Source organism: Mesorhizobium sp. M1227, from assembly GCF_040318315.1.
GTDB lineage: Bacteria > Pseudomonadota > Alphaproteobacteria > Rhizobiales > Rhizobiaceae > Mesorhizobium.
Genome location: NZ_JAMYLZ010000040.1, coordinates 1 through 52,999, shown reverse-complemented (window position 1 = coordinate 52,999; position 52,999 = coordinate 1). Strand labels below are relative to the sequence as shown.

Here is a 52,999-nt window from a genome sequence, read left to right as displayed (position 1 = left end):
CCAAACCATCGACCTCAACCTCGTCGAGAGATAGCATGGAGCACTGTTCGCGATGTCCTCGCACACCTGTTCGCGATGTCTCCGGTCCAAACAGGGGGGAGATCGGCAGCTTCGGCCTCGGCGTCTCTTCTCCAACGCTTGAGATTGGCGAAAGCAGGCGCGATATCCAATCTCCCCCCCTGAGGGGGAGATGGCCGGCAGGCCAGAGGGGGGTGCTCACGCGCCACCCTTCGCTCGGTCGGCCGCCTGCGCCGCCAGTATCTTCTTCACCTCGGCGACCAGATCGCCTTCCGCCACGGTCACCTGCGCCGGTCGTGCGGCGCGCCATTCGGCGTTGTCGGCGATCTCGGCCGACATCTTCGCGCCTTCGATCAGGTCCTTGATCTGCACCTCGCCCTTGGCGCGCTCGTCGCCGCCCTGGATGACGGCGACCGGGCTGCCGCGGCGGTCGGCATATTTCAGCTGCGCCTTCATGCCGGCGCCGCCGAGATACATTTCCGAGCGGATGCCGGCGGCGCGCAGCTCGGCCACCATCTTCTGGTAGCGGCCGAGGCTTTCCGTATCCTTGTCCATGGTCAGCACGACGACCGGCGCGATGACATCGGAAGTATCGAGCTTGCCGAGGTTCTTCAGCGCCGTCATCAGGCGCGAGACGCCGATGGAAAAACCGGTCGCCGGCACCGGCTCGCCACGAAAGCGCGAGACGAGGCCGTCATAACGTCCGCCGCCGCCAACCGAGCCGAAGCGCACGATCTGGCCGTCCTCGTTGGGGATTTCGGCCAGCAGCTCGGCCTCATAGACCGGGCCGGTGTAATATTCGAGGCCACGCACAACGGAGGGATCGATGCGAATGCGATCCTCACCGTAGCCGCTTTGCGCGACCATGGTTCTTATCTGCTCCAACTCTGCAAGACCCTCGACAAACGAGGCGTTCGTGATGCCGAGATGTTCGAGTTTTCTTTCCTCGACAAGATTGCTGAGCCCTGGGGTGATAGATCCCAGTGTCTGGACAATTTGTTCGGGATCATGCTGCGCCATGACCGTGAAATAACTGATCACAACATCGATTTGCGCGTTACCCAGCCCGGCGCCCTTGGTAAAATCACCGCTCTCGTCCTTGCGCCCGGCGCCCAAAAGCAGGCGCACGCCCTCGACGCCCAGCTTGTCCAGCTTGTCGATCGCCCGCAGCACCTGCAGCCGGCGGCCAGCATTCTCGTCGCCGCCGAGGCCGATCGCCTCGAGCACGCCGTCGAGCACCTTGCGATTGTTGACGCGGACGACGTAGTCGCCGCGTTTGATGCCGAGCGCCTCCATCACGTCGGCCATCATCATCGCCATCTCGGCATCGGCCGCGACACCCGGCGTGCCGACCGTGTCGGCGTCGAACTGCATGAACTGGCGGAAGCGGCCGGGACCCGGCTTCTCGTTGCGGAACACCCAGCCGGAGCGATAGCTGCGATAGGGTTTCGGCAGGCGCTCGAAATTCTCGGCGACAAAGCGCGCCATCGGCGCGGTCAGGTCGTAGCGCAGCGACAGCCACTGGTCGTCATCGTCCTGGAACGAGAACACGCCCTCGTTCGGCCGGTCCTGGTCGGGCAAGAATTTGCCGAGCGCATCGGTGTATTCGATCAGCGGCTGGTCGACCGGCTCGAAACCGTAGAGTTCAAAGACCGAGCGGATCGTCGCCATCATCTTCTCGACGGTGCGCAGATCGTCGGCGCCGCGGTCGACAAAGCCGCGCGGAAGCCGCGCTTTCATCTTTTCGGATTTGTCGGCCATGGGATGGGTACTTTGCTAAGTAATCGGTGACTTATTTCGGGTCGGCGTGTCCTACCGATGCAGCCCGGAGAAGGCAAGGGTTTGCGGCTCTCCTTCTCCCCTTGTGGGAGAAGGTGGCCGAGCGAAGCTCGGTCGGATGAGGGGTGTTCCAGGGAACGCCGACGCCTCATTTCTTCCAACACCCCTCAACCGGCTCGGCGCTGCGCGCCGATCCACCTTCTCCCACAAGGGGAGAAGGAAAGGCGAAAAAGAAGCTGAAACAATTGCGCCATGCGCGCGGCATCGTGCCGACACAATCCGGGCCGATAAGCGCGCCGAAACAAGGGGTTCGGGGCCATGGCCACGCTACAGAAGTTCGACATCATCGATAGCGGCGCACGCGACGCCTCGGTCCGGCTGCGGCCGGCCGATGGTTATGCGCCGAATACCAAGCAAATCGCCGGACCGTTCGAGATCGCGGCGCAACAGCGCAGCGGACCGACCATGCGCGACGTGCTGATGACCGGACTGCTGGTGATCTATCCGGTGTTCGCCGCGCTGGCGGCCATCCTTGCCGGGTTTTTCCTCGCCGGCGCCGGCGGCGCCTGAGCCGCTATTTCGGCCGCTTGAACGCTTTCCGTTCCGCCTCGACCGGTTCGCGGCAGACGCAGCCCTCGAGATGGTCGTTGACCAGCCCCATCGCCTGCATGAAGGCGTAGAGGGTGGTCGGGCCGACAAAGCTCCAGCCGCGCTTCTTCAGCTCTTTCGAAATGCGGACCGAGACGGCCGTCGTCGGATTGGCGCGCAAATGCGCGAGGTCGACGATCTCGGGCCGCTCGTGCGGGCCGGGCTCGAACTTCCAGAACCAGGCGGCCAGCGAGCCGGCCTCGTCGATGAGTTCGCGGGCGCGCTTGGCGTTGTTGATGGTCGAGACGATCTTGCCGCGATGGCGGATGATGCCGGCATTGCCGAGCAGGCGATCGACATCGGCGTCGGTGAAGGCGGCGATCTTGTCGACATCGAAGCCGGCAAACGCCTCGCGGAAATTGTCGCGCTTGCGCAATATGGTCAGCCAGGACAGGCCCGACTGAAAACCTTCGAGGCAGATCTTCTCAAACAGGCGGCGGTCGTCGGCGACCGGCCGGCCCCATTCGTGGTCGTGGTAGTGCAGATAATCCGGCAGGTTGCCGTGCCAGAAGCAGCGGGCGATGCCGTCGGGACCGGCAAGCAGACCTGTCTTTTCATCCATGGCGGAATTCCGTTCGTGTCTTGGCGTTAACGCGTTTTGACGCGGCCTTTACCGCGGCTTTACCAGATTCCTGAACCGGGCGGTAACCACACCAAAAGCTTTACTGACAGATCGGCATTTTACACATTCCGATTCATGTTTCGGTTGCCGCTTCGCGCCCAATGTCGGCGAAATCGGGGAGGCTTTGCACCCCGGCATGTTCGACGATCAAGGTGCGTTGCGATGAAGACATTCTTGTTCCCACTGTTCGGCGCCGCGGCCGTACTTGCTGCCGGCGCCGCCAACGCCAACGACCGCTATGCGGAGAGGCCGCCGGTGGTGGTCAGCCCGGATCTTTCGGCACCCTGGGTGCTGCAGCTCGGCCATGCCCCGGGCATCGTGCGGCAGAGCCGGCAAGAGGCGCAGCCGCAACGGCGCTACCGGCGGCTGGCCGAACCCGATCAGCTGCGCACCGCAGCGGTGCAGGCGCCGGCCAAGCGCATGGTGATGCGGCCGCAGATCGACCCGATCTATCTGCCGCAGGAAGTCGCCTATGACGGCCCGCAGAAGCCGGGCACGATCGTCATCGATACGCGAGAGAATTTCCTCTATCTGGTCGGGAAGAACGGTAAGGCGCGGCGTTATGGCGTCGGCACCGGCAAGCCGGGCTTCGAATGGTCCGGCACCCACAAGATCACCAACAAGCGCGTCTGGCCGGATTGGCGGCCGCCGGCGGTGATGATCGCCCGCGAAGCCGCCAAGGGCCGTTATCTGCCGACCTATCTCGCTGGCGGCATGGAAAACCCGCTCGGCGCACGCGCGCTCTATCTCGGCTCGACCGAGTACCGTATCCACGGCACCAATCAGCCCTGGACGATCGGCGGCGCGGTGTCGTCGGGCTGCATCCGCATGCGCAACGAGGACGTGGTCGACCTTTACGAGCGGGTCAATGTTGGCACGACGGTTGTAGTCATGTAATCTGCGGTTGACCTCACCGATGATTCTGCTCAGAAGCCTCGGGAACATTGAATAACGGGGGACGGGCCGTGTGGGGATGCGGCCAGTCACGAAAGGGCAGCGCGGCAAGCCGTGCTGCCCTTTTTGTTTCCGCCAGCAGGAATTGGCGGGAAGATTTTGCCGGCACGTCGCGCGACCGGCATGGCGGTTCGCTTTTCGCGCTGCCCTTTCGCGGTTGCTTTGCTATGTGGCGGCTAAAATCCAGATAAAGGCCCCATCCCGATGTCCCTTTCCGATGACAGCCGCTATCTCAGAGGCGGCCCGGTTGCCCAACGCATCATCGCCGGCGTGCGCGAGGAGGCGGCGATCGCCACCGCCGAAGGCTTTCCGCCGAAGCTGGTGTCGGTCACCGTCGGCGATACCGCCGCGGTCGACGTCTATGTCCGCAACCAGCGCGCCAAGGCCGGGTTGGCCGGCATCGGCTTCGAGGAAAGGCGCTTTCGCGCCGACATCACCGCCGGCGAGCTGGAAGCGGCAATCCACGGGCTTAACGCCGACCCGCGCGTCACCGGCATCATCATCCAGCGGCCGGTGGCGGTGCACATTCCGATCAAGACGCTGCAGGCGGCGGTGCATCCGCTCAAGGATGTCGAGGGCATGCATCCGGCCTCGATCGGCAACATCGTCTACAACCAGCTCGACCTGGCGCCCTGCACCGCCGCCGCTTCGGTCGAACTGCTCAGGGAAACCGGCCTCGACCTCAAGGGGCTCGAGGTGGTGGTCGTCGGCCATTCCGAGATCGTCGGCAAGCCGATCGCGTTCCTCTTGATGAGCGAAGGCGCGACGGTGACCGTCTGTCACCACTTGACGCGTTCGGTGGCGGCACACGCACGCCGCGCCGACGCACTGTTCGTCGCGGTCGGCAAACCGCGGCTGATCAAGGCCGACATGGTCAAGCCGGGCGCCGCCGTCATCGATATCGGCATCAATTCGGAAATCGGGCCGGACGGCGAGAGCCGCATCGTCGGCGACGTCGATGCCGAGAGCGTCAGGCATGTCGCGTCGTGGATCACGCCGGTGCCGGGCGGCGTCGGCCCGATCACGGTGGCGATCCTGCTGCGCAACACGATGGTGGCCCTCAGCCGGCAGCGTGCCCGCTATCAGGCAACCTACGGCACGGCAGACCGGCTGGCGGCGGAGTAGGCGCCTTCGTCACGTGTATTGCGGCACATGGCAGGTGATCCGGGACTCGTCATCCCAGAAGACGTAGAGCACGCCGCCGCTGCCCCAGAAGAAACCGGCGAGTGAATCGAACTGAAGAAGAAATTTCATTTCCCGGTCCGTTCCGGGAACGACTGGAAACTGCGGTCCCTGAATCCATGACGGCAGCCCACCAAGCCGAAACAGGTTTTGCCTTGAATTGCTTATCCCGTACGACTGCCTGAGCCACCGTTCAGGGGTCGGTGCCAACCGAACAGTTCTTTTCTCGGCGGCTTTTGCAGGCCTCTCAATGTAGGGCGAATGCAGAGGCGCGATCGGCGTCGGCACACCGGCAGCGTCGTGGGAATAATAGGTCGGTTCGAGAGAATTCGCACAGGTCTCGATACGGAGTCTGGGAAGAGGCATCGTCAGCTCACTCCCAAGATCGTCCAGCGTAATCAGATGTATCAGTCGCTCTCGACAGGTCGGGCACACTGCCGATCCTTCGCCGCCGACCGTAAGTGGCCGGCCAGTCGCCGGCAGATGCCAGGTAGGATGATTGCGATGCGTCGGAAAAGACATGTCGCTCGGAGCGCCTTCCTCAAAGCTGAAATGATGACATGCCGGCGGCGAACGAGGATCATCATGCGTCAGCCAGTCTGCGAAATCGGGAACGTCGCCCAAGGTACTGTCTGGAAACAATTCCGGCGCCTGCAAGGCGACGTGAGCCAGCAGATCCTCCACGTCTATTCCGCGTTTCACTTCCTCTTGCAGGAAAAATGCCAGACGAGCCAAATGCGCGTCGTCGAGAAACGAAACGGCGTCGATAATCAGATTGTCTTGCTGGACGTCGGCTTCTACCGCTGCCTTTATGAGCGTAAACAGGAATTCGGACCCGTCCTTGAGATGACGAGCGATGATTGTCTGGCATTCGCCATAGCTGGCCTGGAGCGTCGCCGGCGATTTGTCCGACAGCAGCCGAACGACGGTTCCAATCTCTTCGGACTTTGGGTTGGGCATCTCGGCAGTCTCATCGGCGGGTGCGCAGCGATCGAACCAATTTTGGCGGCTCGCCGCCATAGGCCCAGTCGAGCAGTTTTATCGTATGCACCACCGGCAGCTTGGCGGCGGAAGCGATCTGGGTGATGCAGCCGATATTGCCGGTGGCGACGATTTCAGCACCGGTCGCCTCGATATTCCTGACTTTGCGGTCGCGCAGCGTTGCCGAAATCCCGGGCTGCAGGATGTTGTAGGTGCCGGCCGAACCGCAGCACAAATGCCCTTCGCGCGGCTCGCGCACGACGAAACCGGCACGGACCAGAAGCTCCTTCGGCTGGCGGGTGATCTTCTGGCCGTGCTGCATTGAGCAGGCTGAGTGATAGGCGACGATGGTGCCCGGCTTGCGGACCGGCTCGGGCAGGTCGAGGCTTGCCAGATATTCGGTGATGTCCCTGGCCAACGCCGAGACCCGCGCAGCCTTGTCGGCATAGGCCGGATCGAGGCGCAGCATGAAGCCGTAATCCTTGATGGTGGTGCCGCACCCGGATGCGGTGATGACGATGGCGTCGAGTCCACCCTGCTCGATGGCGCGCGTCCAGGCGTCGACGTTCCGTCGGGCCGACGCCAAGGCAGCGTCCTCGCGCCCCATATGATGCACCAGCGCGCCGCAGCAGCCCTCGCCCTCGGGCACCACGACCTCGACGCCAAGCCGGGTCAGCAGCGAAATCGTCGTGTCGTTGATGCCGGGATCGAGCACGGATTGCGCGCAGCCGGTGAGGATGGCGACGCGGCCATTTTTCTTCGCGCCCTGCCCGGCATGGACGCCCGGCGAGGCCATCGGCGAGACTTCCGGGACCGACGCCGGGGCCAGCTTCAACATCGCGCCCAAAGGCTTCAATACCTGGATTTTCTCAAACAGGCCGGCGAATGGGTGGCCGAGCTTCGCCAGCTTGAGCGCCGCGCGGAAACGCGAGGGATAGGGCAGCACGAAGGCCAGCATGGCGCGTGTCAGGCGATCGGCCAGCGGACGCTTGTAGGTCTCCTCGATATGGACGCGGGCGTGGTCGACCAGATGCATGTAGTTGACGCCCGACGGGCAGGTGGTCATGCAGGCGAGGCAGGACAGGCAGCGGTCGATATGGGTGACGATCTGCTTGTCGGCCGGCCGGCCGTTTTCCAGCATGTCCTTGATCAGATAAATCCGGCCGCGCGGCGAATCCAGTTCGTTGCCGAGCGTCACATAGGTCGGGCAGGTGGCGGTGCAGAAGCCGCAATGCACGCATTTGCGCAGGATCTTCTCCGATTCCGCGACATGCGGATCGGCGAGCTGGGCAGCTGAGAAATTGGTCTGCACGTAAACGAATCCTTACCGTTTGAGCATGATCTTTTCCCAAAACCGGTACCCACTTTTGGGGATCATGCTCATAATCCCAGAAACCAGCTTTCCGGGTTCTTGACCGCCTCGCCGCGCTGCAGCGCCTGCAGGCCAAGAACGCAGCGGGCGATGAACCAGACGGCGACCGCGACCATCAGCACGACACCGATGACCACGATCATCAACAGCGCCGAGATCAGTGCATAGAGCAGGCCGATCCAGAAGGTGCGGATCAGGAATGTGTAGTGGCTTTCGACGAAGCCGCCGGCCTTGCCGCGATTGATATAGGCCAGGACGATGCCGACAATACCGCTGACGCCGATGGCTAGGCCGGCGAGATAGAGGATGTAGATGACCAGCGCGTTGGTCGGGCCGGGCTCCAGCCAGCGGTCGGTCTGGCGTGACGTACCGTTTTGGCCTGGATCGCTCATTGTGCTCCTCCCTCGGTTGCCGGCGCGAGAGTAGCAGAGCTTGCGCCCGGCGCCATACGGCCGGGATTGAGGATATTCTTCGGGTCGAATTCGGTCTTCAGCCGCGCCGACAGTGCTGCCAGTTGCGGCGCTTGCGGTTCGAACACCGGCACGGCGGCGCGGTGCGAAGGGGTTGCGCGCACCAGCGTCGCATGGCCGCCGCCATGTCTTCTGATCAGGCCGCGCAACAGGCCAGCCTCGGGATCGTCCTGCTGCATGCGCAGCCAGATCAGCCCGCCCTGCCAATCGTAGAAGGCATCGACCGGGGCCTGCATGCGCAGCGCCAGCACCATCTGGTGGCCCCGCGACGGCGCCATCGAGACGCGCCACACCGGCCTTTCGCTGCCATCGGCGAACGGCGCGCAGTCGCGGACACCGCGCCAGACCGAGTACGAGACCGAACCGGAAATCTCCTGCAGCGGCCCGGCGTTTTTCAGCAGGTCTTTCAGAGCGGCAATGCGGTAAGCGACCGACGGGCCGAAGCCCTCGATGCGCAGCAGCGTCGCGGCATCGCTGCCGAGACTGCCGCCGGCGACCCTGGCTGCGACCCGTTCGGGAAGATGGGCAGCACTCGACACTTCGGCGCTGGAACCCAGCGCCAGCGCCATGGCGGCGGCGGCGTGATCGTCGAGCAGGCCGCGGATGGCGAGCGTGACTTCGGTCTCGGCAGCAGGCAGCACCTTGAAGGTGACGTCGGTGAGCACCGCCAGCGTGCCCCAGCTGTTGGCCATCAGCTTGGACAGATCATAGCCGGTGACGTTCTTGACGACGCGGCCGCCCGACTTGAAGGCCTCGCCGCGCCCGGAAACGGCCGCTATGCCGAGGATATGGTCGCGCGCAGCACCCACCTTCAGCCGGCGCGGGCCGGAAAGGTTCGCGGCGAGTGCGCCGCCGATCGTGCCTCGCGCTGGCTCACCGCCGAGCAGCGGGCCGTAATCCATCGGTTCGAAGGCAAGTTGCTGGCCGTTTTCGGCAAGCAGGCTTTCGATTTCGGCCAGCGGCGTGCCGGCTTTTGCCGACAGCACCAGTTCGGCCGGCTCGTACAGCATGACGCCGGAGAGTCTGGAAAGGTCGAGCGTATGCTCACTCTGCTGCGGCCGGCCGATACCGCGCTTGGAGCCGTGGCCGAGGATTTCGAGCGGGAATTCCTCTGCGGCTGCCCAAGCGATTGTGGATAGGGTTTCCGCGGCTGTGGACGGGGTGAAGGTGGTCATGCGGCAGAGCCCTGGTTCCTCTCCCCCGCTTTGCGGGGGCGAGGAACCCCCATTCTGAGAAGCTATCGCCTCAAACTCTCGGGATGCGTGGGAGCGAAGCTGCAGGACCTGGGTTCCTCGCCCCCGCGAAGCGGGGGAGAGGTGCCTCGCGCAGCGAGGCGGAGAGGGGGCCATCATAGAGCGCCACCTCTAGAGTTCCTGCTTGCGAAAACGAACCTTAGGTCGGCAGAGATTACGTCCTCCGCAAGCCGTCCCTCCAGTGCTGCAAGAATGGTTTCGCAGATACTCGTCGGGTTGGTTAGCATGTCGACGCTCCAGAATCGGATCACCGAGAACCCTTTGCCGCGCATGAATTCGTCGCGTCGCCTGTCGTAAGTACTCTCGGCGTGTTGACCTCCGTCCAGCTCGACGATCAGCCTTTCGCTTCGGCAGGCGAAGTCTGCAAAATACGGCCCAATCGGCATCTGACGCACGAATTTATATCCGCCCAGCCTCTTGGCCTTCAACTCGTTCCAGAGGGTCGCTTCCGCCTGATTGTCGCCTCGACGAAGCTCGCGGGCGCGCGCGACCTTTTCGGGTGAACGCCGGCTTGGTGCACCGGTCGTCCCCCTCTCCGTCTCGGGCTTCGCCCGAGCCACCTCTCCCCCGCTTTGCGGGGGCGAGGAACCCCCATTCTGAGCTGTCATCCCCTCAAAACCTCGGAATGTCCGGAAACGCCACTTGCCCGCGATGCACGTGCATCCGCCCGAGCTCGGCGCATCGCCTCAATTGCGGGAAGACCTTGCCGGGATTCAAAAGATGGTTGGGGTCGAAGGCGCATTTGACGCGCATCTGCTGGTCGAGGTCGATCTGGTTGAACATTTCCGGCATCAGGTCGCGCTTCTCGACGCCGACCCCGTGCTCGCCGGTCAGCACGCCACCGACCTTGACGCAGAGCCGCAATATGTCAGCGCCGAAACTCTCCGCCTTGTCGAGTTCGCCGGGCACGTTGGCGTCGTAGAGGATGAGCGGGTGCAGATTGCCGTCGCCGGCGTGGAAGACATTGGCGACGCCGAGCCCGTATTTCTCCGACAGTTCGCGCATGCCGGCGAGCACGCGCGGCAGTTCCTTGCGCGGGATGGTGCCGTCCATGCAGTAGTAGTCGGGCGAGATGCGGCCGACCGCCGGGAACGCCGCCTTGCGGCCGGCCCAGAAGCTCAGCCGCTCCTGTTCCGACTGCGACGTGCGGCATGTGGTCGAGCCGTTCCTAAAAGCAATGGCTTCGACCAGGCCGATCAGGTGATCGACCTCGACACCCGGCCCGTCCAGCTCGACGATCAGCAGCGCCTCGACATCGAGCGGATAGCCGGCCTGGACGAAATCCTCGGCGGCGTGGATGGCCGGACGGTCCATCATCTCCATGCCGCCCGGAATGATGCCGGCGCCGATGATGTCGGCAACGCATTGGCCGGCCTGCTCGCTGGTCGGGAAACCGATCAGCAGGGCGCGCGCCGTCTCCGGCCTCTTCAGGATGCGTACGGTGACCTCGGTTACGACGCCGAGCAGTCCTTCGGAGCCGGTCATGACGCCGAGCAGGTCGTAGCCTTCCGCGTCGAGATGGCTGCCGCCGAGGCGCACCACCTCGCCATTCATCAGCACCATCTCGATGCCGAGCACATTGTTGGCGGTGAGACCGTATTTCAGGCAGTGCACGCCGCCGGAATTTTCCGCGACATTACCGCCGATCGAGCAGGCGATCTGGGAGGATGGATCGGGGGCGTAATAGAAGCCCTCCTGCTCGACGGCGGTGGTGATGCCGAGATTGGTGACGCCGGGCTGGGCGACGACGACGCGGTTCTGAAAATCGATCTCGAGGATGCGGTTGAAGCGGCTCATGACCAGCAGCACCGCGTCTTCGAGCGGCAGCGCACCGCCGGAGAGCGAGGTGCCGGAGCCGCGCGGCACGACGCGGATGTTGCGGTCGCTGCAATATTTCAGCACCCGCGACACCTGCGCCACGGTCTGCGGCAGCACCACGACCAGCGGCAATTGCCGGTAGGCGGTGAGCCCGTCGCTCTCGAAGGCGCGCATGGCATTGGCGGCGTCGACGACGCCCTCGCCCGGCACGATGATGCGCATATCGGCGACGATCTCGTCGCGCCGGCGCATCGTGGCGTCGTCTGGTTTCGGCATGGCAAGGCCGGACATCGACAGCCTCCTTCGATCGACTGGTAAAAATCTTTTACCAGCGACAGTGGTCGCTTGCAAATGCCGCGTTGGCCGGGATGAGAGGCCTATGGCCGAGACAGCCTTCTGCAGCGGCAATCTGCCGCTGCGCCCCACATTACTCGCCCGGCTGCTTGCCTGGTTCGGAGTGCATGCGGCGGACGCGGCGCACGCCCCACCAGACGAGCACGACCGCGAGCGGCACCGAGGCGGCGGTGACCATTTCCGGCGCGAAGGCATGGCCGAAGATCGAGGCGCCCTTGGCGACGTAGCCGATGAGGCCGACGACATAGTAGGAAACCGCGGCGACCGAGAGCCCCTCCACCGTCTGCTGCAGCCGCAATTGCAGGCGGGCGCGATTGTTCATCGATGCCAAAAGATCGCGGTTCTGCTTCTCGACCTCGACGTCGACCCAGGTGCGCAGCAGTGTGGTGGCACGGGTGAGCTTCGTCGACAGGTTGGCCTGACGCTCCTCGACCGAACGGCAGGTACGCATCGCCGGCGCCACGCGGCGCTGCAGAAAACCGCCCCAGGTGTCGTAGCCGGGCACCGCCTCTTCGTCGAGCGCCTCCAGCCGTTCGCGCACGATGCCGTCATAGGCGCGGCTGGCGCCGAAGCGGTAGAGGCTGGAGGCGGCATCGGCCTCCAGCTCGGCGGCCAGTTCGGTCAAGTCGGCAAGCAGCGTCTGGCTGTCGCGGGTCTCGGCGACCTTCATTTCCAACGTGGTCTGGGCCAGCCTGTCTTCGATGCGGCGGGCGCGACCGGACAGCGTCAGGGCCAGCGGCAGCCCAAGCATGGCCAGCGTGCGGTAGGTCTCGATGTCGACCAGCCGCTGCGACAGTGCCCCGATGCGCGCCGGGGTCAGGCCACGGTCGAGCACCAGCATGCGGGTCAAGCCGTCGCCATCCTGACGGAAATCGGTGACGATGGCCGCGTTGCCGCGCTCGACCAGCGAATAGCACAGGCTGGTCGGGTCGAAGCCGGCGATCAGTTTTTCGTTCGCCGGCGTCCATTTGCGGATCTCCAGCCTGATGCCGGAAATCACCGTGCCCGGCGGCGAAAACCCGTTGCCGAAGGGTGTGTCTTCTTGCCCCCTGCCGTTTTCGGCGAGCGGGCCTTCCCAGAGATAGGTCGAGAATTCCGTGTGACGTTCCCAACGCAGCGAGCCCTTGCCCCATTTCATCGCGTGGTGGCGGGCGTGAGGGTCGGGCGCGGCGATGCCGAGGCGTCGCGACAATTCGGAAAGCACGGCCTGATCGATCCCGGATCCAGCTTCGGTCATGAAGGAAAGCTGCACCAGCACGCGCGGCTTTTCGACCAGCGGCTGCGGCCGGGCGTGGACCTCGCCGAGCGCGCCCGGCCGACCGTCATGCGCCGGAAAGCCCATGACAGTGCCGCCCACGGCTTTGGCGCGCAGCTGGAATTCGAGGTTGGAAGGGTCGGCGTCTGGCACGGCTGGTCCCCCGGGCTTCTGTGAGCCCTTTGGCAATGATGTCCCTCTAGAGGCAATCGCCAGGGGACGCAAACGCCCAATTTAGCTGAAGATGATATGGCGCCGCGGCTGTGAAACGGACCCGCCCCCCGGCGAATTGGATAAATAATTTGACCAGTTGGCGACGCCGGCTTTATCTTGCGCGACATCGGTTCAACCCCCAGGCATCCCGTTTGAGCGACATTTTCTCCCGGATCGAGCATTCGCGCACCGCCGACGAGGTGGTGCAGCAGATCGAGAGCCTGATCCTCGAAGGCGTCCTGCGCACCGGCGACCGGCTGCCGGGCGAGCGCGAACTGGCGCGCCAGTTCGAGGTGTCGCGGCCGATCCTGCGCGATGCCTTGAAAGCCTTGGAAGGGCGCGGGCTGTTGACGACACGGCCAGGCGGCGGCACCCATGTCGCCGATGTCATCGGCCAGCTGTTCACCAAGCCGGTGACCGACCTGATCTCGATGCATCGCAAGGCGGTGACCGACTATCTGGAGTACCGCCGCGAGATCGAGGCGGTGGCGGCGGAATATGCGGCGCGGCGTGCCACATCGGACGATCTGGCGCTGCTCGACCGCATCATGGCACGTATGGACGAGGCGCACCGGACCGGCAATTTCGACTACGAGGCGGAAATCGACATCGAGTTCCATCACGCGATCTGCGAATGCGCGCACAACATCATCCTGCTGCACACACTGCGCTCCTGTTATCGGCTGCTGTCGGAAGGCGTGTTCCAGAACCGGCGGCTGGTGTTCAACGTGCCGGGCGCGCGCGAGGCGCTGCTTTCGCAGCACCGGGCAATCTATGCGGCGGTCAAGACCGGCGATCCGGCCGCGGCGCGGCAGGCGGCGATGGACCACATCTCCTATGTCGAACGATCGATGGCCGAGGCCGAGCGCAGCGGCGACTGGCAGCGCGTGTCGCGGCTGAGGCTCAGGCAGCGCTCCGAGCCCGGTGGCGGTGAGGCGGCAAGAAAACAGCCGTAGGCCCCGCCCAGAAAATTCAACGACGAAGCAGCGAAGAACCAGCGGAAAAAAGATCCATGAGCAGCATTCTCACCATCGCCGACCTCAAGGACCTGGCGCGCCGCCGCGTGCCGAAGATGTTCTTCGACTATGCCGATTCCGGCGCCTGGACCGAAAGCACCTACCGGGCCAACGAGGAAGATTTCCAGAAGATCAAGTTCCGCCAGCGCGTGCTGGTCGACATGGACAACCGCTCGCTGGAGTCGACCATGATCGGCGAGAAGGTGACGATGCCGGTGGCGCTGGCGCCGACCGGCATGACCGGCATGCAGCATCCGGACGGCGAGATGCTGGCGGCCCAGGCGGCGGAAGAATTCGGTGTGCCGTTCACGCTGTCGACAATGAGCATCTGCTCGATCGAGGATGTCGCGTCGGTGACCAGGAAGCCGTTCTGGTTCCAGCTCTATGTGCTGCGCGACAAGGATTTCGTCTTCGATTTGATCGACCGCGCAAAGGCGGCGAAATGTTCGGCGCTGGTGCTGACGCTCGACCTGCAGATCCTCGGTCAGCGCCACAAGGATATCCGCAACGGGCTTTCGGCGCCGCCGCGGATGACGCCGAAGCACCTGTGGCAGATGGCGACCAGGCCGCGCTGGTGCGTCGGCATGGCCGGGACCAAGCGCCGGAGCTTCCGCAACATCGTCGGCCATGCCAAGGGCGTCGGCGACCTCGCCTCGCTGTCGTCGTGGACGAAGGAGCAGTTCGATCCGCATCTGTCGTGGAAGGACGTCGCCTGGATCAAGGAGCGCTGGGGCGGCAAGCTGATCCTGAAAGGCATACTCGACAAGGAGGATGCGCTGATGGCGGCCAGGACAGGCGCCGACGCGATCATCGTTTCCAACCATGGCGGCCGCCAGCTCGACGGCGCCTCGTCGTCGATCATGGCGCTCGAAGAGATCGCCGACGCCGTCGGCGACGCGATCGAGGTGCATATGGACGGCGGCATCCGTTCCGGCCAGGACGTGCTCAAGGCACTGTGCCTCGGCGCCAAGGGCACCTATATCGGCCGGCCTTTCCTGTACGGCCTCGGCGCACTCGGCAAGGAAGGGGTTACCAAGGCGCTGGAAATCATCCGCAAGGAGATGGACATAACGCTGGCTCTGTGCGGAAAGCGCCTGGTCACCGACATGGGCAAGGATCAGCTTCGGCGCTAAAGTCCCGTGACGGCATGACCACGGAGGCGACGCAGGCATTGACGGAGCCCGGCATCAGTTTCTACGAGGCGCGCGGACCGCAAGGCATGCGCCTTTACGCGATCGGCGATGTGCACGGCCGGCTCGATTTGCTGACCGCCATGCACCGGCGGATCGAGGCGGAGCTCGGTCAAAGGCCGTCGGCCGATTGGCGCGTGATCCATCTCGGCGACTATGTCGATCGCGGCCCGGACTCCAGGGGCGTCATCGATTTCCTGATCGACGCGCAAAGACGCGATCCGCGTCACCTGATGCTCGCCGGAAATCATGATCTCGGCTTTCTCGATTTTCTCGATGTCCCCGATCCGGACGGGCTGTTCATGCGCTATGGCGGCATCCAGACGGCGCTATCCTATGGCGTGTCGCTCGGTGGGAGCAGCGCCTGGTTTGGCCGCGCCGATGCGGCACTGCGGCAAGGGCACGCCGCACTGGTCGAGGCGGTGCCGCAGAACCATGTCGAGTTCCTGCGCTCGCTGCCCTTCTCAGTGACGTTCGGCGACTTCTTCTTCTGCCATGCCGGCATCCGGCCCGGCGTTGCGCTGGAAAGCCAGAGCCGGCAGGACCTGATCTGGATCCGCGAGGTCTTCCACGGCCACACCGGCCTTCATCCGAAGATCGTGGTGCACGGTCATACGCCGGTGCCCAAGGCCGAAATCACCGGCAACCGCGTCAATGTCGACACCCTCGCCTGGCAGTCGGGAAACCTCACCGCGCTCGTGGTGGACGGCGCGGACAAGCATATCCTGACAGTGACGGGTGAGCGAGCGTAGGAAACGCGTGGGATTATGAGCAGAGAGGCTAGCGAAGCGCGGCGGTGACGCCGTAGCCGTCAACGGCATTGTGGTCGTTGGCCGCGTCGGCGGAATAAATGCCGAGGCCGCACAAGACGATAGCCGACAACATGACAAAGGACAAAAAGGCTGCTTTCACGGACGTCATCTCTTGTTGAGCTTCCTGCATCTATGCACGAGCGGGTTACCAATGCGTTGAAACGCAAAATACGTCGCAAATGTCGGACGGTTTCGCGCTTCTAGGCATGTTCTGTATCGGTGGTGTGTCGCGCGGGTCACAGGAAAAGTTCATCGCGGTTGCACGCAAGATGCAGAGCGCGCGCCTTTTAGGCTGGCGGACAGACACAGGCCAAGGATGAAACGCGTTATCCCCGGCGGATTTGCCGCCGCGTGCCAAATATGCAACGTCGCCAAATACGTTGACTATATGGGCCGTCAGATCGTCGCCACCCAGGCGCGGGCGATGGCCAGGCCGGCGGCATCGGCTTGCGGTCCGTTGCGGGCCATTTCGTCGTCGAGCCGGACGGCCCAATCCGGATGGCGTTCGGCGATCAGCGGTGCGAAGGACGTGCTCCAGTCGCGAACCATCGGCCGGTCGGCCTCGAAATGGAACTGAAAGCCATAGACGGCGCGGCCGATGCGGAACGCCTGGTTCTCGGCGACGGCGTTGCCGGCCAGCCGCACGGCAGTCTCGGGCAAGACAAAGGTGTCGTCGTGCCATTCGAAGATCGGGAATTTTTCAGGCAAGGCGGCGAGCACCGGATCGGCCTGCGCCGCCGCGGTGAGCGCGACCTCGTGCCAGCCGAACTCCGACGCGCCGCCGATCTGGTTCTCGCCGCCAAAGGCGCGCGCGACCAACTGGCTGCCGAGGCAGATACCAAGCACCGCGCGATCCCTCTCGGCAAAGTCGCGCGTCAGGTCGAGCAGGCCCGGAAAATAAGGACAGAGCTCGTCGTCCAGCGCATTCTGGGCGCCGCCGAGCACCACCATGGCGTCATGCCCGCCGCTATCTTGCGGCAGCGCGTCGCCGCGGTAGGGACGGCGCAGGTCGATAGCGGCACCCGCCTCGACAAGGGCCGCGCCGATCTGGCCAAGGCCCTCATTGTCGAAGTTCTGGACAACCAAGACCCGCATCGAAACCTGCTGACATGAAATTGATGCAACGAGCGATATCATGGCGCCAGCATTGCAGCCAACAGGGAACGCCTATGCCACTGCAAAACCGGGTCGACCCGTTCGGCGCCATCCATGCCGTGCCGGAGCGCGGCCTGTTCATGGGCAATCGCGGCATCATTCACGACCCCGAGACGAGAACGCTGTTGAAGAAGCGCTGGGCGCTGCAAGCCTGGATCATCTGCGTCTGCGAATTCGGCAACGTGCGGCGCGAGCCGATGGGGCGCAACCGGGCTGGCGGCAAGGCCGGCTGGACCGAGCTGTTTTTCCTCGACGAGGTGACGGCACTTGCCGCCGGCCACCGTCCCTGCTTCTTCTGCCGGCGCGAGCGGGCCAGGGATTTTGTCCGGCGTTTCGGCGACGCCTGCGGCATGGCCGAGCCACGTGCGCCGCAGCTCGACAAGCGCCTGCACAAGGAGCGCCTGGCATCGGGCGGGCGGGCGACGAGACTGGAACCGGAAGCGCTTGCGGACTTGCCGGACGGCACGATGATCTCGTCAGGAAACAGGGCGTACGCCCTGTTTGACGGCGCCGCGCTGCCCTGGAGTTTCGGCGGTTATGGCGAACCGGTGGGATTCGGCGATTTTACCGACGGTCCAATCGGCCTGCTCACGCCGGCGACAACTGTTTCCGTGCTGAAGCGTGGCTACAGACCTGTCTGGCACGCCAGCGCGGAGGCTTGACGCCGGCGATGGCCTCGCCCATTCCTCGGCGATGCGCGCCAATTACAAGATGCAGCGGCTGTTCGTGCCGGACGGGCTTGGACCGGACATCGAGTTCGACGTCGGCCCGCAGCAGAGCCATTATCTCTCGCACGTGCTGCGGCTCGGCGAAGGCGCCGAAATTCTGGTCTTCAACGGCCGCGACGGCGAATGGTCGGCTGCGATCGCGGCAAAATCGAAGAAGGCGTTGCGCCTGAAGTTGCTGGCATTGCAGCGGCCGCAGCCGCCGTTGCCCGATCTCGTCTACTGTTTCGCGCCGCTGAAGCAAGGGCGGCTCGACTACCTCGTGCAAAAGGCGGTGGAGATGGGCGCCGGCATCCTGCAGCCGGTCATCACCCAGCATACGCAAGTGGCAAAACCCGGCATCGAGCGCCTGCGCGCCAATGTCGTCGAGGCGGCCGAGCAATGCGGCATATTGGCGGTGCCAGAGCTGCGCGAAGCGGAAAAATTCGAGCGCCTGCTGGCGGGCTGGGACCCCGAGCGGCGGCTGATCTTCTGCGACGAGGATGCATCGACCAACAGTCCCCTGCCGGCACTGCAGGTGGTGCGGGAGAACAAGCTCGGTCTGCTGGTCGGACCGGAGGGCGGCTTTTCCGACGAGGAACGCAAGATGCTGAGAGCGCTGCCTTTCGTTACCGCGATTCCGCTCGGGCCGCGCATCCTGCGAGCGGATACGGCGGCGGTGGCGGCACTGGCGCTGATCCAGGCGACAATCGGCGATTGGTGATCAATTCCAATTACCCGCTGGCTCAGGATTTTTCGCTTGATCGGCTACTGACATTTCGTCCATCTAGCGCCGGCAGCGGCCGCGTGTCCTTTCGGGCGCGTAAAGGACGCTGTAGCATTTGATTGGGCACCTGATCCCTTCTGAAAATCGAAGCCGATTTTCAGGGTCATGTGCGGAGGGCTCCTATGGCGCGCGATACAACCGACTTCCGGCCGATAGAAAGCGTCGACGAACTCGTCGAGCATCTGGCCGAAGGCAACAAGCCGCGCGACAAATGGCGGATCGGCACCGAGCACGAGAAATTCCCGTTCTATGTCGACGGCAATGCGCCGGTGCCGTATGGCGGCGAGCGCGGCATCCGCGCCATCCTCGAAGGCATGCAGGACAAACTCGGCTGGGACCCGATCATGGATGCCGGCCGCATCATCGGCCTGGTCGAGCCGACCGGCCAGGGCGCGATCTCGCTGGAGCCCGGCGGCCAGTTCGAGCTGTCCGGCGCGCCGCTGGAGACGATCCACCAGACCTGCCGCGAAGGCAATGCGCATCTGGCGCAGGTGCGCGAGATCGCCGAACCGATGGGCATTCGTTTTCTCGGCCTTGGCGGCAGCCCGAAATGGTCACTGGCCGAGACGCCGAAGATGCCGAAATCGCGCTACGAGATCATGACCCGCTACATGCCCAAGGTCGGCACCAAGGGCCTCGACATGATGTACCGGACCTGCACTATCCAGGTGAATCTCGACTTCGAAAGCGAAGCCGACATGCGCCGCAAGATGCAGGTGTCGCTGAAGCTGCAGCCGCTGTCGACGGCGCTGTTTGCCAACTCGCCCTTCACCGAAAGCCGGCCGAACGGCTTACAGAGCTGGCGCGGCGAGATCTGGCGCGACACCGACAATCAGCGCTCCGGCCTGCTCGAATTCTGCTTCTCGCCCGATTTCGGCTTTGCCGATTATGTCGAATGGGCGCTCGACGTACCGATGTATTTCGTCATCCGCGACGGCCAGTATCACGACATGACGCACATCACCTTCCGCCAGTTCATGGCGGGTGCTGCCCGTAACGACCTGCCGGACGGGCTGCCGACGATGGGCGACTGGGCGAACCATCTGTCAACGCTGTTCCCCGACGTGCGGCTGAAGCGCTTTCTCGAAATGCGCGGCGCCGATGGCGGGCCGTGGCGGCGCATCTGCGCGCTGCCGGCCTTCTGGGTCGGGCTGCTCTACGATGCGGCTGCGCTCGACGCGGCCGAGGCGCTGACCTCGAGCTGGAGCTACGACGAAGTGCTGGCAATGCGCAACGCGGTGCCGGAACAGGGCATTTCGGCGCCGTTCCGCAACACGACATTGCGCGAGATCGCCCGCGACGTGCTCGTCATCTCGCGCATGGGACTGAAGAACCGCGGCCGCAAGAACCGCGACGGCTATGACGAGACCTCGTTCCTCAACACGCTGGACGAGGTCGTCGCGCGCGGCACCACCAGCGCCGAAGAAATGCTCTCGGCCTACCACACGCGCTGGGGCGGCTCGATCGAGCCGGTGTTCATGGAATACGCGTATTAACGCTTCGCTATCCGCTTGGCCGATGGTCCGGCAAATTCGCTTCAATCAGTGATGGAAACGAATTAGGCTTCTCCAACGAGGATTTTCCCGGAGGAGAAAACAATGCCTTCCTTGTTCGATATTCTGGCACAGGCCCAGAACGGCAACGGCATGCAGGCGCTGGCCCAGCAGTTCGGGCTTTCGCAGCAGCAGACGCAGGCCGCGGTCGCGGCGCTGCTGCCGGCCTTTTCGCAGGGGCTGAAGCGCAACACGGCGGACCCTTATGGGCTCGGCTCCTTCATGACGGCGATGGCAAGCGGCCAGCACGCCAAATATTTCGAGGATGCAAGCCGGGCCTTCTCGCCGCAGGGCCTCGATGAAGGCAACGGCATTCTCGGCCATTTGTTTGGCTCGAAGGACCTGTCGCGGGCCGTCGCCAGCCAGGCCGCGCAGGCGAGCGGCGTCAGCCAGCAGGTGTTGCAGCAGATGCTGCCGGCAATCGCCTCGATGATGATGGGCGGGCTATTCAAGCAGACCACCAACCAGCTAGGCGGGCAGATGCATGCGGCAGGCGGTGGCGGCAATCCGCTTGGCGAGCTCATCGAGCAGATGATGCGGCAGGCTGGCGGCGGCAGCCAGGCACCGACCCCTCAGCCTGCAGGCCCCACGGATAACCCGCTCGGCAAGGTGCTGCAGGATATGTTCGGCGGGCAGCAGCCGCAACAGACGCAGAGCCCTTACGGCGACAATCCGCTGGGCAAGGTGTTGCAGGACATGTTCGGCGGCGGGCAGCAGCCACAAAGCCAGCCGCAGCAGACACAGAACCCTTATGGTGACAATCCGCTCGGCAAGGTGCTGCAGGATATGTTCGGCGGCGGTGCACCACAGCCACAGCAGCCGCAGAACCAACCCCAGCAGACACAGAACCCTTATGGTGACAATCCGCTCGGCAAGGTGCTGCAGGACATGTTCGGCGGTGGCGCACAACAGTCTCAGCCGCGTCAGGCGCCGCAGCAACCCCAGGCGCCGCAGCCGCAGGCCAATCCGAGCGGCAGGCCGAGAAATCCGTTTGACGACCTGTTCGGCAAGATGTTCGAGACAGGCGCCCAGCAGCGCGACGACTACCAGAAAGGCATGGAGTCGATCTTCGACCAGTTCAAGCAGGGCATGGGCCGGCGCTAGACCAGACACCGGCAACCAATCATCAGTGCCGCCCAAAAAAGAAAGCCCGGTCCTGGGAGGACCGGGCAGCGCGCAGGCTGGCCGGGGGGATCCGGCAGGGAGTGGGGAGCCTGCGTAACTTAGTGGCGTCGTGCCTCAAAAAGGTTCAACGCGCCCGAACGGCGAAACCACGCGATCACGCCACCTTGCGGGCAATATCCTCGATCGTTTCGGCGCGCTCGATCGCGATGACGCGAAGCCTTTCGGTCGGATCGCGGCCAAATGGTACACCGACAGCGACGTGCAGGTCGGCGCGGGTCAGGCCGATGTCGGCGAGCTCGGCATCCGACATCTCGCCGAGGCGATAAAAGGCGCGGCGGTTTTTCCAGGCGCGGTAAATATTGGCAGCCGCATTGGCCACGCGCGTCGCAACGGCCGGACGCGAGGTGATGCGCGAGGTCTCGGTGGCGAAATCAAACGTAGCCATGTCGGTCTCCTTCACATTCGAACGGGCGAAAACCGGTCGATCGGGCGCTGGCGACAGCGGCCGTTCCGGCTTCGATTCATCTAAGATGATGCATGTCGTTGGCCCGAAACCGGTGCCCACTTTTGGGCGACATGCATTCGCTTCATGTGGACAATGCGAATTTGCCATGGCCCGATTGATTAATCCAACGAATGTTTCTAATCTTTAGCATCAGCATCAATGATGGATTAGGCCAATGAAAGCGCCGCTCGATCTCGATCAGTTGCAGACCTTCATCTCGATTGTCGACACCGGCAGCTTTACCCGCGCGGCGGAAGCGGTTCATCGGACCCAGTCTGCGGTGTCGATGCAGATGCGGCGGCTGGAGGAACGGATCGGCAAGCCGCTGTTCGAAAAAGACGGCCGCACCAACAGGCTGACCGAGGAAGGCGACAGACTGCTCTCCTACGCAAGGCGGCTGCTCTATCTCAACAAGGAAACACTGGCCGCCTTCGACGACCGCCGGCTCGAAGGCACCATCCGCATCGGCACGCCGGACGATTATGCCGATCGCTTCCTGCCAGAGATCATGGCGCGGTTTGCCCGTTCCAACCCGCATGTCGAACTGACCGTTATCTGCGAACCGACGCCGGGACTGGTCGAACACATCAAGCGCGGCAATCTCGACCTGGCGCTGGTGACGCACAACGACGCGCGCGGCCAGTCGGAAGTGGTGCGGCGCGAACCGCTGCTGTGGGTTACCTCGGCCAACCATGCGACGCATGAGCAGCCGATCCTGCCGATGGCCTTCGGCCGGCCGAACTGCATCTGGCGGCGGGCCGCCGCCGACGTGCTCGATCAGCAGAGCCGCGACTATCGCATCCTGTTCACCAGCTTCTCTGCCACCGTCATCGCCGCCGCGGTGCTTTCCGGCCTGGCGATCTCGGTGCTGCCGGAATGCGCCCTGCGGCCCGGCATGCGGGTGCTGGGCGAGGCCGATGGTTTCGGCGCCCTGCCCGATTGCCGCATCGGCATCATGCGCGGTCAGACCTCGCGGCCGGAGATCGTCGACGCGCTTGCGCGCCACATTTCGGAGAGCCTCGACAATATTTCCGTGCCACTCGGCGAGGAGACCGGCACGTTCGACTTCGCCGCCCTCGCCTTCGCCAAGATGAAGCGGACCAAGCCGAACCAGATCCTGCCGGGCTGGTGATCGCGCGATTGGGGCGGACATCGAACACGGCCGCCTTGACGGCGGCCAACAACCGTCCCCCAATCGGCCGATGAGCGACGCAGCATCCGAATCACGCACCAACGCCACCGAATATACGGTGAGCGAGATTTCCGGCGCGCTGAAGCGTACGGTCGAGGACGTCTTCGGCAATGTACGGGTGCGCGGCGAGATTTCCGGCTATCGCGGACCGCATTCCTCCGGCCATGCCTATTTCTGCCTGAAGGACGATCGCGCGCGGCTCGACGCCGTGGTGTGGAAGACCACGATGAGCCGGCTGAAATTCCGTCCGGAGGAAGGCATGGAGGTGATCGCCACCGGCCGGCTCACCACCTATCCCGGAAAGTCGAACTACCAGATCGTCATCGACAATCTCGAGCCCGCCGGTGCCGGTGCGCTGATGGCGCTGCTGGACGAGCGCAAGCGCCGGCTGCAGGCCGAAGGCCTGTTCGACGCGTCGCGCAAGCGGCGTCTGCCGTTCATGCCCTGCGTCATCGGCGTCGTCACCTCGCCGACAGGCGCCGTCATCCGCGACATCATCCACCGCATCAAGGATCGGTTTCCACTGCACGTGCTCGTCTGGCCGGTGCGGGTGCAGGGCGAGACGGCGGGTGCGGAAGTGACGGCTGCCGTCAACGGCTTCAACGCACTGCCATGGGACGGCGCCATCGCGCGGCCCGATCTGTTGATCGTGGCACGCGGCGGCGGCAGCCTGGAGGATCTGTGGGGCTTCAACGACGAAGTGCTCGCCCGGGCCGTCGCCGCTTCGGGTATTCCGGTGATTTCCGCGGTCGGCCACGAGACCGACTGGACATTGATCGATCTGGCTGCGGATGTGCGGGCGCCGACGCCGACAGGCGCCGCCGAGATCGCCGTGCCGGTCAAGGTCGACCTCGAAGCGACGCTTGCCGGCCTTGGCGCGCGGTTGAAGACCGCACTGTCGCGCAATTTCGAACGCAAGCGGCAGGCGGCACGCGCGGCCGCCCGGGCGCTGCCCTCGCCCGACCAGTTGCTGGCGCTGCCGCGGCGGCGCTTCGACGAGGCGACGAGCCGGCTCGGCCGGGCGCTGTCGGTCAGCGTCGAGCGCAAGCGAGCCAGGCTTCTGGGGCAGCGGCTGACGCCGGCGACTTTGTCGCGGCGCATGAACGAAGCCCGCACGCTGACCCGTCGCGACCTCGCCCGTGCGCAAGCGGCGTTCTTCGCTATCGTGCGCGAGCGTCGAGCGCGGTTTTCACGCACGGCGACCAGACTGTCACCGGCGCCGATCGCAAGACGGCAGAAACTGCAAGGCGATGCCCTGCTGGCACTGACGCGGCGGCAGGACCAGGCGATTTCGCGGCGGCTGGACCGCCTGCGTGGAAAACTGACGCAGGCCGACCGGCTGCTGGCGACGCTCTCGCACAAGGCCGTGCTGGCGCGAGGCTTCGCGCTGGTCAAGGATGTGGACGGCGCCGTGGTCAAGCACGCGGCAGAAGTTGTGTCGGGGATGGCGCTTTCGCTGGAGTTCGCCGACGGCACCGCCGATGCAGTCGCCATCAGTGGCACGGCGCGGCCGAAGACGGTTGCCAAGCCCGCGGCCAAGCTCAAGGCGCCGGGCGGCCAAGGTTCGCTTTTCTGAGGGTGACCAAGACTTCTTTGAGGGTGAAATGACCGACCCGCACCTTGCGACGCCCTCGGGCAAACTGCGCGCCCGCGCCTTCGCGATCCCATTCGATGGAACGCCGGGCCGCTTCAACGCCATCACCGATGTGCCTGGCGTGACGGTGGGCTATACGACACTGATCTCAGGGGATGGGCCGCTCCTCGTCGGCAAGGGTCCGGTACGCACCGGCGTGACCGCGATCCTGCCACGGCCCAGAGGCGAGTTGGCCGTCCCGGCGTTCGCCGGGATGTTCAGCGCCAATGGCAATGGCGAACTGACCGGCTCGCATCTGATAGAGGAACTTGGAGCGTTCAATCTTCCCATCACCATCACCAACACGCATTCCTGCGGCGTCAGCCGCGACGCAACGTTGCGCTGGATGCAGGCGGTGCTGCCGCAATCGCTCGACAGCGCCTGGGCGCTGCCGGTGGCGGGCGAGACTTACGACGGCTTCCTGAACGATATCAACGGCCACCATGTGAGCTTCGAGCACGTGTTTTCCGCGCTCGAAACGGCTGAAAGCGGGCCGATCGAAGAGGGCAGCGTCGGCGGCGGCGCAGGCATGATCACCTTCGGCTTCAAGGCAGGGTCCGGCACATCCTCGCGCAGCGTCGACTGGAATGGAGAGCGTTTCACGATCGGCTGCTTCGTCCAGTCGAATTTCGGTGCACGGCGGAACCTCGTGATCCGTGGCATCAGAGCCGGAGCGGAACTCGCCGAACCGGCGACCCGGGACAACACGCCGCGAGCGGAAAAGAGCTCGATCATCGCGATCGTCGCCACCGACGCGCCATTCATGCCGCACCAGTTGAAACGGCTGGCGAAACGCCTGCCGCTCGGCGTCGCGCTGACCGGCGGCTATGGATACAATTCATCCGGCGATATTTTTCTGGCCTTCAGCACGGCCAATGCCGATGCGGCGCGCGGCGCGGCCGGCAAGCTGGTCAGCGCCGGCTATATACCGGATGCCGACATCAACCCGCTCTTCGACGCCGTCGTTCAGAGCGTGGAAGAGGCAATCCTCAATGCTCTGGTCGCCAATGAAGACATGACCGGGCGCGACGACAATTTCGTGCCAGCGTTGCCGGAAGCATGGCTCGAGGAGAGATTTGGCAAAGCTGCGCGGCGATAAGACCGCGCAACTGCATCAGACAGGCAATGTTCGCCCGGCAGGTTTTGCCGGGGGCGGTCCGTCAGCCGGCAGGCTTGTTGGAATTCCGCTCGTCCTGGTCGGCCTCGGCCGCCTCTTCGAGCCTCGAAGCAATGAGCTCCTGAATGTCGCCGACCTCTTCCTGGATATCCTCCAGGGGTATGCCGGCTTCGGCGGCCTTGGCCGCACATTCCCTGGCGAGGGTCTCGGCCTGCTTCTCGATCCTGGCTGGCGAGGGCTGGCAGTGGACTTTTTCGCCAATCCACCCGCGCAAGAACTCGATTGCGTGTTCACTCATACTGCTGTTTCCCTAGCGGCTATGCCGGTTGGTAATCATAAACGTCGGCATCTTCGAAAAGATGCGTGCTGCCATTCGAGCCGAGTCGGCTTCGCCCGGCAAGCCGAACTTGTCCGAGGTCCACAGAGCCGAAGGGAATGGAGGGTTCAAGGAGCACGTTCTAGTTCTTGAGGACTGATTCTCTCGAGGAAACTCGTTCGACCCGCGCTATTGTTTCTATTTGCTTTTTGTCGGTTTTCAAGCCGTTTTAGATCACAATAGATGTCGCAATGACTAGCACATTTACCGCACTCTCGCCGGCACCATGTAAGAGGCGAGCCGTCAAAGCCGCCGCTATATAGTGATAACCATTTGCAATGTCGACTCTGCTTGCGGTCCTGCTTCTTTCCGCCGCGCTTGCTGGGAGATATGTGGTGTGACGGGCCTTGCCGTGCAAGCTGCCGAGCGCCTCATGCAAGGCATGCAATAGCGTCTTGTGGAAACCCTGAAGTGCTTGTCTCAGGGTGGCTCTCTACCGCTGGCGGTAAAGGATCATGCCGGCATGATAGAGGACGCCTTCGACGAACTCACCATCCGCGGTGAAGCCCGTATCGTCCCAGTATTCTATGTGGTTGCCGTGCACTTCATAGCGTCCCCGGTAGGCGCTTTCGCGGTCACCGCGCGCTTCGTCATAACGGCCGTTCGGCAGGAGTTCGTGCCTGATATGGCGATCCTCGGTGACCCACATTCCGACATAGGGATGATCTTGGTGCGTCATTGGTTCCTCCGCAAGGATTGGAGTTGCAGGAAGGGTCAGGCCGGTTGGAGCTACAGCAACGGCAATACCCGTAAGCACTACGGCCAAAGTGGATCGCATCAATGCGCCGCCTTCGTCGGACGCACGACTATCTCGTTGACGTCGACATCGTCGGGCTGTTCGATTGCATAGCGCACTGCCCTGGCGATGGCATCGGGTTGCAGGGCAATAGCACGCCAGGTTTTCATGGCGGCGGCAGCGGCTTCGTCGGAGATCGTGTTCGCCAGCTCGCTTTCCACCACGCCAGGATGAATGCAGGTTACGCGGATATCGTCACTCTCCTGGCGGAGCGCATCGGAAATCGCGCGGACAGCGTATTTCGTTGCGCAATAGACGGCAGCCGTGGGCGAGACGGCCAGTGCGCCAATGGAACCGATATTGATGATGTGACCGGAGCCGCGTGCCGTCATCTCGGGCAGAACCGCCGCGACGCCGTACAGAACACCCTTGATGTTGACGTCCACCATCAGCTCCCACTCGTCGACCTTCATGGCTGCCATGGCCGACAGCGGCATGACGCCCGCATTGTTGACGATGACATCGACCTGGCCCCATTCGGCCCGGGCTGCGTCGGCGAATGCTGCGACATCCGCCCTCCTGGTGACGTCGAGCGCTCGCACGCGAACCGTTCCACCAGATGCCTCGATTTCGGCCGCAAGCGCTTCAAGGCGGTCGGTGCGGCGTGCGCCGAGCATCAGCTTCGCACCTGCCGCGCCAAGCTCGCGGGCAATGCCAGCGCCGATGCCGCTGGAGGCACCGGTGATCAGAACAACTCTGTTCATGGTCATCGAGATGGTCCTTTTGGTCTGTGATTATTTTCACGATGTGAAGGGATTGGGTGCGGGTGAGCTCCCGCGGCGCGCCGGCCCTATTGGGGGGCTCACTGGGCGGTGTAGCCGCCATCGACCAGAAGCAAGGCCCCGGTGATGAAACTGGATGCCGGCGAGGCAAGAAAGGCGATGGCCTCGGCAACTTCTTGCGGCTGGCCGATCCGGCCGATTGGATGCGCGCCGCCGAAGCTGCGCAGCATCTCCCGGCCATTCTCCACCACGCCTTCCATGATGTCGGTTTCGATCACGCCAGGGGCAACGGCGTTGCAGCGAATGCCCATGCGCCCGTATTCGATCGCGATCACCTTGGTCAGCTGTGCGACAGCCGCCTTGGACGAGGCATAGGCCGCCTGCGTCTCGAAGGCCGCAACCGCCGAGATCGACGAGACATTGACGATCGCGCCGCCACCGCCGGCGGCCATCAGTTCCACAGCGGCACGGGCAGTGACGAAGCTGCCGCGCGCGTTGATCTGCAGAATGCGGTCATAGTCGTCGACCGAGGTCTCAGTCAGTCGTTTGTTGAGCGTGCGACCGGCATTGTTCACGACGATATCCAGTCGTCCGAAGCGCTTCGCGGCGAGTTCGACCGAGCGTCTGGCCAGGTCCTCGTCGGCGACATCGCCGACCAGCGTTGCCACATCCTCGGCTTCCAACTCGCGTACGCTGTCGCTGAGATCGCTTGCCACGATCCGGGCGCCCCGCGCCCGCAGCAGTTCCGCCGTGCAGCGGCCGATGCCGCGTGCCGCGCCGGTCACGAGGGCGACTTTTCCATCCAGGTCCCAGGAGGAAGGGAGTGATGTCATGGGATATCTCCTTGTCGGTCGGCTTCGGCTTGGATCGGGAGGATCAAGCCTTCTTGCCGTTGCGACAGAGATAGAGCCGTGGCATTGTCGCGATAACCCGCCCGCCGTTAACCTCGATGGTAAGTTTGACTAACCAATGGATATCGATCTCAATGCAATTGCCGTCTTCGTCGCGGTGGCCGAGGAACGCAATTTTCGTGCTGCGGCAGGCCGGCTGGGCGTGACGCGCTCGGCGGTCAGCCAGAGCATCCTCAGGCTTGAACAGCGCCTTGGCATCGCATTGCTGCAGCGCACGACACGCAGCGTCAACCTGACCGAAGCGGGCGAGCGCCTGCTGGCGAGCGTCGCACCGGCGATCGCCGACGTGAACGCGGCAATCGAAGCCACCACGGAGTTGCTGGACCGCCCGCGCGGCCGCCTGCGGATCGCAGTTTCGTCTATCGCAGAGGCCTTTCTGTCAGGACCGTTGCTGGCGTCCTTCGCAGAAAGGTTTCCCGAGGTGCATCTGGATATTGTGGTCACCGACGAGGAATTCGACATCGTTGCCGAAGGCTATGATGCGGGAGTGAGGCTCGGCGAAGTGATCGAGCAGGACATGATTGCCGTGCCGGTATCGGGCGATCAGCGACAGATGGCCGTCTGCGCCCCGCGCTATCTCGAAAAGTTCGGAGCACCCGTCCATCCGCGTGAGCTTGTGGCTCATCGCTGTATCGGCTGGCGGCCGGCGCCGGGAGTTTCGCCCTATCGCTGGGAGTTCGGCGAGGACGGGCGCGAGTTCGACGTGGCAGTCGCGCCCGAGATCACGACCAACGACATGTGGCTGATGATCCGGCTGGCCGTTGCGGGCGCCGGGATCACGTTCGGCATGGCCGATACATTCCGCCCCTGGCTCGACCGCGGCGAGCTCGTGCCAATCCTCGACGGCTATTTTCCGCCGTTTGCGGGTTTCTATCTCTATTTCCCAAGCCGACGGAATATCGCGCCGAAGCTGAGAGCCCTCGTGGATCACCTGCGCGGCGCGCGCCAGGCGCGGGATCGCAGGTAACCGCAACCGGATCGTAGAGATCGCTTGCGCTATTGGTCAGAAGCCTGGCTGAAAGCTGAATGGTACCGTTGGCTGGGATCGAACCAGCGACCTCCGGATCCACAATCCGGCGCTCTAACCATCTGAGCTACAACGGCACGTTTGCCTGAGCGGGATCGAGATGAAACGTTCGGGACCCGCTCTGTCGTTCGGCGATGCGTCCATACGGGCTATCGGAGTTTAATTCAAGGCTTTTGGCAAGGCAAAAGCTCGCTCCGGCATCGAGTCATTTTCCGCCAGACAAAAGAAAAGGCCGGCGGGAGGAGGTGCCGGCCTTTTCCTGTTACGAGCCAGCGGGAGGAGGTGCTGGCTGGTCACCCCGGTGAGCAGAGGGAGGAGGTTCCACCCGCCGGGTATTCACTTAAACCACTATATCGCACATCTATTTGTCTGACGAAATGCGACCTTTTGATGCATCGTCAAACTGTGCGCAAATATTAGGCGATCTTGATTTCTTTCACGGCCTTCTCGAAGGCGGTCTTGATCGGCTTGGATACGTCCTCGGCCGCCTTGGCAGCAACCGCCTGGAAGTCCTTAGCCTGCTCGACGGTCATTTCGACGCGCTTGCGCAGGAAAGCGGTCTGCAACTCGACGACTTCCGACAGCGACTTGGCGCCGATCAGCGCTTCGAAATGCGAGAAGCCGGCTTCGGCATTGGCGCGCAGGGCGGCGATGGTCTTGAGCGACAGGTCGCTGGAAACGGACTTGGCGGTCTCATAGGTCGACTCCAGAGCCTTCTGGGTCTCCTCGGCGCCGGTCTTCAGCTTGGCGTAGGCCTCTTTCGACTGCTCAACGCCCTTTTCGGCGAAGGCACGTATCTGGTCGGTGGCCTTCGAAGCGTCGAAGCTCGGGAATTCAACGTTTTCGATCGTTTCAGCGGTCTTGGTCCTGGACATTTTCCATCCTTTTCAGCGGCAGCGGCTTTGACAAAATGCCGTCTCGTTCATCTATCATGGCAATATAAAGGCAAATTTTGTGCATTGCAACATGTTTGTTGCATCGCACCATAAAATATTTGGTTCGCGGCGTTAACCACGCGCCTAGAGATTCCGCTGGTTGCACGCTATGACTTGTGGACCTTCGCGCCGTCGGCTTTTATTAACAAAGCGTTAACCGCAAATTGCCCGCTCTGTGAGGGTCGCCAAGCGCATGCCGGCTGAAAACTACTCCTTCCTTGACGTCGCCGTGCTCGACGCCGTCCGCCTGCGCTTCGCCGCAGGCGACGCGATCGCCATTCTGTCGGCAGATCTCGAGCAGGTGATCTGGGCCAACGGGCCTGGCGCGGCGGTATTCGGCTATCCGGACATCGGCGCTATCATCGGCGCCTCGGCAGGGTTGCCGCTGATCGCCCGGCGCCAGATCATGGCAACCAGCGGTTTTCCGCAGATCGGCCGCGACCGTGCCATCATGGTCCGGCTGGCGACCGGCCTGACCAGCCGCGCGGTCGGCTTCCTGGCCAGCGCAGTGACCATGCCCGATGGCGAGGAAGCCATCATGCTGGCCTTGCCGGCGGCGCAGACCGGCTCGCGCAGCGCGGCCGAGATCGCCGACCGCGCCATCGGTGGCTTTACGGAAGACGGCCACTACATCGCCTTTGTCGATGCCAAGGGCAATATCGACGCCGCATCGGACGGCTTTTCGGCGCTCGGCATCCGGCCTGAGACGCTGGCCGCGCTTGTCGCCGACGTGGCGAACGAGAGCGACCGCATCGTCAAGCGCCTGGTTCCGGGTGGGTCCAGCTCCTATCCCGCGGGCCTTGCCCGGCTGACGGAAGAGCGGCACCTGCTGGTGGTGATCGACGAGGACCGGCTTGACGGCGAGGCTCCCGATGGCGAACGCGCCGGCGGGGAAACCGAGGCGGCAGCGGCACCGAGCGGTGGCGATATTCCCCAGCCAACGGACCAGGACAACGAGCAGCCGATCGCCAGCAGCGGCGCGGCGGAGATCGACCTTGCAGCGATGGAAGGCACCTCAGCATCGGCGGAGCACGAACCTGCCGACGCGGCCGACGATCACCGCACGGTTGGCGAAACGCCGACGCAGCATGACCATTGGTACTTCAATGCCGGCGACGACACGCAGGTCCCGCCCGGGGCAGCTGCGTCCGGCGAAGTCGAGACCCCAGCCAGCGCGGATACTTCGCCGGAAAGCGCCGCAAAAGCCACCAAAGCCGCCTCCCCGGCCGAACACCGCGCTTCGGCGATCGATCGCACCGCCGCGCCCATGCGTTTCGTCTGGCGTACCGACGCGGAGGGCCATTTCAGCGCCCTGTCGCCGGAATTTGCCGAGCTCGTCGGCAAGCCTGCCGCCGACGTGATCGGCCGCCGCTTCGAGGATGTTTCGGCCGCCTATGGCCTCGATGCTTCTGGCGAGATTGCCGGCCTGCTCGAACGGCGCGACACCTGGTCCGGCCGCTCCGTGCTGTGGCCGGTCGCCGGCACCGATCTGAAGATACCCGTCGATCTGGCGGCGCTCCCGGTTTACAGCCGCAGCCGCGTTTTCGAAGGTTTTCGCGGTTTCGGCGTGGCCAGGAGCGGCGATGCGGTGGTCGATCCGGATGCCGTCGGCATGGCCCTTGTCGCCGAGGAGAAACCTGCCGCGACCATCGGGCCGAAAGCCGTCGAACCTCTCCCCGAGACACCTAAACCCGCCGATCCGTTCAGGGGCGAAGTGCCGGCATTGACCATCGTGCCAAAACCCGAGCGGCGCTTTGCCGACAAGGTGATCCGGCTGGCCGAGCACCGGCAGCCGGCCAACGACAAGGGCCTGTCGACGCTGGAACGCAGCGCGTTTCGCGAGATTGGCGAGCGTCTCAAGAAGGACAGCACCCCGGCCGAAGAGCAGCCCAGCGCCGGAAAGCAGAAGCCGGTTGAGAAAGTCGAGGCAGCCGGCAAGGCCGACGAGCCAAAGCTGAAAGAAGCCGGCCCGACGGACAAGGGTGAGATGCCGGAACCAGGTCCGGAAAGCGAGGCGGCTGCCGCCGAACCGCCCGAGGCCGATGCCGAGGACCAGAAGGACCTCGCCCGACTTGACGGCGAGCAGCCGGATGAGGTGGAAGCAGAGGCGCAAGCCGGCGAACCCGTCACACGCCCTGTTTCCGGATCGCTGCTCGACTATGCCGACCGCGAACCCAGAGATGAGGCGCAGGAAGGCGTTGAGCCCAGCACGAACCGTCGAACGATCGTCGCCGAAGCGCCGCGGGATGGCGACGACGACAGCATGACGGCCGAAGACTTCCGTGACGCCGAGGACAGCGAGGATTGGTCCGAGGACAGCGCAGCCGCAGCCGACGCTGCCGGCCATGTGCCGCCCGTCGAGCGGCCGCAGGCACCACCGCTCAAACTCGACGGCTTCGTGCCGTCGGCGTTTGCCGGAGAGGACAACACGGGGCCGGATACCTCGATCCTCGGCAAGCTGCCAGTGCCGGTGCTTATCCATTCCGGCGACCAGCTGCATTACGCGAACGACGAATTCCTCGGATTGACCGGCTATGCGACGCTCAATGCCCTGGACGAGGCTGGCGGGCTCGGCGCGCTGTTTGCCGACCCTTATGCCGACGACGGCAGTTCGGATGGCGGCGACCGCGCTCTGCGGCTGAAAACGCGCGAAGGTCAGGAGTTTCCGATCGATGCGATTTTACGCTCCGTGCCCTGGGGAAACGGCAAGGCGCTGATGCTGGTCGTACGTCGTTCCGGCGACGACGAGGCAGCAGCCATTCCACATGGCGCCGCCGAAGACCAAACGCAGCCGGATGTTTCCGAGCTCAAGGCACGTATTGCCGAAATGCGCACTATCATCGACACCGCCACCGACGGCGTCGTGCTGATCGGCCGCAACGGAACGATCCGTTCAATTAGCCGTCCGGCGGAAGCGCTGTTCGGCTTCGACAGCGACGAGGTGACCGGCAAACCGTTCGTCTCGCTGTTTGCGATCGAAAGCCAGCGCGCGGCGCGTGACTATCTCGAGGGGTTGTCGGAGCCCGGCGTTGCAAGCGTGATGAACGATGGCCGCGAGGTGATCGGGCGCGAGGCGCAGGGGCGTTTCATTCCGCTGTTCATGACTATCGGCAGGCTGCCCAACGACAGCGGCTTCTGTGCGGTGGTGCGCGATATCACCCAGTGGAAGCGGGCCGAAGAGGACTTGACCCAGGCGCGCGCAGTCGCCGAACGCGCTTCGTCGCAGAAGACCGATTTTCTGGCCCGCATTAGCCACGAGATCCGCACGCCGCTCAACGCCATAATCGGCTTTTCCGAGCTGATGGTCGACGAGAAATTCGGGCCGGTGGCCAATGACCGTTATCGCGACTATCTGCGCGACATCAACCGTTCGGGCAACCACGTTCTCGACCTGGTCAACGACCTGCTCGACATTTCGAAAATCGAGGCCGGCCAGCAGGAGATGGCCTATGAGGCGGTGTCGCTTAACGACACACTGGCCGAAACCGTGGCGATGATGCAGCCGCAAGCGAACCGGGAACGCGTCATCATCCGCTCCAGCTTCGCCTCGCGGCTGCCGGAAGTGGTGGCCGATCTGCGCAGCGTGCGGCAGATCGCGCTCAACATCCTGTCGAACGCCGTCCGCTACACGCAGGCTGGCGGCCAGGTGATCGTGTCGACGGCTTACGAGATCTCCGGCGATGTCGTCATGCGCGTGCGCGATACCGGCATCGGCATGAGCCAGTCCGAGATCGAGCAGGCGCTGAAGCCGTTCAAGCAGATCAATGCGCTGAAGCGCGGCCGTGGCGACGGCACGGGTCTTGGGCTGCCGCTGACCAAGGCGATGGTCGAAGCGAACCGGGCTCGGTTCACCATCAACTCGACGCCCGGCGAGGGAACCTTGGTCGAAGTCGCCTTTCCCTCGACCCGCGTGCTCGCCGGTTAGCTATGGTTGCGCAAAGAAAAAAGGCGTCCAACAGGACGCCTTGAATGATAGGATTGCTGTCACAACGGGGCTTGAGCGAATCAGATCCTCTCGGGGCTAAGAGGAACGGGATTTCTCCCTCAAGTTACGCACGACTATTGATGCCGGGCCTTAACAAATCCTTACCGGCACGCCGGAAAATTTACCAATGTGTACCACTCATGAAATCTAGGTAAATTCCGAAGAGATAATTTGTTAACGATACCGGAGACCTCAAAACAGCTCCTACCTTGGATCCCGGGGTCAGTCGGCAAGCTGCGGCAGGTTGCGGAACAGCTCGAGCGCTTCGGGATTGGCGAGCGCTTCCTTGTTCTTGATGGCGCGGCCGTGCACCATGTCGCGTACCGCGAGCTCGGTGATCTTGCCCGATTTGGTTCGCGGAATATCGCTGACGGCGACGATCTTGGCCGGCACGTGGCGCGGGCTCGCCCCGGTGCGGATTTTCGCGCGGATGCGTTTTTCCAGCTCGGCATCGAGCTCAACGCCGGCCGCCAGCCGCACGAACAGCACGACACGCACGTCATTGTCGAAATCCTGGCCGATGCACAGCGCTTCGAGGATTTCCGGCATCTGCTCGACCTGATTGTAGATCTCCGCCGTGCCGATCCTGACACCGCCCGGATTGAGCGTGGCGTCGGAACGGCCATGGATGATCAGGCCGCCATGGACGGTCCATTCGGCGAAATCGCCGTGGCACCAGAAATCGTCGAAACGTTCGAAATAGGCGGCTTTGTATTTCCTGCCGTCAGGGTCGTTCCAGAAGCCGATCGGCATTGCCGGAAAGGCCTTGGTGCAGACGAGCTCGCCCTTCTCCTGGCGGAGCGGGCGGCCGTCATCGGCCCAGACATCGACGGCAAGGCCGAGCCCGGGCCCTTGGATCTCGCCGGTCCATACCGGTTCGATCGGCACGCCGAGCACGAAGCAGGAGACGATATCGGTGCCGCCGGAAATCGAAGCCAGATGCACGTCCTTCTTGATGCCTTCATAGACGAAGCGGAAATCTTCCGGCGATAGCGGCGAGCCGGTCGATGAGATGGTGCGCACGCTGGAAAGATCATGCGTGCGGATCGGCTTCAGGCCGGCCTTGCGCACGGAATCGATGAATTTGGCCGAGGTGCCGAAATAGGTCATCTTTTCGGCATCGGCGAAGTCGAACAGCGCATTGCCGTCCGGGTAGAACGGCGAGCCGTCGTAGAGCAGCAAGGTGGCGCCCGATGCCAGGCCCGACACCAGCCAGTTCCACATCATCCAGCCGCAGGTGGTGAAGTAGAAGAAGCGGTCGCCGTCGAGCAGGCCGGCATGCAGCCGTTCTTCCTTGACGTGCTGGATCAGCGTTCCGCCGGCCGAATGGACAATGCATTTGGGAATGCCGGTCGTGCCCGATGAAAACAGGATGTACAGCGGATGCGAAAACGGCAGCCTTTCGTAGGCGACAGGCCTTGCGGCAAAGGGTGACAGCGCCTCTTCCAGCGCAGCCGCCTTACCGATGGTCGCGGCGACGTCGAGCGAGGTGCCGAGATAGTCGACAATGAGGACTTTGCGGACGGTGGCGAGCTTGCCCGCCACGGCCGCGATCTTGTCGGCGACTTCGATTGCCTTGCCATTGTACCAGTAGCCGTCCGGCGCGATGAACACGACAGGCTCGATCTGGCCGAACCGGTCGAGAACCCCCTGCTCGCCGAAATCTGGGGAGCAGGACGACCAGACCGCGCCGATCGAGGCGGCCGCCAGCATCGCAGCAACGGTCTCCGGCATGTTGGGCATCATCGCGGCGATGCGGTCGCCCTTCTTCACCTTGAGTGACAGGAAAAGCTGCTGCAGGCGCGAGGTCAGCGCATGCAGCTCGTTCCAGGACAGCCGCCGCTCGACCTTGTCCTCGCCGCGAAAGACGATTGCGTCGCCAAGCCCGGTTTTCTTGAGGAGATTCTCGGCGAAGTTCAGCTTTGCCTCAGGAAAGAAGGTCGCGCCGGGCATCTTGTTGCCATCGACCAGCACGCGTTCGCCCTTGTCGCCGACGATGCCACAAAAGTCCCAGACCAGGCTCCAGAAGGTCTCGCGATCATCGATCGACCAGCGATGCAGGTCGGCATAGGAGGAGAAAAACTTGCCGGCCATGTTCGCCGCGGCGTTCATGAAGGCGGTCATCGGCGCCGCGTCGATCTGCTCTTGCGTCGGGATCCAGAGCGGTGCGTCGTCAGCCATCTTTGTTCCTCCTCAAAGCACGTCACGTTTGAAGAGATTCACGCGACGCGCTTTAAACTTTTGTCTTTATACATGTCGTTTATCCCAAAACCGCTGGGCACTTTTGGGCGACATGCATTGGCATCGCTTATGCATATCGCGATGCAGCAGAGCAAGATTTTGTTGGACCGCGCCGGTCAGGGTGTGCGCAAATGCCATCGCCGGGCCATAAAGACTTGAAATGCGTCAGCCGTCGGTTACACCCGTCGGGCGATTTTGTCGGAATGGAAGCATACGGGGCGATATGCCATCACCTTTGATCCGACGCGGAATATGGGCGATCGGCGCAGCCGTCATCGTCATCGCGCTGGTTGTCGCAGCCTTGCCGTTGATCGCCTCGACCCGCATCGTACGCGACCGTATCGCGTGGGAAATGAGCGCGTGGAGCGGTTTCCGGGTCACCATCGACGGCGCGCCGCGTATCGAGGTCTGGCCGAATTTCCGGGCGATCCTGAGCGACGTGACGCTGTCGCAATGGACAGAGACGGATGCGCCGCCCGTGGTCGAGGCCGAACGGGTCGAGGTCGACCTCTCAGCGATGGCGGCGCTGCGTGGCGATGTGGTGTTTTCGACGGCGCGGCTGGTACGACCGACGATCCGGGTTCAGCGTACCGCGAGCGGGTTTTTCCTGCCTGCGATTCCCAGCGGCGGGCGCATTACGCGTTCGATCGATGCTGCCCGCGCGGTGATCAACACAAATCCCGCCAAGCCGGATCTCGGCAAGCTGCCGACAGATCCGTTCGGCACAGTCGAGTTCAGGGACGGCCGCGTAGTGGCTGCCATCGGCGGCAAGGACCAGGAGATATTGAGCAGCCTGAGCGGCCAGGCGAACTGGGCCGCGATGAACAGCAATGCGACGCTGTCGGCGACCGGGATATGGCGCGGCGAAAGTGTTGCCATCGACGCCGCATCGCCGAACCCGCTCGTGCTGTTTGGTGGCGGCACAGCACCGGCCACATTTTCCTTCAAGGCGGCACCGGCCAGTTTTTCGTTCGACGGCCGCGCCAGCATGTCGGAGAACGGCTATTTCGACGGCCAGGCAAAATTCGCCGCACCTTCGCTCCGACGCGTGCTCGAATGGTCGCAGGCCGGCATCGCGCCCGGTGCCGCAATCGGCTCGATCTCGGTTTCAAGCAAGATCACGGCGACGGCCGGGCGCGTCAAATTTGAAAACACGGCCCTGACCCTCGACAACAACCCGGGAATGGGTGCGCTGGACTTCACCTATGGTGAGGCACTGCCGGTGATCTCCGGCACACTTGCCTTCGATACGCTCGACCTCAGATCATTTCTCTCCGCCTTTACGCCGGTACCATCCGCCGGCGGCACCGGCCCGGGCGAAATCGACACAAGCTTCGCCGACCGGATCAATCTCGATCTCAGGCTGTCGGCGGCGCATGCCACCGCCGGCGCCATCCAGCTTGCCGACGTCGCTGCCACTGCCCAGGTCAAGAACGGCCTTGCCGTCTTCGATATCTCGGATGCATCCGCCTTTGGCGGCAACGTCCAGAGCAGCGTCCGTTTCGACCGCAAGCCCGCCGGCACGGAAGTCGAGATCCGGCTGCTTGCTTCCGATATCGACGGCGGCGCTTTCGGCACCGCGGCCGGGATGACACGGCTGGTGCCGATCGGCACTGGAACCGTTTCGGTCATCCTCAAAGGGCCTGGCAGAACCTGGGACTCGATTTTCGAAAACGCCAATGGCTCGCTGTCCGCGACGTTCGGCGCGGGTGCGCTGAGCCGGCTTAACCTGCCGGCGTTCCTCAAGCACACCGAACAGGGCGGATTCTTCGCGCTGGACGACGTCTCGGACGGAACGCTGCCGATCGACGGGGCCGAGCTCAAGGCGAGCATTTCGAACGGCGTGGCGCGCATCGACAAGGCCGAGGTGAATTCCGCGCAATACAAGATCTGGCTTTCCGGCATCGCATCCTATGCCGGACGCGGGCTGGCGCTGTCCGGCGGCATCGTCCAGCCGAGCCAGGCTGCCACGCAGACGAACGGCCAGGGACCCAATCAGTCGTCCTTCTTCGTCGGCGGAACGTGGAGCACGCCGTTCATCTCGCCGATAAGCCGCGGCGTTTCGGGAGAGTAAGCAGCAGCAGCAGCTTCAACCGCGCTGCGCGGCCTGCTCGTCGCGCTGGCGCTGCACCTCGCGGCGTTTGTTTGCGAGCGAAGCGATGATCACGCCAACTGCGACGACCGCGATCAAGATGGTGCAGGCTGCGTTGATTTCCGGCGTCACGCCAAGGCGGACCTGGCTGTAGATCTTCATCGGCAGCGTCGTGGCGCCGGGTCCCGAGGTGAAGCTGGCAATAACCAAATCATCGAGCGACAGCGTGAAGGCCAGCATCCAGCCGGAGACGATAGCCGGCATGATAACCGGCAGCGTGATCTGGAAGAAGGTCTTCACCGGTGGCGCACCGAGGTCCATCGCGGCCTCTTCCAGCGAACGATCGAACGTGATCAGGCGCGATTGAACCACCACCGCAACGAAGCACATGGTTAGCGTGGTGTGGGCAAGCGTCACCGTCAGAAAGCCGCGGTCGAGGCCGACGGCGACGAAGAGCAGCAGCAGCGACAGGCCGGTGATGACTTCCGGCATGACCAGCGGCGCAAACACCATGCCGGAAAACAGAAGCCGGCCGCGAAAGCGCGTGTAGCGTGTCAAGGTGAGCGCCGCCAGCGTGCCGAGCACGGTCGCCACGCTTGCCGAGATGACGCCGACGCGGGCCGTCACCCAGGTGGCGTCCATCAGACCCCGGTTGTGGAACAGCGACACGTACCATTTCGTCGAGAAGCCACCCCAGACGGTGACCAGCTTCGATTCGTTGAAAGAGAACACGACGAGCAGGACGATCGGCAGGTAAAGAAAGGCAAAGCCGAGCACGATCGAAATGATGTTGAAGCGGCTCCAGGTCGCGTTCATTGGTCCTGCTCCTGGGCGCGCGCCTGGGCTCGCTGGAAGAGCATGATCGGCACGATCAGCAGCAGCAGCAAGATAACGGCGACGGCGGAGGACACCGGCCAGTCACGGTTGGCGAAGAACTCGTTCCACAGCGTTCTGCCGATCATCAGCGTCTGCGAGCCGCCGAGCAGGTCGGGAATGACGAACTCGCCGACGGCGGGAATGAACACCAGCAGGCAGCCAGCGATGACGCCGGGCAGCGACAGGGGGAAGGTGATCTTCCAAAAGGCGCTGGTCGGCGGACAGCCGAGATCCTTGGCGGCCTCGATCAGAGAATGGTCCATCTTCTCCAAGGACGAATAGAGCGGCAGCACCATGAACGGCAGATAGGAGTAGACGATGCCGATGAAGATCGCCGTATAGGTGTTGAGGATGATCAGCGGTTGGCTGATGATGCCGGTGGCGAGCAGCAGCTGGTTGAGCAGGCCCTCGGGCTTAAGGATGCCGATCCAGGCGTAGACACGGATCAGGAACGAGGTCCAGAACGGCAGGATCACCAGCATCAGCAAGGTCGGGCGAATCGTCGCTGGGGCGCGCGCCATGCCATAGGCTATGGGATAGCCGACCAGCAATGTCAGGACCGTCGAGATGGCGGCGACGATGACGCTCGTCACATAGGCATTGAAGTAAAGCGCATCCTGCGTCAGCCAGGTATAGTTGTCGAAATTGAGCGCGCCGAATTCCGAGATAAACCCGGAAATGCCGCTGCGGAAATCGAGCACCGGCGTGTAGGGCGGCATGGCGATCGCAGTCTGCGACAGCGAAATCTTGAAGACAATGATGAAAGGGACGAGAAAGAAGAACAGCAGCCAGAGGTAGGGGATGATGATGACGAGCCGGCTAACGAACGCCGCTCCCAGCCTGACCAAGGCGGATTTGCCGGCAGCGCTTGCCGGAGAGCTTGTTGCGGCAGTGACAGCGGACATGATCAGTCTCTACCGTGTCAGGACGACGCCGGCGTCGGGGCGGAAAGAAACCCAGGCGCGGTCGTTCCAGGTCAATGGGTCCTCGGTGAGACGTGCCGCGTTCATGGTGCTCGCCCGCACCACCTGACCGTCGTTCAGCCTGACGTGATAGACGGTCATGTCGCCGAGATAGGCTATGTCGTAGACCTCGCCCTCGATGGCGTTGACGGCACCGGCCGGTTTTATGGAGGACACCTTGATCTTCTCCGGCCTGATGGCGAAGGTGACGGATGTCCCGGCCGCGGCACTGCCGGCATTTTCGGTCCGGATGGTGATGCCGTTGCCGGCATCGATGCTCGCGCTGCCGGCCTCGCCAGCCGCGATCTTGCCGTCGAACATATTCACATTGCCGACGAAGCCGGCGACGAAGCGGGAACCCGGCGCCTCGTAGACCTCGGCCGGCGTCGCCACCTGCATCACCTCGCCCTTGTCGATGATGGCGATGCGGTCGGCCATCGTCATCGCCTCTTCCTGATCATGGGTGACGACGACGAAGGTGAGGCCGAGGTTCTGCTGCAGGTCCATTAGCTCGAACTGGGTCTCCTCGCGCAGCTTCTTGTCCAGCGCGCCAAGTGGCTCGTCGAGCAGCAGGACTTTCGGCCGCTTTGCCACCGAGCGCGCGAGTGCGACGCGCTGGCGCTGGCCGCCCGACAATTGGTGCGGTTTGCGCTTGGCGAACTGCTCGAGCTTGACCAGCTTCAGCATCTCGGCGACGCGCTTGTCGATGTCGGCCTTGGCCATGCCTTCCTGCTTGAGGCCGAAGGCGATATTGTTCTCGACCGTCATGTGCGGAAACAAGGCGTAGGACTGGAACATCATGTTGACCGGCCGCCGGTAGGGCGGAATGCCGCGCAGATCCTGGCCATCGAGCAGGATGCGGCCAGCGGTCGGCTCCTCGAAGCCGGCGAGCATCCTGAGCAGCGTCGATTTCCCGCAGCCTGAGGCCCCGAGCAAGGCAAAGAATTCGCGCTCGAAAATGGTCAGCGACAGGTTGTTGACCGCCGTGAACTCACCGAATTTCTTGGTGACGTTGTCGAACTGGATGTATGGCTTGGCGTTCGGATCGTTCCATGGCGCAAAATCCCTGCGGATGCTGCCAAGCGATTTCATGTCCCACTCCGTCCTGCTGCTTGCCCCATGAGAAAGCGGCCCCGGCAACGGCTGCCGGGGCCTGGTCAGATTGCTATTGGCCGGTGACGATCTTGGTCCAGGTGCGGGTGATGATCCGCTGGGTCTTGGGATCGTAAGGCGATACGGTGTAGAGCTTCTGCAAGGTGGCTGCATCCGGATAGATCGCCGGATCTTCCAGGATCGCCTTGTCGATGAACTGCTGCGAAGCCTTGTTGCCGTTGGCATAGAGCACATAGTTCGACGATTTGGCGATCACTTCGGGCTTCATCATGTAGTTCAGGAACTCATGCGCTTCGGCGACATGCGCTGCACCGGCCGGGATCGCCATCTGGTCGAACCACATCTGGGCACCTTCCTTCGGCACCGAGTAGCCGATCTCGACACCCTGCTTGGCTTCGTCCGCGCGGTTGCGGGCCTGGAAGACGTCACCCGACCAGCCGACCGCCAGGCAGATGTCGCCATTGGCCAGGGCGTTGATGTATTCGGAGGAGTGGAACTTGCGGATATAGGGCCGGACCTTCAGCAAGGTTTCTTCGGCCTTGGCAATCTCATCGGGCGACGTGCTGTTCGGATCGAGGCCCAGATATTTCAGTGCCGCCGGTATGATGTCGGCCGGCGAATCCAGTACATAGACGCCGCAGTCCTTCAATTTGGCCAGGCTTTCGGGATTGAAGAACACGTCCCAGCTGTCGATCTTGTCGGTGCCGAGCGCTGCCTGCACCTTCTTGATGTTGTAGCCGATGCCAACCGTACCCCACATGTAGTTGATCGAATATTCGTTGCCGGGATCATATTTGGCGGTCCGTTCCATGACCGTGTCCCACATATTTGAAATGTTCGGCAGTTTCGACTTGTCGAGCTTCTGGAACACACCCGCCTGGATCTGGCGTGCAAGGAAATTGCCGCTGGGCACGACGACATCGTAGCCGCTGCCGCCGGCGAGCAGTTTCGTTTCCAGGATCTCGTTGGAATCGAAAGTGTCGTAGACGACCTTGATGCCGGTTTCCTTGGTGAAGTCGTCGATGATCGAACTGTCGATATAGTCCGACCAGTTGAAGACGTTGACGACGCGATCCTCGGCATGCGCGCCCAAGGTAAAAACTGCCAGAAACGCCGAAGTCGCCGAAAGCCAGAGCGCTTTGCGGGTCATGCTATTCTCCTTTGATGAGTGTTCCGTCGCCAGCTCGTCGCGGCGTCCGCGCGGCTGGGCATTTGCTTCAAGGTATTGGGCTTGCAGGCAGGCGACAAGCGCGAATTGCCGGCGCCATTATGGTTCGGCGGCGAGCCGACAGCGAAGACCTGGCGTGGCGTTGGTGGTGTTCCGACGCCGTCGGAAGCTTTCGCTACGGCGCGGGCAGGGAGACGACGATATTGTCCGGCCTCGATGCGGCCGGCATGGAGACTTGGCAAGATACGCCTGTCTTGTTGTTGCCGTGATCGCAGCCTGCCCGCGCGGCTGCGACGTTGTCAATGGTTCATCTCGCTTTGACGCGCGCACTGCATCAATTTGGTGACGGCACACCGGTGACGCCCGCTCGCGCGGGCCGCGTCTGGCGCTTGAATTCGAGCCCGATATGGACGAGGAGCGCGGTGACGACGACGGCACCGCCGACGATGGTACGCGCCGACGGCATCTCGGAATGAATGAGCCAGACCCAGATCGGACCAAGGATCGGTTCGAACGTGCCGAGCAGCGCCGCCACAGCGGCCGGAACAAGCCGGGCACCGGTGGCGAAGAAGGCGAGACCGAGTCCCAGATTGATCACGCCAAAGGCAAAGAGGAAGCCCATATCGTGGCTGGAGACGCCCAGCGCCGACGCCTGCGATGCCGCAAAGGCGGCCGCCAGCATCGTGCCGAGGCAGGTCGCCGGCGTCATGCGCACATGGGCAAAGCGGCGCGTGATGACGGTGGCGATCGAGAACATGACAGCGATGAGCAGCGCCAGCCCGTCGCCGATTGGCGACACCGCGCCATCGAGCGATTCCGACACCATGATGGCGACGCCGACAATAACGGCGGCGATCGCCACCCAGGTCGCCACCGCCACCCGTTCGCGAAACAGCGCCCAGGCAAACAGCGCCGCCAGAAGCGGCACGCCGGCCTGCATCAACAGGATGTTGGCGACGGTGGTATAGGCAAGCGCCACGACGAAAGAGGTCGACGCCGTGGCGAAGCAGAACGCCACCGCAAGGCCGGCCAGGCCCATGCCGCGAAACAGCTTCAGCGTGCCACGCCAGCCATCGCGCCAGACCATGAAGCAGAGCAGGAAGGCGGCGGCCCAGACCGAGCGCCAGAACACCACCGTCCAGCTGTCGGCGTTGTCGATGAAGCGCGCAATGCTGCCGCCGAAGCTCCACATCAACGCCGACAGGAATACCAGCAGGAAGCCGACGCGTTCGCCTTGCGGCGACACGATCGGCGAAGCGGCAACCGGAGATGATGCGGTATCGGTCATGGGTATGACTGTCGGCGAATTCGGAGCAGCACGATGTGCAATGGACGACAGAGACGTGCCTCATTCGCGTAACGCAAAGCAGAAGGCCGGGCGTGATCCAGTTCGATGTTCCGTTTGGCGCACTGATGAGGGCGCCTCGCCCCTCGCCCGGCGATGATCCGAGGCGACTTGTCGATGATGCGTTACGAGGTGCTCTTGTTGCCGCGGATAAAACGCCAGAGACCGGCCAGCGGAACCAGCAGGAGCAGGCCAAACTTTTTCAGCGCGATCAGCGCCACGACCAGAAAACCTGCTTTCGCCGCCAGCTTGCCGGCAATCAGGCCACCGACGCCAATCGCCGCAACCGTATCGACGCCCGGCACGAAATCGGCGTATGTCTTGCCGGTATTGAAGTCCGCGAGGCCAAGCACCTCATCCAGGCTTTGCCTTATCTCCGGCAATTGTTCCACCGTCGCGATATAGCTCATCACGAAGACGCCCTCCCTGCCAAGGAAACGGACGTCGTAGTTGAGCGTATGGGCGGCATCGTTGCCAAATTGCAGCTCCTTGGCCCAGTGCAGGCGCTTGTGGGCCGCGTCATAAACCGGCGGCGACGCCCAGCCGATCAGCGTAATGGGCGCATAGCCATCCTTTACCCTCTGATCGTTGCCGGACAGAGTGTCTGACTGCATGTTGCGCAGCAGTTCATTGTAATCGATGGACGCGGCGTCGCTGTCGTCGACGTAACCGATCTTTTCCCAGCGCAGCTCTATCCCCCAATTGTTGTCGGCAATGGGATCATGGGAGACTGGAAAGATCATGCCGAGGGCATCGGAACCAGAGTCGGGCGGATTGCCCCAGGCTTCGGTGAGGACGGAGAGCGTGTCCTTCTTGTCCAGAAAATAGAACTTGTCCTTGAGGTCGAGATGGATGCCTTCGGCAAGATTTATCGCGCCGGTCTTCGGATCGATCTTGTCCAGGAACGCCTTGCCGGCATCATTGTAGTGTTGATAGGAATTGAAGAAATCCGAGGACTTTTCAGCCAATGCGGGATCGGCCAAAAACGCGAGCGCCAAGCCAAGCCAAAAAACTGTCCTGCCCATGATTGATCCCCCGACCGTTGCGCAGTTCTTTTTTTTGATACCGTACCGTCAATGCTGAATCAATATTCGGCTGAATCAATATTTTGGCTGAACCAATATTTTGGCCGGCAACCGCGAACCAGCTTACTGGTTGCCGCCGCAGGAACAGATGAGGTCCTTTGGTCGAAGATTCAGCCGCAATATTGCTGGAGCCGAATCACTGGAAATCGAACGCCGACAGTCCCGTGACCATCTCGTCGAGGCCGAGCGGACGTGTAACGGGTGGCTCGGCGCGGGCGAGGCAGCCGATGCGTTCGCACAGCCGGCAGGCAGGGCCGACCGGCGTCGCCAGCGCAGCGGCGCTCTGTCCGGTCTTGCCGATGGCGGCCGGCCCCGGCAATGCCGCTCCATAGACGACCTCGTCGCGAAAACCGATGTCGCAGCCGAGCAACAGCGCCGTGCGCCGCGGGCGCTCGGCAAACGAGCCCTGCGGCCCTTCGAGCGTGCGGGCCATGCAGAGGAACGCCGCACCGTCGGGCATTTCCACTGCCTCGACCAGGATCTGGCCGGGCTGGGCGAAGGCGGCATGGACCGGCAGCTTCGGACAGCCGCCGCCGAAGCGGCTTTGCGGAAAGCCGTGGCTGCCCGCCTTGCGGAACCGATTGCCGGCACTGTCGACCTCGAGCATGAAGAACGGCACACCCGACGCACCCGGCCGCTGCAGCGTGGTCAGCCGGTTCGCCGCCTGCTCGAAAGAGACGCCGAAGCGCGACCGCAACATGTCGATGTCATAGCGGGCACGGACCGCAGCGGCGCGAAAAGGTTGATAAGGCATCATCAGAGCGTGCGCGGCATAGCGGCCGAGCTCGAAACGCGCCAGCCGGCGGGCTTCGTCCGTGGTCAGCTTCAGCACTTGGATCTCGGCAGCTACAGCGACGCTCATGCGGATCAGGCAGGCCTCCATCGCCACCTCGCGCACTTGATCGAATGGCGACAGCCGCTCGGACAGGAACAGGCGCTGCGAGTGACGGTCATAGCGACGCCGCCAGTTGGGCATCGTGGCGACCGGCAGTACCTTGACGACGATGCCGAATTCACGCCGCAGCCAAGCCTTCAACGCACTGAACAGATCGTCGCCGGGATCGAGCACCGACGTGAATGCCTCGGCTTCCTCTTCGAGCGCGGCAAAATGGTTCGGCCGGCGTTCGAAAATCTCATGCACCTCGTCGATCGGCAGCCTGGCACCGGAGAGGGCGGTGGCCTTGCCCTCACGCGCGAGCAGCTCGTTGATATCCGACAATCGCTCGGCCTGCTCGCGATAGGCGCGAAACAGCTTTATGACAGCGGTGGAAGCGTTGGGCGCCGCCTCGGCAAGCTCGATGAGTTCCTGGTCGCCCGGCAGTTCGCCGGCCAGCAACGGATCTGAAAACACTTCCTTCAAATCGGCGACCGACCCCCTCGCCTCGCCCTGCAATTCATGTGGGTCGACCTTGTAGACGGTTGCCAGCCTCAGGATCAGTTGCACCGTCAGCGGCCGCTGGTTGCGCTCGATGAGATTGAGATAGGACGGCGAGATGCCGAGCCCTTCGGCCATCGCCGTCTGGGTCAGCCCCTTGGCGTTGCGGATGCGACGAATGCGCGGCCCGGCAAAGATTTTGTGGTCGGCCAATCGAGTTTCCTTGACAGAAATTTACATCCGCCGATGGCATGGCTGTCTTTACAATCATGACAGATTTACAGCTCTCATCAGTCAAACACAACACAGGTTTTCCCTTATTTTATGACTGATCAGGAGGTTTGCCTCGCTTGCGTCGTGCCGACGTGTAAATGGTGTCACACATATGGCGCACATATTTTCCCTCTGCGACGCCTTCCTAAACCGGCATCAAAACCGCCTGGAGTGATCAATGACCGACTTTTACAACCTCGTCCCGTCGGCGCCGCAAGGCCGCTTTGATGGCATCGAAAGGCCCTATTCGCCGGACGACGTGAAGCGGCTGCGCGGCTCGGTGCAGATCCGGCAGAGCCTCGCCGAAATGGGGGCAAACCGGCTGTGGCAGCTCATCCATGAAGAGGATTTCGTCAACGCGCTGGGTGCCATGTCGGGCAACCAGGCGATGCAGCAGGTGCGGGCCGGGCTGAAAGCGATCTATCTGTCAGGATGGCAGGTCGCCGCCGATGCCAACACCGCTTCCGCCATGTACCCGGACCAGTCGCTTTATCCCGCAAATGCCGCGCCCGAACTGGTCAAGCGCATAAACCGCACCTTACAGCGCGCCGACCAGATCGAGACTTCGGAAGGCAACGGGCTGTCGGTCGACACCTGGTTCGCGCCGATCGTCGCCGACGCGGAAGCCGGCTTCGGCGGGCCGCTCAACGCCTTCGAGATCATGAAGGCGTTCATCGAGGCGGGTGCGGCCGGCGTCCATTACGAGGACCAGCTGGCTTCGGAGAAGAAATGCGGCCATCTCGGCGGCAAGGTACTGATCCCGACCGCCGCACACATCCGCAACCTCAACGCCGCGCGGCTTGCCGCCGACGTCATGGGCACGCCGACGCTGGTCGTGGCGCGCACCGACGCTGAAGCGGCAAAGCTCTTGACCTCCGACATCGACGAACGCGACCGACCCTTCGTCGATTATGGCGCCGGCCGCACGGCGGAGGGCTTCTACCATGTCAGCAACGGCATCGAGCCCTGCATCGCCCGCGCCGTCGCCTATGCGCCCTATGCGGACCTGATCTGGTGCGAGACTTCCAGGCCCGATCTGGCGCAGGCCAGGACGTTTGCCGAAGGCGTGCGCAAGCACCATCCGGGCAAGCTGCTTGCCTATAATTGCTCGCCGTCTTTCAACTGGAAGAAGAATCTCGATGACGCGACGATTGCGAAATTCCAGAAGGAACTCGGCGCCATGGGTTACAAGTTCCAGTTCATTACGCTGGCCGGTTTCCACCAGCTCAATTTCGGCATGTTCGAGCTCGCCCGCGGCTACAAGGAGCGGCAGATGGCAGCCTATTCGGAACTGCAGGAGGCGGAATTCGCCGCGGAAGCCAATGGCTATACCGCCACCAAGCACCAGCGCGAGGTTGGCACCGGCTATTTCGACGCCGTCTCAATGGCGATCACCGGTGGCCAGTCTTCGACCACGGCCATGCATGGATCGACCGAGCACGCCCAATTCAGGCCGGCGGCGGAATAGCGGAACAGCAGACAGACAGAGGGAACGCCCAAGCGGGCATGGCAACACAACAGGCAAGGCAACACAGGGAGAAGACCAATGGCATCGATAAGCCGCGTCAAGGAACGGGCCGAAGAGCAGGCCACCAGCATGAATGTCGACCAGCAGGCGACCATCCGCATGCTGGCGAACGATCTGCACAGGCTCAATCAGTCGGTAATGAAGGCGGTCGAGGCCGGCGTCTCGGTCGAACTGGTGCGCTCGGCACGGCACCATGGCGGCGACGGCAATTGGGGCGATCTGCTGATCCCGGTTATCGTCACACAGCGGAGCCACGACTAATGAATTCTACCGCACCGCGCCTTTTTTGAACGCGGGCTATCGCACCTCGCAGGCAGCGGCCCTGCCTAATCCGGCAGAGCCGCTAGTGCAACGATTTCAATGACAAGATCAGGCTGCGCAAGCGCTGCAACGCCAATAACTTCCGAGGGCGGCGGGTTGTTGTAGCTGCAGTGCTTCGGGCAGTGCACCGCAAAGAATTCGTCCAAGACGTCCAGGCGAAAATTGGGAGAGCTCAAAACGCCGCCATCGGGAAACGGTCCCTTAACGAAGAAGGTCAGCCTGATGAGATGCTCGAGCGCACTGCCAAGCTCCTCCAGGTCTGATTTGATATTGGTGAGAATTGTGCGCCACTGTGCCGCTGCATCGCCAATGGCGCCGCCGCCGCTTTTGCCGATCGGATCGTAGTCCTCGGCGGTCGCGGTGTTTCCGGAAAGGTAGACAAACCCCTTCGCGCCGGTAACGACCGTACCCTTTCCCCATGGCATCAACCGGCCATTTTTGAATTTCTTGTGAGTCACGAGTTCCATTGTCATCTCCCGTCGATCAAAGAGACGTGCGTAGCCAACGAGGAAGGGTAGTCCGGCGAGGCGATGCGACAAGCTCGCGACAGACTTGCCTCGACTTCATCCAACCTTTCGTCAATCTGGCTATAGCTGCTAGTTGACGCGTTCGCGCTGCACAGCCAAACTTAGCTGAGCCTGCCCGGTTGTGGTGGCGACTTCTCCTTTCGAGCGGCGGCAAAGAAAAGCACTTAATTTTAATTTTAATGTTTCTTGAGATATTCTCCTGATACGCCATTTGAGCTTGACATGAGCAGTGATCTCACGCCAATTACCTCTCGAGTTTCAACCCTGCATTGAAACATTGAACAACGGCCTGCCCCGCCATGTGCCCTGCGAATCGCGACATCGAGACTGCAAAACAGCTGCCTTTCGTCAGCCGGGACGTGGAGACGCGGATGCTCCCGGATTTCTCGCGGGTGCTGGTGGTCGGAAAATCACCGATCAACCGCGTCGTGGTTTCAAAAATCGTGGAGCGGTCCGGCCTCAAACCGATCTCGGAAACTCCCGAAACCGCGGCAAAGGCCTTGCACGCGCTGATTCCCGGGACTGTCGTTCTCGACGGCGGTGCGGAGAACGGGGACTGCGACGCCTTGCTGTCGGGTATCGATGCACTGCGAAGGGCGTCAGGCAGATCGCTTCCGTCGGTGATCCTGCTTTCAGTCAAGACCGGCACGCCGGAGAGCCTGGGCCTGTCCAGCGTCATCGACGCAGTGGTCGTCAAGCCGATCACCACCGAACGGCTGCAGCCGGTGATCGACCGGCTGATCGCAATTAGCCGCAATTGACGCCTACCGTGATGCCTCGGCTGCAGACCTGATCAATCAATCTCGCCGATACGCTCGATCAAGCCCGGCAGTTCACCGAGATTGGCTATCTGGCGAAAGCGTGGTGCCGAGACCGGCGGCTCGACATGTTCCAGCACCCAGGTCAGATCATGCGGAACGTGGATGCCCCAACTGCCGGCTTCGATGGCCGGCACGACGTCCGATTTGAGCGAGTTGCCGACCATCATGCCCTTTTCCGGGCCGTCGCCGTGGCGGGTGAAAATGCGGCTATAGGTGGCCGCGCTCTTGTCGCTGACGATCTCGACGGCATCAAACAGCTCGCCCAGCCCGGATTGCGCGAGCTTGCGTTCCTGGTCGAACAGGTCGCCCTTGGTGATCAGCACCAGGCGGTAGGCGCCGGCCAGCTTTTCCACGGTTTCGCGCGCATGCGGAAGCGGCTCGATCGGATGGCTGAGCATCTCGCGGCCCGCGGCGAGAATTTCGGCGATAGTCGAGGCCCGCACCTGGCCGTCGGTGACGTCGATCGCCGTCTCGATCATCGACAGCGTGAACCCCTTGATGCCGAAGCCGTAGACCGCGAGGTTGCGCTTCTCGGCCTCCAGCAATCTTGCTGAAATCCGGTCCTCCTCGGCGTGATCGGCGAGCAGTGCGGCAAAGCGCTTCTCGGTCACGCGGAAGAACTGTTCGTTCTGCCACAGCGTGTCGTCGGCATCGAAGCCGATCGTTGTCAGTTTGCGGCTGTGTTGCATTCGACGTCTTCAATTGCGGCGTTGCGGGACGCCGACCCTAGACCAGGATGTTTTTATCCGGAAGTCGTTGTGTTTCCCCGGCTAGTCGAGGCGGACGCCAGCCGGCTCCCCTTCCCTTTCGTCGCCGGCAACGGCTATACTCCACAATCTGCAACAAATCTGGTGATTGATGCCGCCTGCAAAAAAGGAAGTCCGTCCGTCGAGCCGCGGAGGACGCGCCCGCACGCCTGCCTTCGTGAAAAACCAACGTGGCGTCAAGAACTGGAAGGAAGTCAGCGCCTGGCTGGAATGGCGCGGCATCGAAGATATCGAATGCATCACACCCGACCAGGCCGGGGTTGCGCGCGGCAAGATGATGCCATCGAAGAAGTTCACCTCCAACACCTCGCTGGCGCTGCCTTCGGCGGTGTTCATGACAACGATTTCCGGCGGCTATCCGGAGGACGGCAACGGCTTCCACTATCCGGAGGACGACGGCGACCTCAAGCTGATGCCTGACCTCTCGACGCTGACGGTGGTGCCGTGGGAGGAGGACCCTACCGCGGCGGTTATCTGCGACCTCGTCCACCAGGACGGCCGCTCGGTCGAGTTCACGCCGCGCAACGTGCTGAAGCGCGTGCTTGCCGCCTATGACAAGCGTGGGCTGAGGCCGGTCGTGGCACCCGAGATCGAGTTCTACCTGGTGCGCAAGAACCCCGATCCGGACTATCCGCTGACCCCGCCAGTAGGTCGATCGGGACGGCCGATCGGCGGCGGCGCCGGCTATTCGATCGCCGGGGTTAACGAATTCGACGAATTGATCGACGACATCTACCATTTCTCCGAAAGCCAGGGCCTGGAGATCGACACGCTGATCCACGAGGAGGGCGCCGGCCAGCTCGAAATCAATCTGCGTCACGGCGATCCGATCGAGCTCGCCGACCAGGTGTTCATGTTCAAGCGAACCATCCGCGAGGCGGCGCTCAAGCACGAGATCTACGCCACGTTTATGGCCAAGCCGATCCAAGGGCAGCCCGGTTCGGCCATGCATATCCATCAGTCGATCATCGACAAGAAGACCGGCAAGAACGTCTTTTCGGCGGAGGACGGCTCGGAGACCGAGGCCTTCTTCCACTTCATCGGCGGCATGCAGAAACATGTGCCCAACGCGCTGGTGATGTTTGCGCCCTATGTCAATTCCTACCGGCGGCTGACGCAGTCGGCCTCGGCGCCGGTCAACAACAAATGGGGCTACGACAACCGCACCACGGCCTTCCGCGTGCCTCGCTCCGACCCGGCGGCGCGGCGCGTCGAAAACCGCATCCCCTCCTCCGACGCCAACCCCTATCTGGCGCTGGCGGCATCGCTTGCCTGCGGACTGATCGGCATGACCAACAAGATCAAGGCCGAGCCGCCGGTTCTGACGACCGCCAACGAGGACCAGATCGACCTGCCGCGCAGCCTGCTCGAAGCCGTCGACCTGTTCGAGGCAGACGAAGAACTCGGCGCGCTGCTCGGCAAGTCATTTGCCGCCACCTATGCGGCGATCAAGCGAGCGGAATTCGAAACCTTCATGGAAGTGATCAGCCCGTGGGAGAGGGAGTATTTGCTGCTGAATGTGTAGTAGGGGAGTAGGGGAGTAGGGCAATATGGCAGTAGGGCAGTAGGGCAGTAGGGCAGTAGGGCAAGGATGACGGACAAGATCGCATCTTACAGGGATCTGATCGTTTGGCAGCAAGCCATGGACCTAACAGTTGCAATCTACCAGGTGACAAGGACTTGGCCGAAAGACGAGATCTACGGGCTGACGGGTCAGGTGCGTCGGGCAGCAACGTCGGTGCCCGCCAACATCGCCGAGGGTTACGGCCGAGAAAGCCGAGCTTCCTACCAGCAGTTTCTCAGGATCGCCCAGGGATCACTCAAGGAACTGGAGACACACCTTTTAATCGCGCAAAGGGTTGGAATTACCTCTCGCGAGGCGGTCGAGTCACTGATGCCCCACAGCGAGAGCGTAGGAAAGCTCTTGCGGCTTCTGATCCGCAAGCTGTCGGCTGAATAGACACCTACTGCCCTACTGCCCTACTCCCCTAGCCGAGCATCATGACTTACCAATCCCCAATCTCCCCCGGCCGCTCCTGGTACGA

48 protein-coding genes and 1 tRNA gene are annotated in these 52,999 nt (G+C 63.0%); 21 read left to right on the top strand and 28 right to left on the bottom strand.

Annotation, left to right across the window (positions count from 1 at the left end; all coding sequences use genetic code 11):
* Window positions 1-216: 216 nt before the first annotated feature.
* Window positions 217-1,779 carry a histidine--tRNA ligase gene (gene hisS, locus NKH28_RS29480; protein WP_352981026.1) on the bottom strand — a complete coding sequence of 521 codons (1,563 nt, stop codon included), beginning with the start codon at window positions 1,777-1,779 and terminating at the stop codon, window positions 217-219.
* Between the two features lie 336 nt (window positions 1,780-2,115).
* On the opposite strand from hisS, the gene NKH28_RS29475 reads away from it, so the two are divergent.
* Window positions 2,116-2,367, top strand: coding sequence for a hypothetical protein (locus tag NKH28_RS29475; protein WP_352502096.1), 252 nt, complete (start codon window positions 2,116-2,118; stop codon window positions 2,365-2,367).
* A 4-nt stretch (window positions 2,368-2,371) separates the two neighbouring features.
* Here NKH28_RS29475 and NKH28_RS29470 read toward each other — a convergent pair whose 3' ends face one another.
* Window positions 2,372-3,007, bottom strand: coding sequence for a DNA-3-methyladenine glycosylase I (locus NKH28_RS29470; protein WP_352981025.1), 636 nt, complete (start codon window positions 3,005-3,007; stop codon window positions 2,372-2,374).
* A gap of 222 nt (window positions 3,008-3,229) precedes the next feature.
* Between NKH28_RS29470 and NKH28_RS29465 the strand changes: the two genes are divergently transcribed.
* Together NKH28_RS29465 and NKH28_RS29460 are read left to right on the top strand one after the other, a co-directional pair.
* Complete coding sequence (locus NKH28_RS29465; RefSeq protein ID WP_352472683.1) at window positions 3,230-3,964, top strand: L,D-transpeptidase; 735 nt, start codon at window positions 3,230-3,232, stop codon at window positions 3,962-3,964.
* 261 nt (window positions 3,965-4,225) lie between these two features.
* Window positions 4,226-5,146, top strand: coding sequence for a bifunctional 5,10-methylenetetrahydrofolate dehydrogenase/5,10-methenyltetrahydrofolate cyclohydrolase (locus NKH28_RS29460; RefSeq protein WP_352981024.1), 921 nt, complete (start codon window positions 4,226-4,228; stop codon window positions 5,144-5,146).
* Between the two features lie 9 nt (window positions 5,147-5,155).
* On the opposite strand, the gene NKH28_RS29455 is transcribed toward NKH28_RS29460, so the two are convergent.
* From NKH28_RS29455 to NKH28_RS29425, 7 genes are all read right to left on the bottom strand, one after another.
* The gene (locus NKH28_RS29455; protein WP_352981023.1) at window positions 5,156-6,163 is read right to left on the bottom strand and encodes a hypothetical protein; all 1,008 of its coding nucleotides are present in this window, start codon (window positions 6,161-6,163) and stop codon (window positions 5,156-5,158) included.
* 10 nt (window positions 6,164-6,173) lie between these two features.
* Window positions 6,174-7,496: a glycolate oxidase subunit GlcF gene (gene glcF / locus NKH28_RS29450; protein ID WP_352981022.1), complete on the bottom strand. Its 1,323-nt coding sequence runs from the start codon at window positions 7,494-7,496 to the stop codon at window positions 6,174-6,176.
* Window positions 7,497-7,564: 68 nt separating this feature from the next.
* Window positions 7,565-7,948, bottom strand: coding sequence for a DUF4870 family protein (locus tag NKH28_RS29445; protein ID WP_352450958.1), 384 nt, complete (start codon window positions 7,946-7,948; stop codon window positions 7,565-7,567).
* On the bottom strand, window positions 7,945-9,201 hold the full coding sequence (locus NKH28_RS29440; protein WP_352450957.1) for an FAD-binding protein: 1,257 nt from the start codon (window positions 9,199-9,201) through the stop codon (window positions 7,945-7,947). The genes NKH28_RS29445 and NKH28_RS29440 overlap by 4 nt, the downstream gene beginning before the upstream one ends.
* A gap of 173 nt (window positions 9,202-9,374) precedes the next feature.
* The gene (locus NKH28_RS29435; protein ID WP_352981021.1) at window positions 9,375-9,887 is read right to left on the bottom strand and encodes an endonuclease domain-containing protein; all 513 of its coding nucleotides are present in this window, start codon (window positions 9,885-9,887) and stop codon (window positions 9,375-9,377) included.
* 4 nt (window positions 9,888-9,891) lie between these two features.
* Entirely contained in the window at window positions 9,892-11,388 is a 1,497-nt protein-coding gene (locus tag NKH28_RS29430; RefSeq protein ID WP_352981020.1) for an FAD-linked oxidase C-terminal domain-containing protein, read from the bottom strand.
* Between the two features lie 136 nt (window positions 11,389-11,524).
* Window positions 11,525-12,859: a DUF3422 family protein gene (locus tag NKH28_RS29425; protein WP_352981019.1), complete on the bottom strand. Its 1,335-nt coding sequence runs from the start codon at window positions 12,857-12,859 to the stop codon at window positions 11,525-11,527.
* Window positions 12,860-13,071: 212 nt separating this feature from the next.
* On the opposite strand from NKH28_RS29425, the gene NKH28_RS29420 reads away from it, so the two are divergent.
* From NKH28_RS29420 to NKH28_RS29410, 3 genes are read left to right on the top strand one after another with little or no spacing between them, the layout of a single operon-like run.
* The gene (locus tag NKH28_RS29420) at window positions 13,072-13,875 is read left to right on the top strand and encodes a FadR/GntR family transcriptional regulator (RefSeq protein WP_352981018.1); all 804 of its coding nucleotides are present in this window, start codon (window positions 13,072-13,074) and stop codon (window positions 13,873-13,875) included.
* Window positions 13,876-13,931: 56 nt separating this feature from the next.
* Window positions 13,932-15,068, top strand: coding sequence for an alpha-hydroxy acid oxidase (locus NKH28_RS29415; protein WP_352680839.1), 1,137 nt, complete (start codon window positions 13,932-13,934; stop codon window positions 15,066-15,068).
* Window positions 15,069-15,106: 38 nt separating this feature from the next.
* Window positions 15,107-15,877, top strand: coding sequence for a metallophosphoesterase (locus tag NKH28_RS29410; RefSeq protein WP_352541813.1), 771 nt, complete (start codon window positions 15,107-15,109; stop codon window positions 15,875-15,877).
* Between the two features lie 28 nt (window positions 15,878-15,905).
* On the opposite strand, the gene NKH28_RS29405 is transcribed toward NKH28_RS29410, so the two are convergent.
* Both NKH28_RS29405 and NKH28_RS29400 read right to left on the bottom strand, forming a co-directional pair.
* Entirely contained in the window at window positions 15,906-16,046 is a 141-nt protein-coding gene (locus tag NKH28_RS29405; RefSeq protein WP_292664785.1) for a hypothetical protein, read from the bottom strand.
* Between the two features lie 287 nt (window positions 16,047-16,333).
* Complete coding sequence (locus tag NKH28_RS29400) at window positions 16,334-17,032, bottom strand: type 1 glutamine amidotransferase (RefSeq protein ID WP_352472693.1); 699 nt, start codon at window positions 17,030-17,032, stop codon at window positions 16,334-16,336.
* 74 nt (window positions 17,033-17,106) lie between these two features.
* Between NKH28_RS29400 and NKH28_RS29395 the strand changes: the two genes are divergently transcribed.
* The 4 genes from NKH28_RS29395 (at window position 17,107) to NKH28_RS29380 (ending at window position 21,240) form a co-directional block, all read left to right on the top strand.
* On the top strand, window positions 17,107-17,754 hold the full coding sequence (locus tag NKH28_RS29395; RefSeq protein WP_352541777.1) for a hypothetical protein: 648 nt from the start codon (window positions 17,107-17,109) through the stop codon (window positions 17,752-17,754).
* A gap of 31 nt (window positions 17,755-17,785) precedes the next feature.
* Window positions 17,786-18,520, top strand: coding sequence for a 16S rRNA (uracil(1498)-N(3))-methyltransferase (locus tag NKH28_RS29390; RefSeq protein ID WP_352541812.1), 735 nt, complete (start codon window positions 17,786-17,788; stop codon window positions 18,518-18,520).
* A 185-nt stretch (window positions 18,521-18,705) separates the two neighbouring features.
* On the top strand, window positions 18,706-20,079 hold the full coding sequence (locus tag NKH28_RS29385) for a glutamate--cysteine ligase (protein ID WP_352541776.1): 1,374 nt from the start codon (window positions 18,706-18,708) through the stop codon (window positions 20,077-20,079).
* Between the two features lie 102 nt (window positions 20,080-20,181).
* On the top strand, window positions 20,182-21,240 hold the full coding sequence (locus NKH28_RS29380) for a DUF937 domain-containing protein (RefSeq protein WP_352541775.1): 1,059 nt from the start codon (window positions 20,182-20,184) through the stop codon (window positions 21,238-21,240).
* A 175-nt stretch (window positions 21,241-21,415) separates the two neighbouring features.
* On the opposite strand, the gene NKH28_RS29375 is transcribed toward NKH28_RS29380, so the two are convergent.
* Window positions 21,416-21,706, bottom strand: a complete 291-nt coding sequence (locus NKH28_RS29375) for a DUF1127 domain-containing protein (RefSeq protein WP_352541774.1) — start codon at window positions 21,704-21,706, stop codon at window positions 21,416-21,418.
* A gap of 235 nt (window positions 21,707-21,941) precedes the next feature.
* Between NKH28_RS29375 and NKH28_RS29370 the strand changes: the two genes are divergently transcribed.
* The 3 genes from NKH28_RS29370 to NKH28_RS29360 all read left to right on the top strand — a co-directional run bounded on the left by NKH28_RS29370 (window position 21,942) and on the right by NKH28_RS29360 (window position 25,690).
* Window positions 21,942-22,898 (top strand): LysR substrate-binding domain-containing protein, encoded by a 957-nt coding sequence (locus tag NKH28_RS29370; RefSeq protein WP_023680469.1) that lies wholly within the window; start codon window positions 21,942-21,944, stop codon window positions 22,896-22,898.
* Between the two features lie 70 nt (window positions 22,899-22,968).
* The gene (gene xseA / locus NKH28_RS29365; RefSeq protein ID WP_352981017.1) at window positions 22,969-24,534 is read left to right on the top strand and encodes an exodeoxyribonuclease VII large subunit; all 1,566 of its coding nucleotides are present in this window, start codon (window positions 22,969-22,971) and stop codon (window positions 24,532-24,534) included.
* Window positions 24,535-24,562: 28 nt separating this feature from the next.
* A complete protein-coding gene (locus NKH28_RS29360) occupies window positions 24,563-25,690 on the top strand; it encodes a DmpA family aminopeptidase (protein WP_352981016.1) in 1,128 nt (375 codons plus the stop codon).
* Window positions 25,691-25,751: 61 nt separating this feature from the next.
* Here NKH28_RS29360 and NKH28_RS29355 read toward each other — a convergent pair whose 3' ends face one another.
* The 4 genes from NKH28_RS29355 to NKH28_RS29340 form a co-directional block, all read right to left on the bottom strand.
* Window positions 25,752-26,006 carry a DUF768 domain-containing protein gene (locus NKH28_RS29355; RefSeq protein ID WP_023677464.1) on the bottom strand — a complete coding sequence of 85 codons (255 nt, stop codon included), beginning with the start codon at window positions 26,004-26,006 and terminating at the stop codon, window positions 25,752-25,754.
* Window positions 26,007-26,517: 511 nt separating this feature from the next.
* Window positions 26,518-26,862: an Atu4866 domain-containing protein gene (locus tag NKH28_RS29350; RefSeq protein ID WP_352981015.1), complete on the bottom strand. Its 345-nt coding sequence runs from the start codon at window positions 26,860-26,862 to the stop codon at window positions 26,518-26,520.
* Window positions 26,862-27,590, bottom strand: coding sequence for an SDR family oxidoreductase (locus tag NKH28_RS29345; RefSeq protein ID WP_352981014.1), 729 nt, complete (start codon window positions 27,588-27,590; stop codon window positions 26,862-26,864). Before NKH28_RS29345 ends, NKH28_RS29350 begins: the two co-directional genes overlap by 1 nt.
* Window positions 27,591-27,682: 92 nt before the next feature.
* A complete protein-coding gene (locus NKH28_RS29340; RefSeq protein ID WP_352981013.1) occupies window positions 27,683-28,435 on the bottom strand; it encodes an SDR family NAD(P)-dependent oxidoreductase in 753 nt (250 codons plus the stop codon).
* A 136-nt stretch (window positions 28,436-28,571) separates the two neighbouring features.
* Here NKH28_RS29340 and NKH28_RS29335 point away from each other — a divergent pair, with 136 nt between their 5' ends.
* Window positions 28,572-29,480, top strand: coding sequence for a LysR family transcriptional regulator (locus NKH28_RS29335; protein ID WP_352680823.1), 909 nt, complete (start codon window positions 28,572-28,574; stop codon window positions 29,478-29,480).
* A 60-nt stretch (window positions 29,481-29,540) separates the two neighbouring features.
* Here the strand turns inward: NKH28_RS29335 and NKH28_RS29330 are convergent.
* Window positions 29,541-29,617 (bottom strand) — tRNA-His (locus tag NKH28_RS29330).
* Window positions 29,618-29,956: 339 nt separating this feature from the next.
* Complete coding sequence (locus NKH28_RS29325; protein WP_254819298.1) at window positions 29,957-30,415, bottom strand: phasin; 459 nt, start codon at window positions 30,413-30,415, stop codon at window positions 29,957-29,959.
* A gap of 253 nt (window positions 30,416-30,668) precedes the next feature.
* On the opposite strand from NKH28_RS29325, the gene NKH28_RS29320 reads away from it, so the two are divergent.
* Complete coding sequence (locus NKH28_RS29320; protein ID WP_352981012.1) at window positions 30,669-34,400, top strand: PAS domain S-box protein; 3,732 nt, start codon at window positions 30,669-30,671, stop codon at window positions 34,398-34,400.
* 282 nt (window positions 34,401-34,682) lie between these two features.
* Here NKH28_RS29320 and NKH28_RS29315 read toward each other — a convergent pair whose 3' ends face one another.
* A complete protein-coding gene (locus NKH28_RS29315; RefSeq protein WP_352981011.1) occupies window positions 34,683-36,641 on the bottom strand; it encodes an acetoacetate--CoA ligase in 1,959 nt (652 codons plus the stop codon).
* A 283-nt stretch (window positions 36,642-36,924) separates the two neighbouring features.
* Here NKH28_RS29315 and NKH28_RS29310 point away from each other — a divergent pair, with 283 nt between their 5' ends.
* Entirely contained in the window at window positions 36,925-38,775 is a 1,851-nt protein-coding gene (locus tag NKH28_RS29310) for an AsmA family protein (protein WP_352472706.1), read from the top strand.
* Between the two features lie 15 nt (window positions 38,776-38,790).
* Here the strand turns inward: NKH28_RS29310 and NKH28_RS29305 are convergent, their stop codons facing one another.
* The 7 genes from NKH28_RS29305 to NKH28_RS29275 all read right to left on the bottom strand — a co-directional run bounded on the left by NKH28_RS29305 (window position 38,791) and on the right by NKH28_RS29275 (window position 46,930).
* The gene (locus tag NKH28_RS29305; protein WP_023677454.1) at window positions 38,791-39,609 is read right to left on the bottom strand and encodes an ABC transporter permease; all 819 of its coding nucleotides are present in this window, start codon (window positions 39,607-39,609) and stop codon (window positions 38,791-38,793) included.
* On the bottom strand, window positions 39,606-40,574 hold the full coding sequence (locus tag NKH28_RS29300; protein ID WP_352981010.1) for an ABC transporter permease subunit: 969 nt from the start codon (window positions 40,572-40,574) through the stop codon (window positions 39,606-39,608). Before NKH28_RS29300 ends, NKH28_RS29305 begins: the two co-directional genes overlap by 4 nt.
* A 9-nt stretch (window positions 40,575-40,583) precedes the next feature.
* Window positions 40,584-41,723 carry an ABC transporter ATP-binding protein gene (locus NKH28_RS29295; protein WP_352850982.1) on the bottom strand — a complete coding sequence of 380 codons (1,140 nt, stop codon included), beginning with the start codon at window positions 41,721-41,723 and terminating at the stop codon, window positions 40,584-40,586.
* A gap of 73 nt (window positions 41,724-41,796) precedes the next feature.
* Complete coding sequence (locus tag NKH28_RS29290; RefSeq protein ID WP_352981009.1) at window positions 41,797-42,894, bottom strand: polyamine ABC transporter substrate-binding protein; 1,098 nt, start codon at window positions 42,892-42,894, stop codon at window positions 41,797-41,799.
* 352 nt (window positions 42,895-43,246) lie between these two features.
* Window positions 43,247-44,200, bottom strand: a complete 954-nt coding sequence (locus tag NKH28_RS29285) for a DMT family transporter (protein WP_352981008.1) — start codon at window positions 44,198-44,200, stop codon at window positions 43,247-43,249.
* 182 nt (window positions 44,201-44,382) lie between these two features.
* On the bottom strand, window positions 44,383-45,282 hold the full coding sequence (locus tag NKH28_RS29280; protein ID WP_352981007.1) for a DUF2167 domain-containing protein: 900 nt from the start codon (window positions 45,280-45,282) through the stop codon (window positions 44,383-44,385).
* A gap of 196 nt (window positions 45,283-45,478) precedes the next feature.
* Entirely contained in the window at window positions 45,479-46,930 is a 1,452-nt protein-coding gene (locus NKH28_RS29275; RefSeq protein WP_352821900.1) for a helix-turn-helix domain-containing protein, read from the bottom strand.
* Between the two features lie 238 nt (window positions 46,931-47,168).
* Between NKH28_RS29275 and aceA the strand changes: the two genes are divergently transcribed.
* Both aceA and NKH28_RS29265 read left to right on the top strand, forming a co-directional pair.
* Window positions 47,169-48,458: an isocitrate lyase gene (gene aceA, locus NKH28_RS29270; RefSeq protein WP_352969544.1), complete on the top strand. Its 1,290-nt coding sequence runs from the start codon at window positions 47,169-47,171 to the stop codon at window positions 48,456-48,458.
* Window positions 48,459-48,536: 78 nt separating this feature from the next.
* Window positions 48,537-48,779 (top strand): SMc00767 family acetate metabolism repressor, encoded by a 243-nt coding sequence (locus NKH28_RS29265; RefSeq protein WP_023719402.1) that lies wholly within the window; start codon window positions 48,537-48,539, stop codon window positions 48,777-48,779.
* A 65-nt stretch (window positions 48,780-48,844) separates the two neighbouring features.
* On the opposite strand, the gene NKH28_RS29260 is transcribed toward NKH28_RS29265, so the two are convergent.
* Window positions 48,845-49,306 (bottom strand): RidA family protein, encoded by a 462-nt coding sequence (locus NKH28_RS29260; RefSeq protein WP_352981006.1) that lies wholly within the window; start codon window positions 49,304-49,306, stop codon window positions 48,845-48,847.
* Window positions 49,307-49,737: 431 nt separating this feature from the next.
* Here NKH28_RS29260 and NKH28_RS29255 point away from each other — a divergent pair, with 431 nt between their 5' ends.
* On the top strand, window positions 49,738-50,127 hold the full coding sequence (locus NKH28_RS29255; protein WP_245274728.1) for an ANTAR domain-containing protein: 390 nt from the start codon (window positions 49,738-49,740) through the stop codon (window positions 50,125-50,127).
* Window positions 50,128-50,159: 32 nt separating this feature from the next.
* Here the strand turns inward: NKH28_RS29255 and NKH28_RS29250 are convergent, their stop codons facing one another.
* On the bottom strand, window positions 50,160-50,876 hold the full coding sequence (locus NKH28_RS29250; protein WP_352472713.1) for an HAD family hydrolase: 717 nt from the start codon (window positions 50,874-50,876) through the stop codon (window positions 50,160-50,162).
* 169 nt (window positions 50,877-51,045) lie between these two features.
* On the opposite strand from NKH28_RS29250, the gene NKH28_RS29245 reads away from it, so the two are divergent.
* Both NKH28_RS29245 and NKH28_RS29240 read left to right on the top strand, forming a co-directional pair.
* Window positions 51,046-52,479, top strand: coding sequence for a glutamine synthetase family protein (locus NKH28_RS29245; RefSeq protein WP_352457076.1), 1,434 nt, complete (start codon window positions 51,046-51,048; stop codon window positions 52,477-52,479).
* A 66-nt stretch (window positions 52,480-52,545) separates the two neighbouring features.
* Window positions 52,546-52,914 carry a four helix bundle protein gene (locus NKH28_RS29240; RefSeq protein ID WP_352502066.1) on the top strand — a complete coding sequence of 123 codons (369 nt, stop codon included), beginning with the start codon at window positions 52,546-52,548 and terminating at the stop codon, window positions 52,912-52,914.
* Window positions 52,915-52,999 lie beyond the last annotated feature (85 nt).

Bases quoted from the DNA above. Each gene is read 5' to 3' on its own strand.
- NKH28_RS29320 (WP_352981012.1), top strand. From the start codon at position 30,669: ATGCCGGCTGAAAACTACTCCTTCCTTGACGTCGCCGTGCTCGACGCC.
- NKH28_RS29240 (WP_352502066.1), top strand. From the start codon at position 52,546: ATGACGGACAAGATCGCATCTTACAGGGATCTGATCGTTTGGCAGCAA.
- NKH28_RS29280 (WP_352981007.1), bottom strand. From the start codon at position 45,282: ATGGGCAGGACAGTTTTTTGGCTTGGCTTGGCGCTCGCGTTTTTGGCC.
- NKH28_RS29290 (WP_352981009.1), bottom strand. From the start codon at position 42,894: ATGACCCGCAAAGCGCTCTGGCTTTCGGCGACTTCGGCGTTTCTGGCA.
- NKH28_RS29285 (WP_352981008.1), bottom strand. From the start codon at position 44,200: ATGACCGATACCGCATCATCTCCGGTTGCCGCTTCGCCGATCGTGTCG.
- NKH28_RS29370 (WP_023680469.1), top strand. From the start codon at position 21,942: ATGAAAGCGCCGCTCGATCTCGATCAGTTGCAGACCTTCATCTCGATT.
- NKH28_RS29415 (WP_352680839.1), top strand. From the start codon at position 13,932: ATGAGCAGCATTCTCACCATCGCCGACCTCAAGGACCTGGCGCGCCGC.
- NKH28_RS29385 (WP_352541776.1), top strand. From the start codon at position 18,706: ATGGCGCGCGATACAACCGACTTCCGGCCGATAGAAAGCGTCGACGAA.
- NKH28_RS29355 (WP_023677464.1), bottom strand. From the start codon at position 26,006: ATGAGTGAACACGCAATCGAGTTCTTGCGCGGGTGGATTGGCGAAAAA.
- NKH28_RS29255 (WP_245274728.1), top strand. From the start codon at position 49,738: ATGCTCCCGGATTTCTCGCGGGTGCTGGTGGTCGGAAAATCACCGATC.
- NKH28_RS29470 (WP_352981025.1), bottom strand. From the start codon at position 3,007: ATGGATGAAAAGACAGGTCTGCTTGCCGGTCCCGACGGCATCGCCCGC.
- NKH28_RS29390 (WP_352541812.1), top strand. From the start codon at position 17,786: ATGCGCGCCAATTACAAGATGCAGCGGCTGTTCGTGCCGGACGGGCTT.
- NKH28_RS29375 (WP_352541774.1), bottom strand. From the start codon at position 21,706: ATGGCTACGTTTGATTTCGCCACCGAGACCTCGCGCATCACCTCGCGT.
- NKH28_RS29300 (WP_352981010.1), bottom strand. From the start codon at position 40,574: ATGTCCGCTGTCACTGCCGCAACAAGCTCTCCGGCAAGCGCTGCCGGC.
- NKH28_RS29315 (WP_352981011.1), bottom strand. From the start codon at position 36,641: ATGGCTGACGACGCACCGCTCTGGATCCCGACGCAAGAGCAGATCGAC.
- NKH28_RS29455 (WP_352981023.1), bottom strand. From the start codon at position 6,163: ATGCCCAACCCAAAGTCCGAAGAGATTGGAACCGTCGTTCGGCTGCTG.
- NKH28_RS29400 (WP_352472693.1), bottom strand. From the start codon at position 17,032: ATGCGGGTCTTGGTTGTCCAGAACTTCGACAATGAGGGCCTTGGCCAG.
- NKH28_RS29250 (WP_352472713.1), bottom strand. From the start codon at position 50,876: ATGCAACACAGCCGCAAACTGACAACGATCGGCTTCGATGCCGACGAC.
- NKH28_RS29325 (WP_254819298.1), bottom strand. From the start codon at position 30,415: ATGTCCAGGACCAAGACCGCTGAAACGATCGAAAACGTTGAATTCCCG.
- NKH28_RS29465 (WP_352472683.1), top strand. From the start codon at position 3,230: ATGAAGACATTCTTGTTCCCACTGTTCGGCGCCGCGGCCGTACTTGCT.
- NKH28_RS29350 (WP_352981015.1), bottom strand. From the start codon at position 26,862: ATGCGATCCACTTTGGCCGTAGTGCTTACGGGTATTGCCGTTGCTGTA.
- aceA (WP_352969544.1), top strand. From the start codon at position 47,169: ATGACCGACTTTTACAACCTCGTCCCGTCGGCGCCGCAAGGCCGCTTT.
- NKH28_RS29310 (WP_352472706.1), top strand. From the start codon at position 36,925: ATGCCATCACCTTTGATCCGACGCGGAATATGGGCGATCGGCGCAGCC.
- NKH28_RS29405 (WP_292664785.1), bottom strand. From the start codon at position 16,046: ATGACGTCCGTGAAAGCAGCCTTTTTGTCCTTTGTCATGTTGTCGGCT.
- NKH28_RS29460 (WP_352981024.1), top strand. From the start codon at position 4,226: ATGTCCCTTTCCGATGACAGCCGCTATCTCAGAGGCGGCCCGGTTGCC.
- NKH28_RS29440 (WP_352450957.1), bottom strand. From the start codon at position 9,201: ATGACCACCTTCACCCCGTCCACAGCCGCGGAAACCCTATCCACAATC.
- NKH28_RS29345 (WP_352981014.1), bottom strand. From the start codon at position 27,590: ATGACCATGAACAGAGTTGTTCTGATCACCGGTGCCTCCAGCGGCATC.
- NKH28_RS29295 (WP_352850982.1), bottom strand. From the start codon at position 41,723: ATGAAATCGCTTGGCAGCATCCGCAGGGATTTTGCGCCATGGAACGAT.
- NKH28_RS29445 (WP_352450958.1), bottom strand. From the start codon at position 7,948: ATGAGCGATCCAGGCCAAAACGGTACGTCACGCCAGACCGACCGCTGG.
- NKH28_RS29335 (WP_352680823.1), top strand. From the start codon at position 28,572: ATGGATATCGATCTCAATGCAATTGCCGTCTTCGTCGCGGTGGCCGAG.
- NKH28_RS29475 (WP_352502096.1), top strand. From the start codon at position 2,116: ATGGCCACGCTACAGAAGTTCGACATCATCGATAGCGGCGCACGCGAC.
- NKH28_RS29435 (WP_352981021.1), bottom strand. From the start codon at position 9,887: ATGACAGCTCAGAATGGGGGTTCCTCGCCCCCGCAAAGCGGGGGAGAG.
- NKH28_RS29245 (WP_352457076.1), top strand. From the start codon at position 51,046: ATGCCGCCTGCAAAAAAGGAAGTCCGTCCGTCGAGCCGCGGAGGACGC.
- NKH28_RS29360 (WP_352981016.1), top strand. From the start codon at position 24,563: ATGACCGACCCGCACCTTGCGACGCCCTCGGGCAAACTGCGCGCCCGC.
- hisS (WP_352981026.1), bottom strand. From the start codon at position 1,779: ATGGCCGACAAATCCGAAAAGATGAAAGCGCGGCTTCCGCGCGGCTTT.
- NKH28_RS29305 (WP_023677454.1), bottom strand. From the start codon at position 39,609: ATGAACGCGACCTGGAGCCGCTTCAACATCATTTCGATCGTGCTCGGC.
- NKH28_RS29340 (WP_352981013.1), bottom strand. From the start codon at position 28,435: ATGACATCACTCCCTTCCTCCTGGGACCTGGATGGAAAAGTCGCCCTC.
- NKH28_RS29395 (WP_352541777.1), top strand. From the start codon at position 17,107: ATGCCACTGCAAAACCGGGTCGACCCGTTCGGCGCCATCCATGCCGTG.
- NKH28_RS29380 (WP_352541775.1), top strand. From the start codon at position 20,182: ATGCCTTCCTTGTTCGATATTCTGGCACAGGCCCAGAACGGCAACGGC.
- xseA (WP_352981017.1), top strand. From the start codon at position 22,969: ATGAGCGACGCAGCATCCGAATCACGCACCAACGCCACCGAATATACG.
- NKH28_RS29430 (WP_352981020.1), bottom strand. From the start codon at position 11,388: ATGTCCGGCCTTGCCATGCCGAAACCAGACGACGCCACGATGCGCCGG.
- NKH28_RS29265 (WP_023719402.1), top strand. From the start codon at position 48,537: ATGGCATCGATAAGCCGCGTCAAGGAACGGGCCGAAGAGCAGGCCACC.
- NKH28_RS29260 (WP_352981006.1), bottom strand. From the start codon at position 49,306: ATGGAACTCGTGACTCACAAGAAATTCAAAAATGGCCGGTTGATGCCA.